Source organism: Bacillus sp. JJ1533, from assembly GCF_036965045.1.
GTDB lineage: Bacteria > Bacillota > Bacilli > Bacillales > Bacillaceae_L > Ferdinandcohnia.
The window spans coordinates 1-55,813 of record NZ_JBALOV010000030.1 but is presented as its reverse complement, the minus strand read 5'-3'; the positions used below and the strand labels follow the sequence as shown (position 1 = coordinate 55,813).

Sequence of the window (55,813 nt, the reverse complement as noted above, 5' to 3'; positions counted from 1 at the left end):
AGTAGGACGTCGCTAGGCTTTATATTATATTATCGCGGGGTGGAGCAACGAGCGTTGCATCATCGAAATAACTGCGAGTTGTCCCGACGGACACAGCTTCTAGAATTAGCTAGAAGAGGAAGGGACAGTCTTGTGCAAACTATGCGCATGAGATAAAATAATATAATTTCTATTATCGCGGGGTGGAGCAGTCTGGTAGCTCGTCGGGCTCATAACCCGAAGGTCGTAGGTTCAAATCCTGCCCCCGCAACCAAATGGTCCCGTGGTGTAGCGGTTAACATGCCTGCCTGTCACGCAGGAGATCGCCGGTTCGATCCCGGTCGGGACCGCCATATTTTACTGATACACGAAACTTTAGGTTTCGTTTTTTATTTTAATAGTAAATTTTGAGTTTTCCACAACATATAATGTTGTGGTTTTTTTCTGTTTTAAGAAGGGAAAGGAAATAAGTTCTCTCATTTAAATCCTTTTCTCAGGGAAGCCTCGACCGTAAGCTCCGGAAAGTTCTTCATCGAACATATGAAGCCCCGGCCGCAAGTGACACACCGTCGAAAAGTCCTTCATCAACCACCAACCCCAATTTTAACCCGTACCCCTTCAAACTCAAAAATTCATAAATTTTGTTTCTTTTTTTGCTGATTTTGTTGAAATACGGTAAACTGATACTATTGTATAAAGGTCCTTAGGCGTTGTCCTAGGGCTTTTTTTCACTGACTCGTTCTAACATAATAGGAGTGACTATGATGGCATTGCAGGATGAATTTCACTTTATTGATCAAATCAAACCGAAGCGTGTCTCCAGAACTGGTTTAATCGCAGGAATTGGCGATGATGCTGCGCTATTCAGACCGACGCAACATATGGAACAAATTATCTGTATGGATACTATGGTAGAGGGGGTTCATTTTAATTCTCACACAATGAATCCTTATCAAATTGGATACAAGGCGTTGGCTGTTAATATTAGTGATATAGCGGCGATGGGTGGCATACCTACCTATTATTTGGTGTCTATTGCGATTCCTAATGGATGGAATGAAGCCGATTTGTTATCGATTTATGAAGGGATGGCAATGCTAGCAGATAAGTACGCGATGGATTTAATTGGCGGCGATACTGTATCAATTGCAGAGAATTTGGTGATAACTGTTACGGTTCTTGGTGAGGTTGAAAAAGGAAAGCATTTTTTACGCAGCCATGCAAATCCAGGAGACATCGTTTTTGTGACGGGGACGATTGGTGATTCAGCTGCGGGGTTGAATCTGTTATTAAACAATGGTAGAAATCATTCGTTTACGGGGTTAGAGGAAAGGCTTATTAAGAAACATCAATATCCGTCACCCAGAGTTGAGATTGGGAGGCTTTTATCTACTTTTGAAAGGGTCTCTTTAAATGATATTAGTGATGGATTAGCAAGTGAAGCAAATGAGATTGCAAAGGCTAGTGGTGTTACATTAGTCTTAGATAGTGATAAAATTCCATTAAGTGAAGCTATTTTAAGGCAGTTTAAAGACGGTGCTCTTAAGTTTGCATTATATGGTGGAGAGGACTTTGAACTCGTTGGGACAATGGCCGCTTCTGATTGGGATATACTACAGAAAAAGGCAAAAGAACATGGTTATATCCTTTCAAAGATTGGCACTGTTTCTGAAGGTGCTTCGGCTGTATTTTTAAACCTAAATGGACAATTACAGAAGCTTGAGATGAAAGGGTATAATCATTTTACTAAATAAGGTGGATTGTATGGAAAAATATGAGTTGATTACGAATACGCCTGATGAAACGGGGAGTTTTTCTCATCGCTTGGCCGAAAAACTTGAAGCTGGCGATGTCATCACTCTTGAGGGTGATTTAGGGGCTGGAAAGACAACTTTTACAAAAGGGCTGGCAAAAGGACTAGGTATTACGAGAACGGTGAATAGCCCGACGTTTACGATTATAAAGGAGTACCATGGGCGAATTCCTTTGTATCATATGGATGTGTATCGTTTGGAGCATAGTGATGAGGATCTTGGATTTGATGAATATTTTGAAGGGGAAGGCGTGACTGTAATTGAATGGGCGCATCTGATTGAAGATTGGCTGCCATCGGACCGGCTCACCATTCGAATTGAGCATCTAGGAGATACAAAACGTAAGATTACGGTGATACCATTAGGGGAAAGGTATCAACATTTATGTGAGGAGTTATTTGGCGAATGAAGGTTTTAGCTATAGATACGTCCAATTATGTATTAGGGGTCGCGATTGTTGATGAAGAAAAGGTGGTCGGGGAGGTCATTACAAATCTACCAAAAAACCATTCGGTCCGTGTGATGCCGACAATTGAACAATTAATGAAGGAATGCGGAATTAAGCCTAAGGATCTTGAAAAAATTGTTGTGGCTATGGGGCCAGGATCATATACCGGGGTGAGAATTGGGGTCACAATTGCGAAAACATTAGCTTGGTCCTTACAGATTCCATTAGTAGGAGTGTCGAGTCTTGAAGTGGTAGCAGCGAATGGCAGGTATTTTAATGGCTATATTTCTCCACTTTTTGATGCTAGAAGAGGACAAGTGTATACAGGTCTTTATCAATATGAAGGAGAGACTCTGACTTGTATAGAAGAAGATAAAATTATTTTATTATCGGAATGGCTTGAAGAGCTTAAAAAGAAAGAGACACCGGTTCTTTTTAACGGTAATGATGTAGTGATTCACAAGAAACAGATAGAAACCGATTTGGAGCAATTTGCATATGTTGCACCATACACAGATTGGAATCCAAGGCCAAGTGAGCTGGCGGAGCTAGGTTTGAAGAAAGAACCTGTGGATGTTCATACATTTGTGCCAAATTATATTCGGTTGGCAGAGGCAGAAGCGAATTGGCTAGGGAAGAGGCAGGGGTAAGCATGGAAGAGATCATTAATCAACAGATTTTGTTTCGCTTCATGACACTGGAGGACATTGACGGTGTCATGAAGGTTGAAACATCAGCATTTACCGTCCCTTGGAAAAGAGAAGCTTTTTATAATGAGTTGGTTCATAATCAGTTTGCTAAGTATATTGTGATGACGGATAACGGTGAAGTAATTGGGTACTGTGGCATGTGGCTTATTTTAGATGAATGTCACATTACCAATATTGCTGTACTTCCGGAATATAGAGGAAGAAAACTAGGGGAAGCTTTGTTGATGCAGGCGAAGCTTTTGGCGATGCAGCATCAGGCAGCTACGATGACACTTGAGGTGAGAGTGTCCAACCATATCGCCCAAAACCTCTATAAAAAACTAGGTTTTAAGCCTGGTGGAATCCGGAAAAATTACTATACTGACAATAATGAAGATGCGCTAGTAATGTGGGTGAATTTACATGAGTGATAATCAATTAATAATGGGGATTGAAACAAGCTGTGATGAAACCGCTGTTTCAATTGTACAAAATGGACGGGAAATACTATCAAATGTAGTTGCATCACAAATAGAAAGCCATAAACGCTTTGGTGGGGTTGTTCCTGAAATTGCGTCAAGGCATCACGTTGAAGCGATTACGCTTGTAATTGAAGAAGCATTGAAGCAGGCTGATGTCACATTTGACGATATTGATGGAATTGCTGTAACAGAGGGCCCAGGCCTAGTAGGGGCTTTATTAATTGGAGTTAATGCGGCCAAGGCGGTTGCGTTTGCCCACGATATTCCCCTTTTAGGAGTTCATCATATTGCAGGTCATATTTACGCTAATCGATTAGTTGAGGAGCTGGAGTTTCCATTATTAGCGTTAGTTGTGTCCGGTGGTCATACTGAACTTGTCTATATGGAAGAGCATGCCTCCTTTAAAGTCATCGGGGAAACACGGGATGATGCTGCTGGCGAGGCATATGACAAAGTAGCTAGAACACTTAGTCTTCCATATCCGGGTGGGCCGCATATTGATCGACTTGCACATGAGGGAACGGCGACAATTGATTTACCAAGGGCATGGCTGGAAGAGGATTCATATGATTTTAGTTTTAGTGGGTTAAAATCAGCTGTCATTAACACTCTTCATAATGCAGAGCAGCGTGGGGAAACACTTGAGCCGAAGGATGTAGCTGCAAGCTTTCAGGAAAGTGTTATTGATGTTTTAGTAACAAAAACGGTGAAGGCTGCGAAAGAGTATCAAGTAAAACAAGTTCTATTGGCTGGTGGAGTTGCGGCCAATAAAGGGCTGCGAGCAGCATTAGAGCATGCCTTTTCGGAAATGCCAGAAGTGAAGCTTATTATTCCGCCACTTTCGCTTTGTACAGACAACGCTGCAATGATTGCAGCAGTTGGAAGTGTCTTATATGAAAAAGGGAAACGTTCATCCTATGCATTAAACGCCAATCCTGGTTTAGATATTGAGATCTAACTTTTAATTCTACAATATAGAAAGTCCCAAGTGTAAAAACAAACACTTGGGACTTTTTAAATTCAACCAATATGACTTTTTACCTACACTTGCTCTTAAAATACGGAATGCCTTGTTAAAAATCATGTATAATACTATTTAGTTATATAACATGGTAGGATAGCCACTTGAAAATAATGATTGAAGGTGATTGCTTGAGTCAATCCATTAAGAATGAAAAAGGAGTTACCTTAATAGAATTAGTTGCTTCAATTGCTATTTTGACTATTATCTTGCTCAGTTTCATGTCATTTTTTATCATGTCAGCTAAATATAATGGAGTCTCCTCTGACAAAATGACCGCAACTAATATTGCAAGAGAAGTACAAGAAGAATTTAAAATAAATGAAGAAAAAAATTTAGCGCTAAAAGATTTGATTCTTACTTCGAGAACTTCTACTGAGACATTTATTCCAAAATCGAGTTATCCCCAATTAAATGTAACCGAGGATATTCAACTAAACAATGATATTTTGACGTTTATTTTTACAGAACAAAACTTTACCGTTAAAGTCAATGTGGATACAAGCAGTGATGATCAGGTAGATGTATCATTATCAAAATTAAATGTTCAAGTATTAAAAGGGACAACCATCTTATCCGAAACTTTCACCTATTTTGAGAATTAAAGGAGGATTAGCAGATGAAAAAGTACCTCCGAAACAGTGATGGAATTACACTGATTGAACTACTTGCTACATTAGCGATTTTTTCAATAGTAAGCATACTAATCTATGGTGTTTTACTAAATGGGATGAACTACTCGGAAAAATCAAAGGATAATGTTTCAAGACAACAAGAGATGAATATTCTCGTCACTACTATTACTAAAGCCCATGAAACATATGCATCGTATGATATTGTCGTCGATCAGAGCCCAGATGCTCATAACATTCAGCTCATCGGAAAAGATGCAACGGGAAACATTGTTCATACTGTTGATATAGCTAATGAAAATTATGTGTACTCATTGTACAATTCTCAAGAATCTAACGAGGTCCCATTTTCGACGGAAACGACCGTTGATTCTTCTCAACCTTTACACATTAAAATCATAATAAAAGATAAAAAGCAACCAAGTAAAACATCTGAGATTAAAACGATTATTTCCAGACTGTAAGGAGGAATACAATGAGGAATATAAAAAATGAACAAGGAATGTCCCTAGTAGTTGTTTTATTAATACTCACTGTGATTTCCGTCTTAGGTTTGGCAGTAATGGGTGCTTCAATGAATAACATGAAGCAAATTAGTAAGACAGAATCGGACATAAAAACTACCGATATTGCGGAAATGGGAATAGTATATTATGAAACTCAATTAAAGTCTTTCTTAAATGAGCAATTATATAATCAAACAAAGCAAAAGGAAATCATTAATCGCTACTTTACGAATGCTGCAACAAAAGAGGTTCTAATTGAACAATTTAATAATGAGTTTCCTATTGAATTAAATAATTTATATAAAGCCGATCTTTCACTCTTTACACACTCCGGGGATGGATTTCTCCCAGAAAAGTCTGTGGATGAAAAGAGTTCATTTAAGATTAAAATTAAGCCAGACGGGATTATGCAAACGACTTGCTCACCTCAAACACCTGCCAATTCACAATGTTACAGGATTGCTTTTGAAAGTTATGGTTATTATGGGGACAATCTTGAAAAAATATTGACGGCAACATTTGATTTTTCCTATTTCATTAACATAAATAGTATCGAAATAACAAAAGGTGCTCCAACTCCTGTACCTATATATGAGGACATTATTAACTCTGTGCAAAATAAAGACCTGCGTCAATGTACAACAGATGACTTTAAAAAGAATAATACCAAGGTAGATTGTAGGTCTGATTTGGATCCGAGCGACATTCCAAGTACGAATGGAATCTCTAATTCCTCCATTGTTTTTAATAAAGGAGTCAACCTAGATCACTTGTCGCATGCAGTTTCAAATTCTAAGTTAATAATTTATAGTATCGATGAAAATAATCCTACAAGAATCGGAAAGTTTAATCCTAATGGGTTTATTCATTCTACTATTGTGATTATTGGGGATGCCAAATTGCATGATCAAATTATGAAACCATTGAACTCAAGTATTTATATTACGGGTAATGCTGATCTGACAGGTTTCTCATTGCAGAATGTTGATCCAAAAACTGACGTTAAAGTATGTGTAAAGGGAACAATTACGCCATCCTATATGAGAAATATAGAAAGAGTATATTCCTATGAGCACGATTCTACGAAATATAAGAATGAGTGTATGAGGAAATCAGAGTCAGTCGGAAATAATTTTTTGACGATAAAAGATGAAATAATAAGTCCAAGCATAGACGAAAACTCTCATGTCACGTATGAGTAGCAAAAGATAAAAAGTAGTTCATAAGTGCTATATTCTTGTTGATAAATAATCCACAGATTCACGGATTTTGTGGAAAACTAATAGAAAGTACTGAAATAACTAAACTGGGTTTGTGGACATTTTTGTGGATAACTATGTTGATGAATGTGGATAGTGTGGATAAAACGGTGCATAACTCGAAAAAATGTGGAAAATAGTACAAAAAATCCCCATCTGAAATGATATTTAGATGGGGATAACTTATTTCTGTGGATAGGTGAAAAGGTCTATCCACTTATTTCATGGAGGGATTCCCATTCCTCCATTAGTGCTTCAAGCTTAGCAGAAATTTTCTCATTTTCCTCATTAATTCGTTGAACTTCTTCATGGTTCTGGTAAACCTCTGGGTCACAAAGAAGCTGCTCATTTACTTCGTTTTTTTCCTCAAGGGAAGAGATTTCCCGTTCAATTTCTTCGATTCTTCGTTTTCGTTGGCGCTCTTGCTTCTTTAATTCCTTTTCTTGTTCATATGTTGTTTTCTCTTGGATGACTTCTTGTTTATCCACTTTTTTCTCCTGTGCTTCAAGTCTAGCCAATTCTTCCATTTCGAACTTTTTTTCAAGGTAGTAATCGTAATCACCAAGGTATTCTGTTAGTCCATCTGGGGATAACTCAAACACTTTTGTTGCGATACGGTTAATAAAGTACCGGTCATGGGATACGAAAAGGATAGTCCCAGGATAATCAATTAGTGCATTTTCGAGTACTTCCTTACTATCAAGGTCAAGGTGGTTCGTCGGCTCATCAAGAATGAGGAAGTTTGATTTTTCCATCATCAGCTTAGCAAGTGCAAGTCTCGCTTTTTCACCACCGCTTAAGGTTGAAACAGTTTTTAACACATCATCCCCTGAAAATAGGAAGTTCCCAAGAACCGTGCGGATTTCTTTTTCAGGTTTAAGCGGATATTCATCCCATAATTCATTTAGTACCCGTTTATTGGAGGTAAGGTCAGCCTGCTGTTGATCATAGTATCCAATCGTTACATGTGATCCGAAGCGAATCGTTCCCTCCACATGCTCAAGCTTATCAATAATTGCTTTCAATAAGGTTGATTTACCAATCCCATTTGGACCGACTAAGGCAATACTGTCTCCGCGGTAAATATTGAAATGAACATTTTTAATGATCGGTTTGGTTTTCTCATAGGAAACGGTAATGTCTTTTGCACTTAATACGTCATTTCCGCTTTGTCTTTCAATGTCAAAATGGAAAGAAGCTGATTTTTCATCACCTAATGGCCTGTCCATCAGCTCCATACGCTCAAGCTGTTTTCGTCTGCTTTGGGCGCGTTTCGTTGTTGAAGCTCTGACTAGGTTTTTAGCGATAAAGTCTTTTAATTTTTCAACTTCTTCCTGTTGTTTTTCGAATTTTTTAAGATCGAGCTCATAGTTTTCAGCCTTTATTTTTAAGTAGTTGCTGTAGTTTCCGACATATTTGGTGCTTGTATGTCTAGAAATCTCATAGACCTGGTTAACGACTTTGTCTAGGAAGTATCGGTCATGGGATACTATTAAGAGTGCCCCAGGATAGCCTTGGAGATATTGTTCAAGCCAGGTAAGCGTGCTAATATCGAGGTGGTTTGTCGGCTCGTCCAGAATCAATAAATCAGGCTTTGTTAGTAATAGTTTACAAAGGGCCAGACGTGTTTTTTGACCACCGCTTAAGCTGGATATTTTCGTTTCGTAGTCATCTTCTGTAAAATTAAAACCATGAAGTATAGAACGAATATCGGCTTCATATTGATATCCACCCTTTTCCTTAAAATCGACCTGGAGCTGGTCGTATTCTTCGAGCAGCTTTTGATAATCAACTGGATTTTCAAAAACGGATGGGTCTCCCATTTTTACTTCTAGGTTTCGCAGATCTTTTTCTAGTTTTTGTAAAGGTGCAAAGACGGTCAGCATTTCTTGCCAAATGGTAAGAGTTGATTCAAGTCCAGTATCCTGTGCGAGGTAATCGATGTTGACGCTTTTCGGCTTAATGATTTCACCGCCATCATGGGACATCTGGCCTGCAATGATTTTTAATAGAGTAGACTTTCCAGCACCGTTTCGACCAACAACTGCAATCCGGTCACGCGTTTGTACTTCTAATTTTATATTCGATAAAATAAGATCAGCAGCAAAATACTTTTTGAGCTGATTTACTTGTAGTAAAATCATATTATTTCACCTCTTGTTTCTATCAACAGTGTATCTTATATTATCTTAATAGAGCAACTGCAATGATAATGTTCACAGTAATTCCAAAGACAGATGTGGTAAAATAGTGTATAGTTTATGGGAGGGTTTTGAAAATGACATCATTTACCCATTTTAACGAGCAAGGCCGAGCAAGAATGGTCGACATAACGGAAAAGTCGGAAACCGTTCGGACAGCAATTGCAAAATCAAGTATAACTGTAAATAAATTGATTTATGAGCAAATCATAAATAATGAGGTTAGCAAGGGGGACGTTCTCGCGGTTTCTCAAGTTGCTGGTATTATGGCAGCTAAAAAAACATCAGAGATCATTCCGATGTGCCATCCTTTGGCATTGAAGGGCGTAGATATTCAGTTTAACTGGACGACCGAAGACGAGTATATTTTACATATTACCGTATCAGTTAAAACTAAAGGAAGTACTGGCGTTGAGATGGAAGCCCTTACGGCTGCTTCAGTTTGTGCGTTAACTGTTTATGATATGTGTAAAGCGGTTGATAAAGGAATGGTGATTGGACCAACCTATTTAGCCGAAAAAACAGGTGGAAAGAATGGAGATTTCAAAAGGCCAGTAGCGGGGGAATAAAACATGAATCTGGAACAATCAAAAATACCACAAGCAACTGCCAAAAGGCTGCCACTCTATTATCGGTTTTTGAAAAATTTGCACGCCTCAGGGAAGCAGAGGGTATCATCTGCAGAACTAAGTGATGCAGTCAAGGTTGATTCCGCCACGATTAGACGAGATTTTTCGTATTTTGGCGCATTGGGAAAAAAAGGGTATGGCTATAATGTCAATTACTTATTATCCTTTTTTAGTAAGACCCTTGATCAGGACGAATTAACGAAAGTTACCTTAATAGGTGTAGGTAATTTAGGTACCGCATTTTTGCACTATAATTTTTCGAAAAATAATAATACAAAAATTGAGCTTGCCTTTGATGTGGATTATAATAAGGTAGGTAGTAGTATTGGCGGAGTTACGGTGCATCATTTAGATGATCTTGAAAAAGTATTGCCTGATGAAGTCACGGTTGCAATATTAACTGTACCAGTCGGTGCTGCACAGCCGATTACTGACCGCCTTGTAAAAAAAGGAATCAAAGGGATTCTTAATTTCACACCAGCAAGAATCAATGTGCCTGACCATATACGAGTCCACCATATTGATCTAGCTGTTGAACTACAAGCACTTGTTTACTTTTTAAAGCATTATTCAAATGAAGAAGAATAAACATAGACTTTACAATTGTAGGGAGGTGACTCACAGTGGGAAATCTTGGCTTTGGCAGTATCCTATTGATCGTATTTGCAGCGTTACTTATCTTTGGACCAAAGAAGTTACCTCAATTAGGAAAAGCAGCGGGTAATACTTTGCGTGAATTCAAGAACGCAACAAAAGGTTTAGCAGATGATGACGATGATGATGTTAAGAAGAATGAAACTCATGATGTGAAGTAATGATAGGATGAGTCACATGAACGAAGAAAAAGAAATGTCCGTCTATGATCATATTGGTGAGCTGCGAAAACGACTGATTTATGTGGTCGTTTTCTTCTTCATTGTTGCTTTAGGAAGCTTTTTTCTTGCAGAGCATGTAATAGTTTATTTGCAAAACGCGGAAGAAGCTAAAGAGTTGACAATGAATGCTTTCCGGATAACAGATCCAATTAAAATTTATATGAATTTTGCATTTATTATTGCATTTGTTATCTCATCTCCTTTTTTACTGTTTCAGCTTTGGGCCTTCATTAGTCCAGGTTTGTATGAGAGGGAAAGAAAGGTAACATTGAGTTATATTCCAGTTTCGGTAATATTATTTTTACTAGGAATATCTTTCTCCTATTTTATTCTATTTCCATTTGTTGTTGACTTTATGACGCGGTTAGCAGGACGTCTTGAAATAAATCAGGTAATCGGGATTAATGAATATTTTCAATTCCTATTACAGCTAACCTTACCATTTGGTTTCCTGTTTCAGTTGCCTGTTGTTGTGATGTTCTTAACAAGGCTTGGAATCGTCACTCCAATGTTCTTAACGAAAATACGAAAGTATGCGTATTTTGTTCTTTTAGTAATTGGAGGGTTAATTACGCCTCCAGAGTTAATTTCTCATTTAATGGTCACCGTGCCGTTATTTGGATTGTATGAAATCAGTATTCTCGTATCAAGAAGTGCCTACAGAAAGGTGCTTAAGGCGGAAATGATGGCTGCTAATTCAATTGAATAAAGAAAAATGTATAAAAAAATAACCTCGTGAGGAGGTTATTTTTTTTCCTTTGTTACTTTCTTTATTTTGAAGTGAAGGGCAAACATTCGGATTGCCACACCAAAGTCGAATGTTGCGACCACGGCTAGAAGGATTGTGGAAAAGTTCCAGACGGTCTCCTTTGCACTATTAATCGCAATATAAGTAAATAAAATTCCCATTAATGCGTAAATGATGCCCATTGCAAAAGGTGAAGTTCTTCGCATAAATTAAAAGCCCCCAATAAATGTCTGTTGCAGCTGCTCAGCTTTCTTCATGATCCTTTCTATATCATCTGCAAAAATCGTCTGAACCACTACAACAAAAGTATTCATCGCCACATGTGCAAAAATCGGTACGATAATTCGTTTTGTTTGTACATAGAGAAATGCAAAGGTAAAGCCCATCGCGGTATAAATGAGAATATGAGTGAAATCCATATGAACAACTGCAAAAATTAACGAACTGATTAAGCCTGAGATGAAAAAATTAAATTTTTTATATAAAGATCCAAAGATAATTTGGCGGAAAATAATCTCTTCAAGAATTGGACCAATTACTGAAACAACGATGACAAGCAATGGTAACGATTTTACCAAGGCCATGATTTCTTGTGTGTTCTCAGAACCTGCCTCAATTCCAAAAAGATGAACTTCAATATTTGCCGCAACTATTTGGGCTGTCATCGCCATAAATATTCCTGCAATGGCCCATCCAATTGCCTCGCCTTTAGATGAACGGCGCAGGTTTTGATGTCTTTCCCTAATATCTTGTCTTAATAAATATAATACAATCGGAAGTGCAGCCACAAAACTAATAACAGTCCATAATGCAATAATTGTATTTGTAGCAGTCCCTGGATCAAGGTTTTTTCCAACACCTAAAGCCAATAGAATCGGGATCCCAAGTATTCCAGAGAACTGCATGACGATGTACGTTAAGATGACATACCAATAGCGTGCTTTCATGAAAATCTCCTTTTTATAGATGGATTAATTTATGATTGTCCACCTTTTGTATTGTAACATATATTCATACCTATCCATTAGTATAATGCAAATCCAAATTTTCATTGAAAGAAATTAAAATGTTGGTTTATTTTTCCTGCTAGTAACATAGGATAGTTAGGTGGACAAATTCTACCTGTAAAAAAGAATCATTTTTTTCCAAATTTCTATATCAAATTACTTGCAAAATAGTTTGAGATTATTTAATATAATAATTGTGTTAGCACTCATGACGACTGAGTGCTAATAAGAAAACGAAACTAATTATAAATTATTTGAGGAGGTCGTTTCACTTGTTAAAGCCATTAGGTGATCGCGTTGTTATTGAACTAGTTGAATCAGAGGAAAAAACTGCAAGCGGTATCGTATTACCAGATTCCGCAAAGGAAAAGCCTCAAGAAGGTAAAGTAGTTGCTGTAGGTACGGGTCGTGTACTAGACAGTGGTGAAAAAGTCGCTTTAGAGGTTGCGGTTGGTGATCGCATTATCTTCTCAAAATATGCTGGTACTGAAGTAAAATACGAAGGTACTGAATACTTAATTTTACGTGAAAGCGACATTTTAGCTGTTATCGGTTAATAGAAAACAGCATTTTATATCATATGAATACTTATTTTAATTTTTTGAGGAGGGCTTAGAATGGCAAAAGAAATTAAATTTAGTGAAGATGCTCGTCGCGCAATGCTTCGTGGTGTTGATGCATTAGCAAATGCTGTAAAAGTAACATTAGGACCAAAAGGACGTAACGTGGTTCTTGAGAAGAAATTTGGTTCACCACTTATTACAAATGACGGTGTAACGATTGCAAAAGAAATCGAATTAGAAGATGCATTTGAAAACATGGGCGCTAAGCTTGTTGCTGAAGTTGCTAGCAAAACTAATGATGTAGCTGGTGACGGTACTACTACTGCAACTGTTCTTGCTCAAGCAATGATTCGCGAAGGCTTAAAGAACGTTACAGCAGGTGCGAACCCAATGGTTGTTCGTAGAGGGATTGAAAAAGCGGTTGTAACAGCTGTTGAAGAATTAAAAGCTATTTCACAACCAATTGAAGGTAAAGATTCTATCGCACAAGTTGCTGCTATTTCTTCAGATGATAAAGAAGTAGGTCAATTGATCGCTGAAGCTATGGAGCGCGTTGGTAACGATGGTGTTATCACAATTGAAGAATCTAAAGGCTTCTCTACTGAACTAGAAGTAGTTGAAGGTATGCAATTTGACCGTGGATATGCTTCACCATACATGGTAACTGATTCTGACAAAATGGAAGCAGTTCTTGAAAATCCATATGTGTTAATTACTGATAAAAAGATTTCTAGCATTCAAGAAATCCTACCAGTATTAGAGCAAGTTGTTCAACAAGGCAAGCCATTATTACTAATCGCTGAAGATGTTGAAGGTGAAGCTCTTGCAACTCTAGTTGTGAACAAACTTCGTGGTACATTCAATGCAGTAGCTGTTAAAGCTCCTGGATTTGGTGACCGTCGTAAAGCAATGCTAGAAGATATTGCAATCCTAACTGGTGGTCAAGTCATCACTGAAGATTTAGGTTTAGACCTTAAATCTGCTGACATTACTCAATTAGGTCGCGCTTCTAAGATTGTTGTAACAAAAGAACATACAACAATTGTTGAAGGTGCTGGAGAATCTGACAAGATCGCATCTCGCGTTAACAATATCCGTGTTCAAATGGAAGAAACTACTTCTGAATTTGACAAAGAAAAATTACAAGAGCGCTTAGCTAAACTAGCAGGTGGAGTTGCAGTTATCAAAGTTGGTGCTGCTACTGAAACTGAACTAAAAGAACGTAAGCTTCGTATTGAAGATGCTCTTAACGCAACTCGTGCAGCAGTTGAAGAAGGTATCGTTTCAGGTGGTGGTACAGCACTTGTGAACGTATATAATAAAGTAGCTGCTATCGAATTAACTGGTGACGAAGCAACTGGTGTGAACATCGTTCTTCGTGCATTAGAAGAGCCAGTACGTCAAATCGCTCACAACGCTGGTCTAGAAGGATCTGTAGTTGTTGAACGCTTGAAAAACGAAGAAATTGGAATTGGCTTCAACGCAGCAACTGGTGAGTGGGTTAACATGATCGACGCTGGTATCGTTGACCCAACTAAGGTTACTCGTTCTGCACTACAAAACGCAGCTTCTGTTTCAGCTATGTTCCTTACAACTGAAGCAGTAATTGCTGACCTACCAGAAAAAGATGCTCCTGCAATGCCTGACATGGGCGGCATGGGTGGAATGGGCGGCATGATGTAATAAGCCGCTTCGACCCTTGATATATAAGGGTTTATGAGTAAGATGAGAGTGGAATGCTAACATTTTGCTAACATTGAGGTTCTTAACGGAGGCTTCTCATGAGTTGATCAAACTCGTGGGAAGCTTCTTTTTTATTTCTTGATTTATTTTGATTACAGCAGTATTTGAAATCTATCTTATAAATTCGCATAAAATATGTGGTTAATTTAATGCAATTTATCTCTTTTTCTTTTTAAAACCAAAAAAGCCTCTCGGATTGCTTGTAGCTGCAATTCGAAAGGCTGAATGTGTTGTTTTGTTATTAAGATGAAGAAAAGAAAATAAAAGTAGGGACTACTATTAACTTATGGATTGGTTGAAATGGAATGTTAATGGAGGTCTATCTCCTATTTCGTTTTCCAAGAAGATAGGCCATTAGGAACACAAGAATTAGTACTACTCCCCCTACGACCCATATCCACCAAGGAAGACTTGTGCCGGTTTGAGTATGTTCGGTATCGGCTTGTTCTAAATTTTGTTCATGTTCCTCTGTTTGTTCATCTTCTACTTCAAAAGATTCTTCGTGTTGTATTTCCTCACCCATTACATTTGCTGATAGATTAACTTGATAGGTACCAGGTTCTAACTCTCCATATTGCCATTCAACTGGAAAACGAATAACTGTATTGGGAACCATCGTGATAGCTTCAGTAGTTCCTGAAAATAGTACCTCATCTTGATATATCACTTCATAGGATATCGTTGTTCCTCTTAATACCATTTGAGCTTTGTTAAACAGTTCAAACCACAATTCAGTAGTAGGTGGATTCGTCCGTATTCCTACTTCACCAAATGAAAACTGTGGGTTGGGTTGATTCGGTAGTTCTAACACAATTCCTGTTGTGAACGTTATTTGGTTACGGATAGTTACATTTGTCTCTCCAGTTTCGACTTGTTGTTCTTGATCACTTAATCCAACTGCTCGAATAGCTCCTACGAAAGTACCTTCTGTAACATTGGGGACTTTTACGGTTATAGCAACTTGTTTTGAAGAGTTAGGTGGAACTGTAACCGTTTCTGGTATTGTTATAAAATTGGATATAGCAAGTGTAGGTTCAAGTAATTGACTATCGTCTGTTTCACTCTTTTCCTCATAAAAAATTCCGCCGGTAGGAAGGGTAAAAGCATCTACAGGGAACAGTTTAACTGTCTGTTCTTTATCGGATAAATTCTGTACATTGAAATGTAATATTTGTTGTTGATTAGGTTCAACTTGTAGATAAAAATAGGAACTGATTTCTTTTACTTGGTTTTCCGGTAGAACGGGGCTTACGGAAATGGGACTTGTATTTTCGCCAAATATGGAAGTTGGATATAATCCTATCATCAAAAACAACATAATAACGAATACATATAGCTTTTTCATGATATAAACACCTCTTCGGGTAGTATAACCAAAAAAGAATAAGATAAAATAAAAAAACAGCCATCCTGAAGATGACTGTTAGTAGAAAATTGGATTATGGTGAAGAAATATTATTGAAGTGCTGCAGTGAAATCCCAGTTAACTATTGTTGAATATGCCTCACCAACATATGTTTCATCAGGAGATAGTGTTAATTGAAGACTATCTGTACCGAATGCGAATTCAAATGTTCCCATTCCTTTATTTGATGCAGCAGTTACAAGAGCTAACGGAGTAGTACCTGTAATGTCTCCTGATTTTACTGTAAATCCATCTGTAGATAAGTTATCTAAGTTTTTAATTGTTGGAGTACCTGAAATTTCAATCGTACTTTTAGCTAATTTTTTTCCTGTAGCCGTGCTTAGTTTGTCTGCAGAAACATATACAGTCCAACCACCACCGCTACCAGTTGCATCTTTAACTGTTAAAGTACCAAGAGAAGTTGTTTCAGTTTGGACACGACCATCTAAGTTCGCTGTGAAGGTAAAGCCAGTTGGAGCTGTAATTTTTTTGTCACCAGCAGTAATTGTAGTATTAACTTCTGAAGAACCTCCAATATCCGCCGCAAACGTACCTGTTGCCATTGTAGACATCATTACTGTAAAGATAGAAGCTGTTGCTACTAATTTTGTAAATTTCTTCATTAAGAAATTCCCCCTAATATTGTTGTTTTTTATCAAGCAAAAAGAATGTAAAAGTAACTCTCTTTTTCTATCACTGTTACATTCTTTTAATTTCCTTGTTACAAATGTCATATTACAGGATATTATTCGTGTCGTGTAGGCACAAAATCTACCAACTTTGCTACCAGTTTCATTTAGATAATTCTCATAATGGTTGTAACGCAACTGTAACAAGGGCTGCATAAAAAGCAAACACTCTGTATATAACCAGGTGTAAGTAATTGGAAAAAACAATAAATAGCTTATGTAATCCAACAATGCTAAAAAACCTTAATATTAGTTTTAGAGAATTTGAATCTTGTACTTTTTAAAAAGTAACAATAAGTGATTATGTTAAAGAGGGTCTTATTTATTTACATAAAAAGAGCAGAAATTGCACTACCGATGCGGCTGTCATATATTTTTCGGATATTCAAGAAAATAATCCTTTTTGTGATGGTAAAGTGTAAATCAAAATTAGGATTTTAAAAACAATTACTCACAACATTGATAGACTTTTATGTGGCTGAAATACTGGATAGGGTTACGTAAATAAGCCTAACGGGTTAAATAAATAAGTCAAGGGCTGTTAAAAGGGCAGCTTTTGCTTGTTGTACTAACGAAGCTGATAATTGAACAAGGACTACTAAAACGATTTTGACGAGAGATATTGTCTTACTGTTTTAGAGTAAGTTTAACTTCCTGCTAACAGCTCAATGTTTCTTTGGGTCTAATTCCCAGTAAAAAAAAGGATATCTACATCGATATAAAAAAGGTAGATATTAATCCAGAAAAGGGTGTTAGACTTGCTAAAGAAAGGAATTATTTCAGTACTTATACTTATTTTATTTTTAGTTTTAGTATCTTGTGGATTGGTCGCTTCTCAGAGTTTTAAAGAAGAAAATGTAGAGGAAACGATAATTGCAGATAAAGAGAAACAAATTGAAAAAAATGTACGAAAAGAAGAAACTAAGTTAAAAAATCAAGCTGAGGATAATAAGCTAGAGGACAATACAAAAGAAACTGAAACAGAAGATGATACAAGAGTGATGGGAACAGAAAACGAAGATGGAAATAAAGCAACCATCGAGCAATCTACAGGAAACAAACCATCTGCTACGGAAAAAGGAGAGAAGAAGACTGAAGCTAAATCACCCTCAACTTCTACTCCTATTCTGAAAAAGGATAGCATAACTACTAAATCGACAACAGCAACGGAGTCTATTCCATTCCAAACTGTGTACCAAAGTGATGCTAACTTAGAAAAGGGCAAACAGGTGGTAGCACAAAACGGTTCGAACGGAACAAAAACAATCACTTATAAAGAAACGTACACAAACGGAACGCTAACTTCTAAAAATGTGGTTTCTTCAAGTGTAACGAAACAACCTGTCAATAAGATTGTAAAAGTAGGCACAAAAGTGGTTCAAGCCGCTCCAACTAAACTTTCTGCATCTCAAGCTCATAGTATCTTAGGTGGGTCAGGAATGTCTAAGTCAGGCAACTACTACTCTCTACGTGATGACTTCGGTGAAATCGTAGGAGTGGAAGTTGGCGGAAACGGCATAATCATGATTCGTTACAACGGTAGAGCCTATCTCTCATTCAGTGGTACAAAAGAGTAACTGATTGAGCTAATGGGTCCTGATGAAGATCCAAAACAATATGAGTATGGTCAACAAGAAAGAGCAAAAATAGAAAAAGCCGTAAGAGCTGCCGCAAATGCTGTGTATGGTAGTGGAACAGCTCAGGCAAACTCTTTATATAGCCAAATCATTGGTAGTAATAGCTTTGGTAAGAACTTCTAGTCTATATACACCTCAATCCTCCTCCTTTTGGAGAGGGATTCTCTTAAGTAAAGGGTGCGTTTGTTTTACATTTTTTATTTAATTATCAAATTATTAGGTGATAAAACGCACAGATAAAAGGAATTATTTATGATATTACTTATATATCAGGTTTTGTAGTTTTTTCTAGTAATTTGTCTAATATTGTTGAAATTATAGTTCTTTTGACCTATTATTTTAAATGCCGACTCACTGTTTGTAGTTAAAAAGCACTATAAAAAATAATAGAGAACTTATCTAGAGGTAAGGACGCAAAGCCACGAGCCTAAAGCAACAAAGAAATGTTAGTCGTGTTACGTAAAAATAATAGAGATAAAATGATAACTCCCGTTTGTCGGTGCAGTTATCTTTTTTCTAATCAACAATGGCTAAAGTATTGTGTAAACAACATAGTAATTACTATCCCATACTCCCAATATCCTTCCTAGAAGAGTATAGGAACCCCTTCCTAATATGAAATAAGAATACCTTCCTATATGAATAGGAATATAAGGTGATTCTTTTTGTTGACAAATTACGGCAAGATTAGCATACAAGCACCAATAGTAAGAAAGTTTTATTCACATTAGCATCATTTTACTTCAGATAACCTAGGATATGATCCTGAAAAAAATCTTATCTTTTTGTGAGCAATCATTTTTCTGAGGCTTGATTAACATAAACGCTATGGCATTTAATGCTTTCAAATACAGTTTGTTATAGAAAGATATACCATGATTAATAGGGGGATATGAATGGCGAAACTATCTTTTTTTAAGCAACTTTCTAAGTTTTCAAATGACGATGTACTTTTTTCAAAGAGAAATATGGAAAATGATTTATTTTTAATAAAAGAACTAATCGATAATAATCCATATGCGGTATTAGCATTCGATGGGAGTGGAAATCTATTACATTTTAACCAGTTAGTAATTAAGATGTTTGGATTTAGTGAAAAGGAAGTACCAAGTAAAATAAAACAGTATTTTTCTAGCAATGACAAATACAAAAGAAAGAAATATCTTCAACTTGCTTTGCAGGGAAATGTACAAAATTATCAAACTGCTATCTCACATGCAAACGGAAATATAATATATACCGATGTTAATCTAATACCTGTTCATAATAGTGATGGGATAATAACTATTATTTACGCAGTTGCGTTAGATATAACAAATTACATTAAACGTGAAAAAGAGTTAGTGAAAATCAAAAAAAGCCTTGAATTAGCGCAAAAAGTAGGTGCGATTGGAAGCTATGATTATGACATTATAGAGGATGAAGCCTACTGGTCGAATCAGATGTATGTGCTATATGGAATTAAAAATATAGAAGAATTTGTACCAACATTTAATAGTATTGCTGAACTTGCTCATCCAGATGATCAGGACAAATTTAAAAAAGTTATACTATCTGCTATTGAAGAAAGAAGAAATTTTAGTTTTGAATTTAGAGTTCTTCGTAAGGATGGGACAACTATTCATGTATATAATCAAGCGGATGTTATCTTAGACGAAAATAAGAAACCAGTACGATTCATAGGAACTATTCAAGATATCACCAAAAGAAAAATGATAGAGCTAAAACTCAAAGAAAGCGAAAATCAAGTTGAACATATTTTTGATAATTTGGATGCAGGCATTTGGTCTTTTGATATAAAAAAAGGTGACTACAATTTGGTATCTAAAGGAGTTGAGGGGATTACAGGGTATTCTCCGTCCGACTTCGGGAATCAAATTACCTGGGATTCACTAGTTCATCCCGACGATTATACCGAATATCATAATAAACAACAAAAAAAATTAAAGGGTGAAAATCTCTATCATCAATACCGGATTATTCATAGAAATGGTGATGTTGTGTGGGTTCAAGATCAAACATTGCCTGTTCTCAACGAAAATGGTGAAGTCATTCGGTTTGACGGGATTATTTCAAATATTACAGACCAGAAAGAATATGAAAAAAGAATTCAGTATTTGGCTTTTCACGATTATTTAACAAAACTACCAAATAGGATGCTTTTTGAAAATAAAATAAATGACTTAACCACGGCTTCAGATCATGCTAAAAAACATTTTTCAATTCTTTATATAGATTTAGACCGTTTTCGAAATATAAATGAATCACTTGGACATCAAATTGGGGACAAATTACTATACGAATTTAGTCAAAGAGTGAATATGTTATTAAACAAAAACTCTTTATTTGCAAGACTAGGTGGAGATGAATTTGGTATTATTTTGTGGGATTACAAAAATTCAGACTACCCGATTAATGCGGCCAAATTAATCATTGACTGTCTTGACATCCCATTTTTTATTGGAGATTTCGAATTACTTATAACTACAAGTGTAGGAATAAGTTCGTTTCCTGAGAATGGAACTACCATCGAGGAATTAATTAAAAATGCCGATGCGGCTTTGTATAGGGCTAAGGCAAATGGTAAAAATTCGTATCAGATTTATTCTTCCTCATTAAATATTAATTCTTTCAAACAGTTTTATCTTGAAAGGGATTTAAAAAAATCGATTGAGAGCGATCAACTAGTCGTATATTTTCAACCAAGGGTTGATTCAGGTACAGGGAAAATTGTAAGTGCCGAAGCTTTAGTGCGATGGGAGCACCCTGTATGGGGACTTGTATCCCCAGTTGAATTTATTCCACTCGCAGAAGAAACTGGATACATTATTGAAATTGGCGATTGGGTATTGGATCAAGTATGTCAAAATATCACAAAGTGGAAACAACAAAATCTCGAAGTGGTGCCAATTTCCGTTAATATATCAGCACAGCGATTTTTAAGAAGCGATTGGAAAGGAAAATTAGGTACTATTTTAGAGAATAATAATATAAATCCTTCTTTAATTGAAATTGAAATAACTGAAACAACCATGATTAAGCACGAGGAAGCCGTTAAACTAGCAATAAAATATATTAAAAGTCTCGGGGTTAAAATAGCCTTAGATGATTTCGGGACGGGATATTCATCTATCACTTATTTGAAGGATTATCCAATCGATACAATAAAGATTGATCAGTCTTTTATTAAACACATTGCAAAAACGAATAATGTAGAAACAATTATTAAGTCACTTATTTTTCTGGCTAAAGGTTTGAATATGAATGTTGTAGCTGAGGGCGTAGAAACAATAGAGCAATTGTCATTTCTAAGACAGCAGGAATGCAAAGAAATTCAAGGATATATTTTTAGCAAACCTGTTCCAGAGAAGACTTTTCGAAATCTACTAAAAAAAATGGTCTTGAAGCCAACCTTTAATAGCGATACAGCAACTTTTCCGAACAGAAGGCGATATTACAGGATTAATCTCTTATTTCCGCTTAGTTCACAAATGACACTTACCTCTATACTTGGGAATAGTGTTGAATTAGGGAGTACAGAGGTCTTAATTGAGGACATCGGTCCGGGTGGGATAAGATTCCTTTCAACCATTCATTTGCCTGTACGTCCAGATATCATCTATCAATTCAAAACAACGATTATGGGTGATAATGTTACTTTAAGTGGATATGTCGTTTGGAAGGAAGAAGTAAAGGGTATTTTCCAATATGGTATCAAGTTCACAATAGATGAGATTCAAAGAGATCAGCTTGTTAAATACCTTAATCAATTTTCCACGCAGTTAAGAAATAACCCATTTGTTCCGAATTGCAACTTTGTCAAAGAGGAAAAAATAAGTTATTTGAAAAAAATAGTCACAAAGAATAATTCAAATGAACTAATCTAAATATTACTTGTGAAAGGGGATCGAAATTGATAAAAACGGTTTTGATTGCTGATGATTCATTATTTATGAGAAATTATTTAAAAAGTTTAATAGTTAGAGATAACTATAAAGTCATCTCGGAAGCTAGTAATGGAGAAGAGGCTATCTTTAAATATAAAAAATGCATACCTGATATCGTTTTTCTTGATATAACTATGCCTAAAGTCAATGGTATTAGCGCACTAAAAGAAATAAAAAAATTTGATCCAAATGCAACAGTAATTATGTGTTCTTCACTGGGACAAAAGTCAATTATGATAGATGCGTTGAGAAATGGAGCTACAGAATTTATCGTAAAACCTTACTTCAACAATCTTCAAAATATATTAAGGAGTACTGAAAACCACTACACATCAACAAGATTGATAGTAAAGTAACATCCTTCATCATATAGGCGTTTGTAGTTGTTAGGGAAAAAACGGAGGAATTTTTAGTGAGGGAGGATAACTTTGGAACTTCTAAAATATAAAACTCATCTGTTAATTAATATTAACGAAAAATTGTCTGAGTGGTTTGATTCAATTGAGAGTAAACAAGTTTCGAATGAAGAGGTATATCGCTTTATTCATTCCATAAAGGGTACATCAGGAACACTTCAAATGGACCATCTTATGTCGCTTGCGGAGAATCTCTTAAATAAAATAGATCCCCAAAATGATAATGTATGGAAACGGGAAGAATTAAATAGATTTTTATTGCCATTGATTGAATTTACTTACGAATATGACAACCAGGAAGAATTAACTCACTTGAAAAGTGAAACTACCCATCATGATGCACCCTTAATTCAAATTATAGATGATGATCCTTCTATGCTAATGATGTTAAAAGAGGCAATGGAAGAAAATAATTGGATTGTGATGGCTTATTCCAATCCAAGACAGGCTGTTAAGCAGTATTTTGAAATGCAACCCGATTGTTTAATCTTAGATCTTCAGTTGCCAAATCAAAATGGTTTCGAAGTTCTAAAAGAGATTCAAGAATATAATGATAAATTTTTCGTTCCTACCATTATGATTAGCGTACAAAATGATAAACAAACAAGGATCGAAGCTTATCAAAAAGGTGCAGATGATTTTATCACGAAACCCATTGATCTTGACGAATTTATTGTTAAGGTAAAACGTCATTTAGAAAGAAGGAAAATCTTTGAACAGTATGTATTAATTGATGAATTGACTCAAGTTTATAATAGAAAATTCCTTCATGATAGTCTGCCTCGCTTTTTCCAAAATTTTAAGAGGTCAAAAGAGCCTTTTTCTATTGGTATTCTTGATATTGATCATTTCAAAAAAATTAACGACACATACGGACATCTAATGGGTGACAAAGTACTAAGAGATTTTGCTCAATATTTAAAGCAGAATATACGTAGCTTAGATATGTTATATCGATATGGTGGAGAAGAATTTATCATTGTATTTCCAAATACTACGAGCGAAGATGCATCAATTAAATTAACACAATTAAACAAAGACTTTTCCAAAACCATTTTTACATTTGAAAATCAAAGCTTTTCAATCACATTTTCCGCTGGTGTATTTATGGTTACGGATGAAACGCTAGCAGGAAAAGAAGCAATCAAAGCTGCAGATCGATTATTATATCAAGCAAAAAGAAATGGACGAGCTAGAGTTGAGTGCTCACAGCTGCTAAATACTTATAAAAAAGAAGTTCTCAATGTATCGGTTGTTGATGATAATTTCATAATTCGAACGTTGGTAGCAAATGCATTAGAGTCTTTGACTTTCGATCATATAGAACTAAATATTAAAGTCTTTGAGGACGGTCCATCTTTTTTAAATTCAACACATGCACATGAAGATGTTAATCATTTACTGATTCTAGACGGAGTAATGCCAAATATGGATGGAATCGATGTTCTTAGAAAAGTGAAGGTAGGAAAAAACTTTCTAAGATATAGAGTTATTATGCTTAGTGGTAGAAATAGTAAAGATGATGTAAAGCAAGCTTTAATGCTTGGGGCAGATGACTATGTTGTAAAACCACTTAACATGGGAGATTTCCAAGTAAGAATTAGAAAAATGTTAGATAGATTGAACTAGTTTGTTAAACCTATATCATTTTAAATACAAAAATATGGGGGTGTTTTTCTATTGAAGAAAATTTTATTAGCTGAAGATGAAGAAGTCCTACGCATGTTAATCGTTGATACGTTGGAAGACGAAGGTTTTACGATTACAGAAGCAGCAGATGGTGGTGAGGCTGCGGACTTGTTGGAAAATAACCATTATGACTTGATTATTTTGGATTATATGATGCCAGTATATACAGGTCTTGAAATTATAGAAAAGATAAGAACCGTAGAAACAAACCAACATATGAAAATTTTGATGCTTTCCGCAAAAAGCCAATCTTATGAACAAGAAAAAATTAAACAAGCAGGCGCTGATTATTTTATGGCGAAACCGTTTAGTCCAATGAATCTTTTAGAATTAGTTGAGGAAATACTAAAATGAGACTAATTAATTACCTTAACAAATCTATATCCCGTCAAGTACTCGGTTTGATGGGGATTTGTTTTCTTTTTTTTATAACGGGTACTATATTATTATTTCATTTTCAAAATAATATTCAAAATGAATATGTTAGTCAAAGGGAAGAGATTGAAAATAAACAAAAAATAATCAGCAGCATTTATGAAAAATTTAATGCCGATATTTTAATAGTAGGAAACTCTTTATCTTTTAGAGTACCTGAAAATCTTGAATTGGTAGACCTCCAAGCTAGTAGGCTAAGTACACAGAAAGATGAATTACGAAAACTACTTGTAGAAGAGGATGAAAGGTTATACTTTCGTGAAATGGAAATCTTTATAGATTATTATTATTCTGTTATAGTCCCTCAAGTTATGGAGGAATATGGAGCAACGGATCATCTAAGGGTAGACATTATCGATGACTACACTCACACAAAGGTGATAGGTTTTTTTAATCAAACGAAGGAGTTTGGCGATCTACTTGAAGAGGAACTTACTAGGAATGCTGACACATTTAATGGGAAGAACCGTCTCATAATAAACAGCTTCTATATCCTGTTTGTCTCATTTTTCATTCTTCTTCTATTGGTGACTAGAAGGTTTGTTTTAAAAATTAGTAGGCCTTTGTCTGAATTTACGTTCTCTGCAAATGAAATTGCAGCTGGCAGGGATGCTGTGATAAAAGCTGATGCCAAACGTAAAGATGAATTGGGTACATTATTAATTGCTTTTCAAAAAATGGCGAAAAGCATTCAGGATAAAGAACAAGATTTGGTAGCACACAACGAAGAACTTCTAGCCCAACAAGATGAGCTACAGGCGCAACAACAAGAATTAAGAGCGACTCTTGAAGTTTTAAAAGAAAATGAGCAAAAACTGAAGACAAGAAACGATTTAATTAATGGTATTTCTTCTTCACTTGAAAAAAATGATGTGCTACAAAGCATTGTTAACAGTATGGTGGAAATAACCAAATCGGATAAAGGGATTATCACATATTTATATGAAGACTCTTTTGCTTCCGTTGGTCTTTCTGAAAAGGGAATTAATCAATTTAGAAATCATATGTATAGCGGACTGGTACAGATGGTTGAGGCAGAAAAAAGTGCGAAAGTGATTAAGCGGGAACAGTATCCTGAGGAAAAGGGCTACCATGATGTGATCCAATATGGCTATGATTTGTATTTACCTATCGTGTCAGATTTTCATGTAATAGCTATCATGGTATATACAAGATTGGGTACTCCTTTTTCAACAAGTGAAATAAACGAATATGAGACACTTTCCAAACAGATTGCCATTTATCTCGAAAAAATAAAGATGTTTGAACAGTCAGAAGACGATAGAAAGTTAAACCAAGATATTTTAAATACGGTTGAAGAGGGAATTCAGTTAATCGATAAGGATAGGGGAATTGTCCAGGTTAATCAAATAATGAATAAAACTTTTAATGGTATACGGATTGAAAATTTAGTAGGTTTAACTTGGGGGCAATGGAGCCAACTGATGGCTGATCAGGTACAAGAAGATAACTTTATTGAATCTCTCGACGAGTTAATTAAGGCTGCAAATCATCAACCAGAAAAAGAGCATTCATTTATTTATAGAAAAAAGGATAGTAAGCAAGTCATAAGGGTGTATTGTAGGACTAAAAGGCATGGTGAAGAAGAGTTTGGTTCGTTACTCGTCCATCGGGATATCACAAAAGAATTTGAAGTTTCACAAATGAAGAATGAACTAGTAAGCACTGTTAGTCACGAATTAAGAACACCATTGGCAAGCGTTCTTGGCTTTACAGAATTACTGCTTACGAAAAATCTTAAACCAGAGAGAAAAACAAAATATCTACAAACCATTTATAATGAAGCGAAAAGATTAACTGCTCTTATCAATGACTTTCTTGATATTCAACGAATGGAATCTGGAAGACAAACATATGAAAAAAACTTCATCAATCTAAAAACAGTTTTAAAAGACGTGATCGAACTTCAACAAGTCAATACAAAAGTACACAATATAACACTTTCAGATGAATTGGATGAAGCGGTCATATTAGGTGAACAAAATAAGATGGAACAAGTATTCACTAACTTGTTGAGTAATGCCATTAAATATTCACCGAACGGGGGAAACATCAATCTCCGTCTTTATGGCAATCGGCAGACTGTTTCTGTGGATATTATGGATGAAGGGCTGGGGATTCCTGAAGATGCCCTGCCGAACTTATTCCAACCATTTTATAGGATAGATAATTCTGACCGGCGCAGGATAGGCGGTACGGGTCTTGGTCTTTCACTTGTAAAAGAAATTGTCAAAGGACATGGTGGTTCAATAACAATAGATTCTGTATATGGAAAAGGCAGCACGTTTACAACTCATTTTCCACGAGTAAAAGTTCAAACAAGGAACAGAATAAATCGTAAAGATGAAGACGATAATGATGTCGCCAATCATCGTTATAAGATCATGGTGATTGAAGATGATCTAAACCTTTCTGAACTGTTAAAACAAGAAATGCATGATTGTGGGTTCTATGTCGAACAATTTACACGAGGTGAAAGTGCACTAGAAAAAATGAAAATCGAACCACCGGATGTCGTTGTGTTGGATATTATGCTTGAGGACCAAACCGATGGATGGTGTATTATGAAAGAAATGAATGAAAACCAAGAGTTGAAAAACATTCCTGTCTTTGTTTCATCTGCTCTTGATGAAAAAGAAATAGGGTTTTCACTTGGTGCAAAAGAATATCTCGTCAAACCATACAAACCAAGCCAATTGACAAAGCTGATTATGCAGACGCTTTTAGAAAAAGAAAAAAATGAGCAAATTATGGTTCCGCATGAAATAATGAATGAAAATTAAAGAAAAAAGGTTTGTCCAAAAAAATAATAGAAAAACCATCGCCTGATTAAACAGGGAGATGGTTTTTTTATTAAGTATCTTAGTGTGTGTCTGGTGGGCACAAAGGTTCATTGATACTTCTGTCAAGATAGATCGATTTCACCTGATTCATAAGCACCTTCACCTTTCTCATCAAAATTCCCTCAATTTCGACAGTATTCCGCGATTATCCGCCATATTTTACCCAATTCACACTTGAATTCAAGGTTTCCTCCCGGACTGACCAGTTTGTACAGTTTTAATTGTACAAACCGCGTTTGCTATATTCTATAAAACTGATAGAGTTAATAGGGTAATAGAACGTTTTAGGAGTAGACAACAAGTATAAATATGCTCAACATTTCACATTTTCGTAAATGAAAAAAGTTTAGCATAAAAATTACTTAACCGGAGGTGTTAACTATTATCGATTTCTTCCAATATTTTAGTAATAACTATAGTCAAATTATGGAATATACTGTGGAGCATATTCAATTAGTGGGACTTGCTATTATTCTTTCTATACTTATTGGTGTTCCACTTGGCATTTATATAACGACAAATGAGTATTTAGCCGAAACCGTGTTACAAATTTTTTCTATTATCATGACTATTCCCAGTATCGCTCTGTTCGGTATTATGATTCCTATTTTATCCACCATCGGACAGGGAATTGGATTTCTCCCCGCATTTATTGCATTAGTTTTATACTCTCTATTGCCAATTATCCGAAACACATACACAGGTATCAATGAAGTGGATCCGAATATCCGCGACGCTGCGAAAGGGCTTGGGATGACGGCGTTCCAACGTCTAACTAGGGTGGAAATCCCGAATGCAATGCCACTTATTATGGCTGGAGTTCGTACGGCAACCGTTCTGAACATTGGAATTGGTGCAATTGCAGCATACATTGGAGCGGGTGGGCTTGGCTCGTTAATCAACCAAGGAATCTCAAGGTCGAATACAACCATGGTTCTTGTTGGTGCAATTGTTGTATCAATTTTGGCCATTCTCATTGACCTGCTATTAAAATACATTGAAAAAAGGTTTACTCCTGAAGCAATAAAAACTAAAGGTTAGGTGATAAGGTGATTGAATTTAAAAATGTTTCAAAGATATATAGCGGCAATAAGAAAGCCGTAGATCATGTGAATTTACATGTAGAGGATGGGGAACTTGTTGTCTTACTTGGTCCTTCAGGCTGTGGAAAAACTACCCTATTGCGTATGGTAAATCAGCTAGAATCCATTACAGAAGGTGACATTAGTCTGAATAATAAAAGTGTAAAAGAATCCAATAAGATTGAGATGCGACGAAAGATTGGTTACGTCATTCAGAGTAATGGACTGTTTCCCAATATGACGATTATGAAAAATGTCATGATTGTTCCGGACTTACTAGGCTGGGATAGGAAAAAGCAGCATGACCGATTTAATTATTTAATGGAGCTTATCGGTTTGCATCCAGACGAGTATCGCAAGCGTTACCCTCACGAATTATCAGGTGGACAACAACAGCGTGTCGGGGTTGCACGTGCGCTTGCAGCAGATCCACCAGTCATGTTGATGGACGAGCCTTTTGGAGCATTGGATCCAATTATCCGCAAAAGGATTCAAGATGAGTTTTTACAGATTCAAAAGGAAATTAAGAAAACTATTTTATTTGTTAGTCATGATATTGATGAAGCCGTAAAGATGGGAGACAAAATTGCGCTGCTTCGTAATGGACAAGTTCAGCAATACAATCAACCTTTTGAAATTCTGCACCATCCTGCTAATGAGTTTGTTTCCGAATTCGTTGGACAGGATCGGGTATTAAAAAGTACAAGTCTTTATTCCGTGAAAGATCTAACTAACAGTCTTTCATTGGTAGACTATGAAAAAGCAGATAGCACACAAACGGTTCAAGAAGATACTTCTCTACGTATCGTCATTTCAAAACTCTTGAATCAGGAGATAGATAAATTAGCCGTAGAGGATAACAAGGGGAAAATAAAAGGGATTCTAACCCTCGATTTAGTAAAAAAATTCTTTAATAAACAATTAAAAGAGACTCCAAAGAAGATTCGAGTGACATCATGAATACAAAGAAACGAATCGCATGGATAGTAAAAATTCTTTTCTGGCTAATGATCATCGCCTTTTTCACATGGACCATCATAAATGATATGTTCCGCCCTATTTTCGAGGACTTCGGGGAATTCTCCCATTTGCTTGGTCAGCATATAACCATTGTGCTAATATCTGGATTCCTAGCAATCTTGGTATCGATTCCACTCGGTGTTTTTGTAACGAGGGAAAGGTTCCGAAAATCAGAGTCTTGGATAGTAAATATTGCTAACCTTGGCCAAACGATTCCGAGTTTAGCCGTATTAGCACTTGCGATGGGATTTCTAGGCATTGGGATGAAAGCTGCGATTGTTGCTCTATTTATTTATTCTCTGCTGCCAATTCTGCAAAACACGATCGCAGGTATTCGGTCTGTTGATCATAATACCATCGATGCCGCACGTGGGATCGGATTAACCCCATTCCAAGTATTAATGAAAATTGAACTTCCAAACGCAGCATCATCGATTATCGCCGGAATCCGTACAGCCCTCGTCATCAACATTGGAACAGCAGCACTTGCCTATCTCATTGGTGGTGGCGGACTTGGTGCATGGATATTTACTGGTGTCCGATTATTTGATAATGGTTTCTTGATTTCTGGAGCAGTTCCAGTGACTTTGCTTGCTCTTTTAGTAGATTACTTTTTCAGAATCATGCAGCAAGTCCTTGAACCCAAAGGATTACGACTAGCAAAAAATAATAATTTGGAGGAGAAATAATGAAGAAGGTAAAATTACTTATTATGCTGCTCATTGCAGGACTTGTATTAGCAGCCTGTGGTAGTGGAAGTGACAAACAAATAACGGTAGGAGCGAAGAACTTTACAGAGCAATACCTACTTGCAAAAATGACGACATATTTATTGGAAGATAAAGGATATGACGTAAAGGAGACAACCGACCTTGGTAGTACTGCATTACGACAAGCTTTAGAAAACAAACAAGTCGACCTTACCTGGGATTATGTTGGTACCGGTCTTGTTACTTATTTAGGTGAGGAACCAATGACAGATCCTCAAAAGGCATATGAAAAGGTTAATGAAATTGACAAAGCAGAAAACGATATTGTCTGGACAAATCTAAATGATGTAGATAACACGTATACCTTAATGATGCGTGCAGCTGATGCAGAGGAGTTAGGTATTAAATCCATTAGTGACCTCGCTGCTTACATCAACGAAAACCCAGGAGAACTTTCCATGGCTTCGGATGCTGAATTTAGTAACCGGGATGACGGTCTATCTGGTGTAGAGGAATTGTACGGATTTGAATTTGCGGATGGGAATGTCATTGATATGGAAACGGGACTGAACTATAACGCATTACGCGACGGCGAAGTAGAAGTATCTGTTGGCTTTGCAACAGATGGCCGAATTGAAGCATTTGATTTTATCAATCTAGAAGATGACAAAGGCTTCTTTCCTTCCTATAACGCAGCTGTAGCCATGACAACTGAAACGCAGGAAAATTATCCAGAGATAGAAGAGATTCTTGCACCTCTTTCGAAATCACTAGATAGCGAAACTATGAGAAAATTAAACTATGAAGTCGATATCGAAGAAAGAAGCGTCGACGAGGTAGCCAAAGAATATTTAATGGAAAACGGATTAATTGAGAGCTAAGCGAGCCTGTCAATTTCTCGTGTGAAATAACTACTAATAAGGCCTCCATCTAAACTGATGGGAGGCCTTTTCATCCATAACTCAATTACTTTTTTGTCCTCATCACACAACTAAAATAGTTTTTTCTTTGTCAATAAACCCTCTAAAGTTGTATGGTAAAATAAATCTACCAATGGTTCAAAGTACCTTGAAAGGTGCTTCGTTTTTAATGGAACTTTAAATTTAAAAATAAAAAAAACAGTTGAAAACAAAGATAGGAATAGCGTAAGTACAGGTCGTGTTGTAAATAAATGACTGTACAAAAACATCTTAAGGTATAATATTCCTGACCAAAAAATATTCCAACCGTGGGCATAAAGAATTAGGTGTTTTTTGTGAATTAAATATTCAACAGCAAAACTTATTGTAATCCATCGTAAATAGTAAATAAATCGCTCCATCAGTGTATTTGGCATCTTGCTTAAGAATACAAGCACTAATAACGGAGTAACTATAATTGTATGAAGCACTCTTATGAATAACCAGTTTATGCCGTTCGGAATAAACTCCCAAACAAGATGTCTTTTACATAGCAAATAATACAATGCATTAAATAAACTAACATAAACCATATTCTTATAGTACTTTGGAACATCACGCCAAGAATGACTAAAGATCGTTAAAAATATTATGCTTAGCACCAAACTGATGTGCCTATTTCTAATTTTTTGTTTTTGCCGCATTTATAAACCTCTTTCTATCATCGAACTTAGTAAGAGTTTTTCCTAAAAATTTACATTTTATTTGCAGTTTATTTAAATAGGTAGCTTCGTTAAAGAAAATCAAACCTTTATATATTATGATAAAAGGCTCTTTTCTAAAAGATTGTTGTTATGAACTTAAAGTTTATGGTGGAACTAGGGTGATTTCCGCTTCTGACACTCGCTTTCCGCGGGCGATCCGCAAGCCTCTTCGCTCGTGCCTCACTGTGGGGTCTCGCTTGGCTCGCTATTCCCGCAGGACATTGAATTGGCTTCTTTGAAACTACACCGCACGAAGAAAATGCGTGCATTTTCAAGGATCTCGTGCCATACGCTTCAATCACTAGAAGGAACACCAAAGTGTCTAATAATACATTGTAATAGTCACATCAAAAACAACAAAGTTTGCAAAAACAGCCAAATAAAAAATGGCCACGAGTTGTACTCGTGACCATCTTTTAACCTTATTTATCAATTTCAGCAAGCTTTTTGTTGGATACTAGATACGCATCAATGCACCATTGGGCTCTGGTAACTCTTCTTCCATGATCCGGTTCATTCGACAAAAATGTTCGAAAAACTTCTGTGCTAGTTCATGTTCCTGTGAATCGCTTTTCAGAGAAACAATGTCATGTAAAATTTGAGCCATCCATACATTTTCAAAATAACGGTATTTACCCGTATTCCAAGTCATTTTGTCTGGAGATTTCTCATTTACGTAATATTTCCAGAAAGGCATCTGATCCGATTCCTGTTCCGTAAGCTGCAGTCTAAATTCTGAATGAGCAGGAATATTTCCATCCTCACTAAATTTACCGATAAAATCTTCTTTCACCATATAAGCACCTAAAATACGTCTGTCTTTTTCAGGCATACTGAGATCTCTAGCTGTTATAAGGCAAACGCTATTTGGGTAGATGCGGTTAGGCTTGTTAGGCTTTCCTTTGTTAATCCCGCTTTTTATTTCGCCAGTAAAAACTTCCCACTCTGTAAAAACCTTATTTACTTCATCAGCGTCACACCAAAAAACCGTTTGTGATTCGGGATGGAGTTTATAATTTTTCATAAGTTTTTCATGTTCCAAGCGAAGTTGCTGTTCTTTACGGAGTCTGTCTTTTTCTTCTTCCTTTTCCTGTTCTATCTTTTCCCGTTCCATTTCCTTTTTCCGTATAATCTTTTCAAGTGAACTGGCAGCACTTTTATCCTGGAGCTTCAGGTGTTTTCCAAAGGCATCGGGAAATACAAACTTTTTACTTTCCGTTGCGAAGTGTATTTCTATAATGGAATCATTATGCTTAACAACACTACCTTTGCCAAAGCGCTTGTGCGATACTTCTTTGTTAATTAGATTCAATTCCTTGACCTCCTTATAATATGTAAAACTTTGTTCACTTTATTAAAGTCTGTTTGCAGCGGAAATTTCCGCAGTGCCAATTCTCCTATTTGTGAATGCCCTTAACGGGTAATTTCAATATTTAAACGACAAGTGCTATTACCACTTTCTATTTTGGTCCTTCGATTGAAGAAGGGATATAAAAAAACGTACCCATATTCTATCTGCAAAAGTTACAAAAGAATTTGAAATACGCTGAAAAAAATTACTATAATCTCATTGTAGCTTTTTTCCAGAAAAATTGCAAATCTTATATTGACAAGCTAATTTATAGTGTTGTAAAATTAAGGATTATTTTATTTCATATACGTATATTGCCTTCTATATTTGAGTAACAAGTTGATAAACATATACATTCGAAGAGGTAGATAAAAGGTTACAAGAACTGATGGAAGCAGCGTTAGATTTTTTAAAAAAGAGGTGGCAGCATGAAAGGTCGAACTCATTTAACAATAGGGCTAGGAATAGGAGTAGTGGCGTCAGTTAGCCAATCACTTGAAACAATGCCAATCATGTTAGTTGCAGCAGGTGTGGCTTCCCTTGCACCAGATTTGGATGGAAATAATCTGTTAAATAAACGTGTAACGAAAACAGCTAAACTAATTAAAAAGGGTGGAGTGTTTGTCGGTGTTGCATTAATGGCCCTATCATTGATTACATTCTTATTAGATATTAATTTCCTATCATTTTTTGATGAAAAATGGTTTAATCAACAAAATAGACTTTTACTTTTTGGGTGGGGAGCCATTATTTTAGGCCTTTCCTTAAAAAGTCAGGAAACATTAAAAAATATACTAATGAGTATCGTTAGTTTATTCCTTTTGTACTATGCAGTTACAAATGAGACGTGGTGGTTGGTTATGTTTGCATTATACCTAGGAGGATCTGGATGGTTTGCGCATAGAGGGCCAACACATACGATATGGGCATTAATTTATTGGTGGTACATGTCCTATCTATTACAAGTCAGTACTGGGGTGGAAACTATCGCTCTTATTTCCACAATCGCGTACCTATCGCATATAGCAGGAGATATGCTAACGAAAAAAGGGGTTAAATTTCTATATCCGCTTACCGATAAAGTATTTCGCATTCGTATTTAAGACTATTGATAAAGACTATGGACTTTTTGAATTAAAGAGAATGAAATGTTAATATTTTACTAGTATAAGGATTTTAAACAGAGGCTTCTCTAAGTTGAACAAACTTGTGAGGAGCCTTTTTTAGTGCTGTATAAGGACTTCCTAATTATTCCAAAGGATATCATTGATATTAAATAGAAATCTAACTAATTTCCGAACGTTAATCAATCTACATAATAATAATATACGTAATTTATTGACAGGCAGAATATCTGATGTTACTATGGGTTAGTAAAAATTAAATATTATTCTCGTATAATATTGGGGATATGGCCCGAAAGTTTCTACCAAGCTACCATAAATAGCTTGACTACGAGGTTGTGTATATAAAATATGGATTTAAACGCATACGTTAATTCCGTTATCTACCTTCCTAAAAGTCAAGCACCGGTATAACTCGGTGCTTTTTAATTTTTACAAAACAATACAACATGGCTTACAGGGGAGGATCATTTTGATGGAAAAAAATACGAAGAAAATCGTTATGATATTATTTATTGCTTTAATGACTGCGGTTATGGCAGCATGCGGAAGTGACTCAGCTAATGAAAATGAAGCTAAGTCTGAAAAAGGTGAAGAAGGATTAAAAATTGCGATTGTAACAAGCCCTTCAGGCGTTGATGATGGCAGCTTTAATGAAGATAACTATAACGGAATTTTAAGCTTTATTGAAAAACATCCAACAGCAACAGTAAAAGCTATTAAAGAAGAAACCGGTGACCCAGCAGCAGCTGTACAAGCAGTTGCTGATATTGTGGCAGATTATGATGTGATTGTTACACCTGGGTTTCAATTTGCTGGTATTTCAAGTATTGCTGTAGAAAATCCGGACAAATTTTTTATTTTAAATGACTCTGAGCCAGCACCTGTGGGTGACCAAACAGATTTCGATAATATATATGCGATGAATTTCGCTGAACAAGAAAGTGGTTTCTTTGCAGGAATGGCTGCAGCCCTTGAAACAAAATCAAATAAAGTAGCAGTTGTAAATGGTATAGCTTATCCGTCAAATGTAAATTATCAATTTGGTTTTGAATCAGGTGTAAATTATGCAAATAAGGTTTTTGGAAAAAATGTTGGAATAGTCGAATTATCAGGTTATGCAGGAACTGATGTAACCGGTGCTGATGTTGGCGGTAACTATGCAGGTTCTTTTGCAGATGAAGCAACTGGTAAAGTGATTGGAAATGCGTTAATTAAACAAGGTGTAGATATCATCTTTGTTGCTGCAGGTGGTACGGGTAATGGTGTATTCACAGCAGTTAAAGAAGCAGAGGGCGATGTAAAAGTAATTGGTGTGGACGTTGACCAATTTGATGACGGTGTAAATGGTTCTGAAAACATCGTATTAACATCTGGTGTAAAATTCATGGCTATGAATATCGAAAAGGCATTAAATTCTGTTGTTGATGGAACCTTTGAAGGTGGAAATGTAGTTCTTTATGCAGATACCGATTCAACTGGTTTTATAAAAGAAGAAGGTCGTCATCAATTATCAGAGGATACACTAAGCAAATTAAATGAAGCTTACGAGTTAGTTAAAGAAGGTAAAATCGTACCTGCATCTAATTTTAATGAACATACTCCAGAAGAGTTTCCAGGGCTATAACATTAAATAGAGACACAATAACGAATCGAATCATTAGAAGTTTATCATTTCCTCATTAAAGAGGGATGATGAACTTCTTTTATTTCCTATTATTGTGATAAAGGAGAAGTAGGATGTCTGATTATATTGTAGAAATGAAACATATAACCAAACGCTTTCCTGGAATAGTAGCAAATGATGATGTATCTATTGGTATTAAAAAGGGAGAAATCTTTGCTTTACTTGGTGAAAATGGTGCAGGTAAATCCACATTGATGAGTATCCTAGGTGGTATGTACGAACCCGATGAGGGAGAAATTTTTATTCGTGGAGAAAAAGTGCAAATTAGCTCACCGAACCATGCGGCAAAGCTTAACATAGGAATGGTCCATCAGCATTTTAAGCTAGTCACTGATTATACGATTACAGAGAACATTATTTTAGGGATCGAGCCAATCAAAAAAGTAGCGGGTCTCTTTCCATACGTGGATATCAGAAATGCCAATCGTAAAATTGAAGAACTGTCTAAAAACTTTGGCTTAGAAGTGGATCCGACGAAAAAAGTAGCGGATCTTACAGTTTCCATGCAGCAACGGGTGGAAATTTTAAAAGTGCTTTATCGTGAGGCAGAGATCCTTATTTTTGATGAACCAACTGCAGTCTTAACACCACAAGAAATTGAGTTTCTGCTAGGTATTATCGAGGGCTTGCGCGACGCTGGAAAAACCATCATTTTAATTACGCATAAGCTAGAAGAAATTAAGAAAGTGGCCGATCGATGTGCGGTACTGAACAAAGGCAGATTAATTGATGTATTGGATGTAAAGACAACATCGGTTAATCTTATGGCTCAATTAATGGTAGGTAGAGAGGTAAGTTTTGAATCTGAAAAAGCACCTGCTCAGTTTAAAGACGAAGTATTAAAGGTCGAACATTTAACCATCAAAAACGAAGATGGATTTGAAGTAGTTAAAGATGTGTCCTTTACCATACATGCTGGCGAAATCTTTGCTATTGCTGGAGTCGCAGATAATGGACAAGTCGAAATCGCGGATGCCATTGCTGGATTAACAAAGGTTAGTGGCGGGAAAATTCTCCTTGAGGGTAAGGACATTACAAATGAAAGTATAAGAAACAGAACAGAAGCTGGAATCTCTTATATACCTGAAGATAGACAAAGCTTTGGACTTGTTTTGGATTTTGATTTATCAACTAATCTAGCATTAAAGCAGTACTATAAGGAGCCATTTGCTAGTAAGGGAATCTTAAAAATGGAGGAATTTGAGCAATTCGGCAGTCAGTTGATTGATAAATTTGATATTCGAAGCGGACAAGGCATTAAGACACAAGTTCGTTCTATGAGTGGCGGTAATCAGCAAAAAGCAATTATTGCTCGCGAAATCGAATTACAGTCTCCGCTCATGATTTTCGTTCAGCCAACACGAGGAGTAGATATTGGTGCGATTGAAAACATTCATAAAATGATCATTCAACAACGAGATCAAGGAAAAGCGATTTTACTTGTTTCATTGGAGTTAGATGAAATTATGAATGTAGCGGATACCATTGGGGTTATATATAATGGACAACTTCAAAAGATTGCTAGTAGTGAATCATTAACGACGAATGAAGTCGGTGAATATATGATGGGGGCAAAGCATGAGTAAAGATAAAAAGAAAAACATCTTACGTTATCGTCTTATTCAACCAATAAGTAATGAGAAATGGCAACCTATCTCTATTCCATTAGTCTCCATAATCATAAGTTTCATTGCTGCGGCTATTGTTATCCTTTTAATTGGCAAAAATCCTTTACAGGCATTTTACAACTTATTCCAAGGGGCAGGGATCTTGCCTAAGCCTGCTTATGCAGGCTATAAGAGCATGCTGACTGACTTTTTAAGTTTGCTAAATGCCATGACACCACTTGTGTTTGCAAGTTTGGCAGTTGCAGTTGCATTCAGAGCGGGTCTCTTTAATATTGGGGTTTCCGGTCAAATGCTCGTCTCTGGTTTTTTAGCGACGATTATAGTTGGTTACAGTGGTTTAGATGCTATCATTGCAAAACCACTTGTGTTAGTAATCGGAATTGTCGCTGGAGGGTTAATGGGAGGATTAGTCGGGTGGCTAAAATATAAATTTAATATAAATGAAGTTGTAACTACGATTATGTTAAATTATATTGCTCAATATGTCATAAGCTTTTTTATTCAAATGTATTATGTCGATCCAATATCCAGACAATCCAAATATATTTCAGAAGAAGCAAGATTGACTTTAGTAAATGTCGATGTAGCTAACTTGAAAATGGATATACCATTGGGCTTTATTTTGGCCATCATTATCGCTATTTTTATAAAGTTTTTCTTGGACAAGACAGTGGTCGGTTTTGAAATTAAAGCAGTAGGTTCTAACCGAAATGCAGCAAAATATGCAGGTATTAATGTTGGAAGAAATACAGTCTTAGCCATGACGATTTCAGGAGGATTGGCTGGGCTTGCAGGTGTCACCTATTATTTAGGCTATTTTGCTTCCATTCAACCAAAAGTATTATCAAGTATCGGTTTTGATTCCATAGCTGTATCGCTTCTAGGAAACTCTCATCCAATTGGTATTATTTTTTCTTCATTTTTAGTATCGATTATTGATCAGGGGAGCACGTATATGAGTTCACAGGCTGGAATCAGACAAGAAATTTCTTCTGTGATCATCGGGTTAATCCTATTGTTTAGTGCGTGTGGTGCATACATCAAGCATAAAGTTAGCCGCATCAAGGAAAAAGAAGTGGAACGAAAGGAGATTGAATCATAATGGATACAGTAATTATTGATGGATTATCCTTTGCTCTGCCTCTTTTTGTTATCGCAATAGGCGGTATTTATAGTGAAAAAAGTGGGATTACCAATTTAGCACTTGAAGGATTTCAAGGTTTCGGCGCGTTCATCGGAGCACTGTCAGCTGTTTTAATCGCAGATGCGACTGGTACAGAAATTCAAAATTTATTTTACGTGGCATTATTATTTGCGATGATTGGCGGGATGGCTTTTTCAGTTATTCATGCAGTACTGAGCATTAAGTTTAAGGCAGATCAAGTAATCAGTGGTGTTGTGATAAATATTTTGGCGTTAGCACTTACGACATTCTTAACTACCCAAATTAATGCACTTGTATTTGGGTCAGCTTCTGACAAGTTTCGATTAGGTGTATCAGAGCGGTTTACGATTGAAGGTTTAGCTGATATACCAGTGATTGGTGCGGTCTTTACGAATGTGTATCCGTTCGAAGTAATTATCATCGTGATTGCCGTTTTTGCCTGGTATCTTTTATATAAAACAAAATTTGGTATGCGATTAAGAGCAAGTGGGGAAAATCCTCATTCTGTTGATGCAGCAGGTGTAAATGTAGCGAAAATTAGGTTTTCCGCGGTTCTCATTTCGGGTCTATTATCAGGTCTAGGTGGCATGTGTTTTGCCTATTCCATTTCAGCAAACTTTTCTTCAAATATTTATATGGGGTATGGTTTCTTAGCGATTGCTGCTCTCATTTTTGGTAACTGGCGGATTCTTCCTACTTTAGCTGCTTGCCTGTTATTTGGTTTTGCAAAATCTGGGGGCTCGTTTATTGCTCAGTCAATGGCATTACCAAGTAGTTTCACAGATTTATTCATGATTTTACCGTATGTATTAACGTTATTGTTACTGATCTTTTTCTCTAAATCAAATCGTGCTCCTAGAGCATTAGGCGAAATTTATGACAAAGGAAAAAGATAGGTGATTTTACAAATCATATTAACTAAGACTTCTCATGGGGTATGAAAACTTGTGAGAGGTCTTTTTTTGTTGAGTTAAGTAGAAGTACCCCCTCGTCCATGGAATAGATAAGGAAAGTCGTTTCATGACCCAATAAGCCAATTACATGAAATAAACTCAAGGATTCGATATACTAGAAGTATAACTAATTCTAATATTTCTTAGAATATAGTTTCTACAAAAACTAATGACTAAGAAGTAAATTCAGAAAGGTGGAAATAATATGAGTACGCTAGTAGCGGAAGAAAGAAAAACGTTCAAAAAATCTACTTTAAAAAAATGGAGAAAAGATGGGAAAATCCCTGCTGTTGTTTATGGAAGTAATGTTCAAACAGAATCTATTTTGATCAACAATGCTGATTTAAGAAAAGTACTTAAGGAAGTTGGTAGAAATGGTATTTTCCCATTAGATCTTGATGGAAAATCAACAAATGTTATTTTAAGAGATTACCAACATAACCCTGTAACGAAAGAGGTTCTTCATGTAGATCTTCTTCAAGTCAATAAGGATACCGAAATCGATACTAAAGTGAATGTAATTCTAAAGGGAACATCTATTGGTGAGAAGGCTGGAGGAGTTGCGAAACAATTTATTTATGAATTGGATCTAACAGCAAAAGCGAGTGATATTCCTGATTTTATTGAAATTGACATCACTGAGTTTGAAATCGGTCATACTGTTAGAGTTGAAGAAATTAAAAAGGAATACAGTAACTGTACGATTAAACATGAGGATGATGAAACAATCGTAATGATTGACTATGTAAAAGCTCAAACTGAAGAAGATGAAGAAGTCAGTGAAGCTGAAGTTTCAGGAGTCTAATCCTAGAAATCTAACCTGGTAAGTTGAAAATAGGACATTTAAGACAGACCTAAAACTTCGGCACATGGCATTCAGACTTTTAAAATGCATAAGTTTTTTTGCCGTTTATTAGTGTAAACAAAACGAATAATGATAGCAATACTTTTATAAAAAATATTTTTAAATAGTCTATAGGGGAAGCATCTATTTGTTCTTCTATAGACTTTTTTGCGATGAATCCCATTCTAGAAAATGGTAAACCTAAACCAAAAAGGAGTATATCATGCTACGTCCCTTTCGAAAGATACATCAGTTTTTAGTTGATAAACCGATTAAAGAAGCAGAAATGCTAAATCAGCGGTACCGGGTTTTAGATATGATTGGGACTGGAAGTTATGGCATTGTCTATGTTTGTCGTGATTTACAAACGAAGGAAGCTATCGTCATAAAACAACTGCGACCAAGTAAGCGTAGAAATCAGAATGAAATTAAGCTGTTTCATGATGAAGTGTCAATCATGAGGAATCTGAAACATCATCAAATGCCGATGTTCTATGAAGCCTTTTCGGAAAGAGGTCATTATTTTTATGCAATGAGCTATATTGATGGGGTAAACCTAGAGGACGAAATTTTTCTAAATAAGAAGACATTTAATGAGAAAGAGTCATTATTATTTCTTGCTAAGTTAATTCAATTAGTTGATTACCTTCATAAAAGAGACATTTACCATCTTGATTTACGGATACCAAACATTTTATTAAAACAAAATAAGCCATATTTAATCGATTTTGGTTTGGCAAAACAAGTGCAGCTTATAAAGAATTCTGAGGAATTAAAACTTCAGGATTATTATGACTTAGGAGATATTCTTTTATATTTGCTTTATACAACATATCCTTCGAAAGCGAAAAAAGCCCTTCCGTGGACAGAAGAACTTTCGTTAAAACCGAAGACAGTTTCTCTATTAAAAAAGCTGCTAAGGATAGATAAACCATATTCGACGATCAATCAAATTTTGAACGACCTTTATGCAGCAGTTAAAGCTTTCGGAATTAGTGATTAACTCGTTTTAGCTGCTACTTCCCCAGCTCCTGCGTTTATAGCGTTTACTGCCACTCATTGGGTTATATTTATGTCCTCGGCTGCTGCTTCCTCCAAAGTAACGATGCCTTCTTTTACTACTACTTCCCCCGTAATAACGATGTCTTTTGTGGCTGCTGCTTCCTCCGAAGGAACGGTGCCTCCTACTGCTGCTCCCTCGCGCAATGTTTCTTAGTTGTCTTTTGATTTTATCAAACACAGTTTCGCCTCTTTTCTAATGATGTAATTTTACTTTAGGCAATTTTAACATACATCCATATTTATAGGTGACATCTTGTTCGAGACCGCTTTTTCATAGGATGTGTTACAATTAGGATATATAATCAATTCTCTTGTGCTAAAGAATGATAATGAAAATGAGGCGAGGGGATAGGCGAAAATGGCCACTGTTTTTACATACTTTGTTACCCTTATTGCAATCGGGATTTCAGTGTTTATTACACTTTTCTTTAAGATTGAACTAGAGCGAATGTTTCGTGAAAAAACGAGTGTGATCGCTTTTCATATATGTAATGTACTTATTGTGTTATTGGTTTCGTTTGCATTTCATGCGGTATTTACCATTTATATATTTGAAAAAGAATTAAACCTATTGCTCCAAATGCTGATTAACTTAGTCATCATCCTACCAATCTATATGGTTGGGAATAACTTAATTGAAAAAAACAAATTCAAGTTTCGTAAATATAGACCGGCAGATGACGGAAAAGTGCTGGTGATTAATGAAAAGTATTTACAGAAGAAAAAAAGGCAAATTAAATAGGAGGAAAACAAAACCAGATGCTAATATTAACGGGTTCTGTTTCCTGTCACAAAAACTAAAAATGCATATGAAAAAGACCATCGATTTGTAATAGAATTTGATGGTCTTTCCTTTGTTGATATAATGCGGAAAAATTATAAAAATAGGCGTTAAACTGTAGTCCAATTTGCATATCACAATGTAAGGTTACAGAGATTTCTGTTGCTGTGCAAATTGGACTGCAAAATGCGGTGTTTTTTATTTAGAATCCACGTTATTCTTCGGCCTTGGCTATTGCTGATTTTCGCGTAGCTATGAGAAAACATAAGCGGAGAATTTCCGGCTAATGTACAAAAGGAGGCTCAAAAAGCAGAAATAAGCGGAAATTTTCCGGTTAACTCCTCTAAATAAGACATAATCAAGAGATTTGTATCATATAAGCGGAAAAAATCCCCTTTTTTTTAAGGAAATATGGATATTTCTCAATTTAAGCGGAATTTTTACTTTTATTTTTTATACACGGTGAAATCAACATTCAGTTATAATCGGGCCTGGCCTTGGCCCTAAAATACTTTTAACGACAATTTGTAATGTCCTTATATACAACAAAAAGCCCTGTATTTTGCAGAACAAAAGGTATAGCGAACATAGGGATATTTTTAAATGCATTTTCATAAAATGTGACAGGTATCCGAACCCGTTATGCTAATATCTGGTTTTGTTCTTTTATCAGCAATGCTCAGGTGTTGATTAGACACTATTTGTAGGTAATAAGGATTAAGTAATACTACATATAGTGTATCTTGTTAAAAAAACTGAAAATTACACCAAATTCGGAGGATATGAGAGGATATGGGAGTATCTTGGAAGGATAAAACACTTTTCACCTCTGAGGTTTTGAAATCATGAAATATGCTAGTTTATCCCGGGATATGCTGGATTATCAAGTTTGTCCTCATTTTATTATTCCTCTATACTTTTATTGTAACCCTGAAGTTCACCACTGTTAAACGAACAATTTTTATATTTCCTCCAAGATCAATAGTTCCAAAGAAGTATCCTCAAATATTTGAAAAATGTAGCCTATACCGTCATCTGCATTTTTCGTCTGACTGATTAATTGTCACCTTTCTATTAAACTAATCAATATTGTGCAATTGTTGGAGAAGTTAGGCAGAAATATCTTGGTACCAAAAAATGAATGACTATTCATTTTTAAGGGTTATTTGTTATTGATTGAAGTAAATTAAACGGTTTACTACTAAATAAAAAGGGGAGAAATCATTTATGAAACAAAAGTTATTTACATTATTAGCTGTTTTGCTACTGGCCTTAGTTGGATGTAGTAGTGAAGGGTCTTCAGGTGATGGAGAACCAAAAAAACTAGATAAAATTGTACTTGCAGATGCTGGGTGGGATAGTATTCGTGTTCATAACACCATCGCTCAAAAAATTATTGAAGAAGGATACGGCTATAAAACAGATGTAACAGCGGGATCAACTGCGGCGACGCTTGAAGGCTTGCGACAAGGTGACATCAATGTGTATATGGAAGTTTGGACTGACAATGTAAAAGAGCTTTATAAAGAAATGACAGATGCTGGAGATATTGAAACTGTATCTACAAACTTTGATGATAATAGCCAAGGGTTTTATGTTCCAACTTATGTGATTGAAGGGGACGAAGAAAGAGGAATTGAGCCGTTAGCGCCAGACTTAAAAACGGTTGAGGACTTGAAAAAATACCCTGAAGTATTCCCTGACCCAGAGGATTCAAGTAAAGGTCTAATCGTAGGTGCTCCTACAGGATGGGCTGTTGGGGAAACAATGGCAGCTAAAGTTGACACATATGGGTTAGGAGATACGTTTAATTATATTAGCCCAGGATCAGATTCAAGTGCAGTTGCCACTCTCGTTGATGCATATGAAAAAGGTGAAGGTTGGGTCGGATATTACTGGTCACCAACATGGGTCACTGCAAAATATGATCTTACTCTTTTAGAAGAACCAGAATATAACGAAGAACAATGGAACAAAGACTTTGGTACGGCATTTCCACCCAATGATGTTGTTGTAGCTGTTCACAAGGACATGCCTGAACAAGCACCAGAGGTTGTGGAATTTCTAAAAAAATATCAAACGAGTAACGACTTAACAGAAGAAGCTCTTAAATATATGAATGAAAATGATGCTTCGGCCGAAGAGGCTGCCGAGTGGTGGATGAAGCAGCATGAAGATGTCTGGACTTCTTGGGTCTCAGAAGACATTGCTGAAAAAGTTAAGAGTTCATTAGAGTAGAAGACTTGTAGTAGTTGGCGACCTGCCAACTACTGCATTTTTAAACAAAGTTTGTCGTAAATAAAAGTGAGGTGAATGGTTACATCATGTAACCTGCTTATGGGTAGTTTTCCGGATATTCGTTGGGAATTTATCGGTGAATATGTAGAAAAATTTATTAAATGGATTGATACAACTTTCGAAGGGTTTTTTGATTTCATACATCTAATCTCCTCTCAAACAATCAATGGAATAAGCGGTTTTCTTAATTTCATTCCATGGTGGCTCTTCTTAATTATTATTTTCCTTTTAGGATGGCGTTTTAAATCTGTTCTTTCGGGTGTGTTATATGCATTCTTTATTTTCTTAATTGGAACGTTTGGCTTATGGGATGTATTGATGATTACAATTGCCATAGTCTTGACATCCGTGCTTATCTCTCTCATTATCGGGATTCCACTCGGTGTGTGGATGGCATTCAGTAAAGGATTTTCTGTAATGATGAGGCCGGTTCTAGATGCGATGCAGACCATGCCAAGTTTTGTTTATTTAATCCCTGCGATTTTCTTCTTCAGTCTAGGGAATGTTTCAGCAGTATTTGCAACGTTAATATATGCGTTGCCACCTGTTATCAGATTGACTGAACTAGCAATTCGGAATGTGGATAAAGATGTGATTGAATCTGCTCAATCATTCGGTTCATCAAGATGGCAGATGCTAACAAAGGTTCAATTGCCGCAGGCGCTTCCAACGATTATGGCGGGGGTAAACCAAACCACAATGATGGCACTTGCGATGGTTGTTATTGCGTCAATGGTTGGGGCAAAGGGACTTGGAGAACAGGTTCTGATTGCGATTAACCGAATCGATATGGCACTCGGATTTGAAGCGGGTATTAGTATTGTCTTTCTAGCTATCATTATTGACCGTGTGACAACAGGAGTAGCAAGCTCTTTCCAGAAGCACAGGGGGTCTGAATAATGGAAACGAAAATTAAAATAGAGAACGTCTCAAAAATATTTGGTCCAAAACCGAAATCGATCATTCCAATGGTCCAAAAGGGAATGAGCAAAAAAGAAATTTTAGAAAAGACGAACCACACCGTTGGGGTGTACAAAGCATCAATGGAAATTAAAAAAGGGGAAATCTTTGTCATTATGGGACTTTCCGGCAGTGGTAAGTCAACCCTAATACGGTGCTTCAACCTTTTAAATAAACCAACGTCTGGAGCTATCTATGTGGATGGAGAAGATGTTGTTCGCTATAACTCTTCCCAACTGAAGAAATTCAGACAGGATAAAATTGCAATGGTGTTTCAGCATTTTGGTCTGTTCAGTCACAGAACGGTTTTAGCGAATGTAGAATATGGACTTGAGATTAAAAATGTTTCAAAGGAAGAACGTAGAGAAATTGCGATAAAAAATATTGAAAGTGTTGGGTTAAAAGGATACGAGGATAAATATCCGGGAGAGCTCTCTGGAGGAATGCAGCAACGTGTAGGACTTGCTCGAGCACTTGCAAATGACCCAGATATTCTCCTTATGGATGAACCATTTAGTGCACTTGACCCTCTCATTCGTAGAGAAATGCAACTTGAGCTCTTGGAGCTACAAGACAAGCTTCAAAAGACGATTATTTTTATCACACATGATATTAATGAAGCTTTTAAACTAGGAGATCGTGTTGCTGTGATGAAGGATGGAGTTGTCGAACAAATTGGGACACCAGAGGAAATCATTGAGACGCCTGCGAATGATTATATTTCCGAGTTCATCAAGGATATTGACCGTTCAAAAATTCTGCAGGCAGAGCACGTGATGATTCAATCGAATGCTTTAGTATCTCTAAAGGATAATTTACAAATAGCAGTAAAAGAAATGCAGAAGAATGGGATTTCAAGTGTATTCGTCGTTAACAAGCACAGACGCTTAGAGGGAATCGTAACTATTGACGACTGTATAGCTGGAATTAAAGAGAAGAAAAGATTGTCTGATGTAATAAGGGACGATATCTTTACAGTTTCAAAGGATGAATACATTCAGGATATTATTCCAAAGGCCTTGGAAACAAAGTTCCCATTAGCTGTGGTGGACGAAGACCAACGTCTAGCAGGAATCATCCTCCGTGTTCATGTCCTTTCTAGTCTCGTTTAATAGAATACCAACCTATGGCTCAGATTTTAAGGATCTGAGTCTTTTTTTATTAGGCTCTTTTCTAAAAGATTGTTGTTATTAATTTAAAGTTTATTGGTGGAAATAGGGTGATTTCCGCTTCTGGCACTCGCTTTCCGCGGGCGATCCGCAAGCCTCCTCAGGCCTACACGATGTAGGTCACGAAGCCGTTGCCACAGGACGTGGCGCTCTTAGGCTTCGAACATTAATTCTCACTGCGGGGTCTCGCTTGGCTCGCTATTCCCGCAGGACATTGAATTGGCTTCTTTGAAACTACACCGCACGAAGAAAATGCGTGCATTTTCAAGGATCTCGTGCCATACGCTCCAATCACTAGAGGGAACACCCAAAGTGTCTAATAATACTTATTAATAGCTATATCAAAAACAACAAAATTCACAAAAACAGCTTTTTCTAATGACAATATTAAGAACGGGCCAAATGGCTGTTGTTTGCGGATTATGGAATCGTTTTTAATCGCTTTTATAATTAGAGGGTGGATAGTATAATAGTTACATATATTGTAAGACGATACGAGGTTTTAGGGGGACAGAAAATGGCGCAGCTTGATATGTTACATCCAGTTTTAGGAAGAGTGATAGAAAACATTGAAAAAGTCATGATCGGAAAAAGAGATGTGGCCACACTAAGTTTGGTTGCGTTATTAGCGGAAGGGCATGTTTTACTTGAGGATGTACCAGGAGTAGGTAAGACAATGATGGTGCGTTCCCTTGCGAAATCAGTGAGTGCGGATTTTAAACGCATTCAGTTTACGCCAGACCTTTTGCCGTCTGATGTAACGGGTACGTCTATTTATAATCCAAAAGAACTTCAATTCGAGTTCAGACCCGGGCCAATTATTGGTCATATTGTACTTGCAGATGAAATTAACCGGACATCTCCGAAGACGCAATCAGCCTTGCTTGAAGGAATGGAGGAAAGTAGCCTCACGGTTGATGGAGTAACTCGTCCATTACCGAAGCCATTCTTTGTTATGGCAACTCAAAACCCAATTGAATATGAAGGAACATACCCACTCCCAGAAGCACAGCTCGATCGATTCCTGCTAAAAATGAAAATGGGATATCCCACTGTAAAAGAAGAAATTGAGGTTTTAGATAGGGCAGAGCAGTCTAAGCCAATTGAACAACTAGAAGCAGTCATTACCCTCGAAGAGCTGGTGACCCTTCAAAACGAGGCGAAAGCGGTCTATGTGGATCAAACCATTAAAGAATATATCGTAGACTTAGTAAGTCGAACTAGGGAGCATAGTTCTATTTATTTAGGCGCGAGTCCGCGTGGCTCAATCGCCTTAATGAAGGCGGCTCAAGCCTATGCCTTGATTCACGGCAGAGATTTTGTGATTCCAGACGATATTCAATACCTTGCACCATTTGTCCTTCCGCATCGACTCATTTTAAAATCGGAAGCGAGATTTGAAGGAATGACAACCGAGAAGGTAGTGGCAAAAATCATTGAAAGAACACCTATTCCCGTGCAAAGGTCGTTGAATCGTTGATGAGGAGGCTATTTCGAAAGTTAAAGGAAACGGGAAAGCTCGTCAATATCTTTCTTCTCATTGTAGCAACATTTGTTTATGCGATGTTTCAAGGTGGATTTGTAAGCTGGTTTTTATTTTATAGTTTCATTCCGTTTGGTTTATATTCTTTCGCTCTATCCATCTACCCTCTTAAAGATTTTATCTTGGTACGTCACATCAACCAAACAGAGTATATGGCAGGAGAAAAATTTGAAGCGACCATTGTTATTAGAAGAAAGTTCCCTTTTCCATTAATGTACCTAATTGTTGAGGAACTTCTACCATCCCAATTTAAAAAATATGAGCAAGCAAAACAATCTAAGGTCATTCTATTCCCATGGTTCAAACGGGAACTAACCTATAAATACGAATTCGATTCAATCCCAAGGGGAGAGCATGTGTTAGAGGGGATTCGCATTAAGACGGGAGATTTGTTCGGACTCATTGAAAAAGAAACCATTGCACCGGTTCGTAATCAGTTTCTAGTATATCCACAGTACGTAGATATGGTGTATCGACAGCTCGAAAGCCGGTTTGAACAAGGGATGACCTCTTCAAATGTGAGATTGCAGCGGGATACAGCGATTGCAATTGGTGTAAGAGATTATGCACCAGGTGATCGATTTTCATGGATTGATTGGAAGGCATCTGCTAGACGAAATAATATAATGACGAAGGAATTTGAACAACAGCAAAGTCATGATGTCGTTATTTTCATGGACCGAACGAAGTCCTCTCATTTTGAACAAGCTGTTACCTTTACTGCCTCCCTTACAAAAGCAATTTTGAGAAAAGGTGCCCAGGTTTCATTTGTTTCAATTGGGGAGGATCAAGTGATTTTTCCTTTAAAAGAGGGTGAATCCCAGCAACAAGTAATCTATCATCACCTGGCAAAAGTAAAAGACAATAGTTCCATTCCCTTTTCACAAATTGTCGAGTCAGAGCTTAAAAAAATCTATCAGCCCGTCACATTTATGTTAGTTACAAGTGAGTTAAGCGAGGATACGGTTCAATTAGTCGGCAGATTTTCAATGCGGAATGCAGACCTACAAATTTTTGTGATAAAGGAAAAAGGAACTCAGCTTACCAATGGGGAAATCGGGGTCCTTGGAGCCGTTCGAAAGCACAATGTATTTGCAAAAGTCGTCTATGAAGGGCATTTTGCAGATACTTTTTCTGGGGTGAACAAATCATGAAGCGTAAAACTTCAGCACAACGTGATATTCGCAACCTATTATTGAATATCTTTGGCTTTCTGTTGCTTTGGGAATGGCTACGACCACTTAAAGCTGTAACAGATACGCAGGAGACATCTGAGTTTGTTATTTTTGTTGGTGTATGCTTTCTATTGCTATTCCTGAGAGTGCCGTTTTGGCTCGGTGCACTAATGAAGGTCTTCCTGATGTTCTATATGATCCATTCGCTCTATTTTAAGGAGGATTTTTTAGATGGCGCGTGGTTAAGTAAATTTGCTGCTGATTTCATGAAAAATATCGGAATCATGTTCCAAGCGAATTGGATGGGAATGACACCGATATTCCGGACACTTCTCTTTTACATTTTGCTATGGTTAATGAGCTATTTACTTCATTATTGGTTCACTCATCAAAAAAGAATCCTATTATTTTTCGTGTTGACCATCATTTATATCACGGTGATTGATACATTCAGCCCGTATAATGCCCAGGCAGCGATTATTCGAACGGTGTTAATCGGATTTACCATGCTTGGAATCTTGCAATTTGAGCGATTAAAGGATAAGGAGCTTTCAAAGCATGTAAATATCGGTAAAAGATGGGCCATTCCTTTAGCTGTATTTATTCTTTTTTCTACACTTATTGGCTATGTGTCACCAAAGGCGGCGCCTCAATGGCCAGATCCAGTTCCATTTTTAAAGGGGTATGGGCAGGAAAACGTAAATGGCTCTATAAATGGAATTAAGAAAATTGGCTATGGTACGAATGACCAAAACCTAGGTGGCCCCTTTATCGCCGATGATACCGTGGTCTTTACAGCAAAGACCGAAAAGCGCCATTATTGGCGGGTTGAATCCAAGGATACGTATACCGGGAAGGGATGGAAATTATCAGACACAGCGGAAAAACAGATTTTTTACAGTGAAAACACAGTGTTGGATTGGTATGAAGAAAAAACAGAGGTAGAGGAATTCGAAACCGAAATTCAAATGGATCTTAAATATTCGCATATCGTATATCCACTAGGATTGACCTATGCAGAGGTAGATCCTGATATCCATTTTAGCGTTAATCCGTTGTCTGAAAAAATCTCTTCCTACAGAGGCGATGATGATGTTAAATTGGATGGCTATTCTCTTCATTATGAGTACCCGAAATACTATATTAATCACTTAACTGAGATTACAGAGCCAGGGAGTATGGAGCTGAATGAGGAATTCAGAAAAAAGTACACTCAGTTACCTATTGATCTGCCTGATCGTGTAAAAGAACTTGCATTCGACATCACTGGTTCACAAACAAATCGGTACGAAAAAGTAAAGGCGGTCGAAAATTACTTCCAGGCAAACGGATTTGCTTATGATACGCAAAATGTAGCTGTACCAGAAGGCAACCAGGACTATGTCGATCAATTCTTGTTTGATACAAAAGTAGGTTATTGTGATAATTTTTCAACTTCAATGGTTGTTTTATTACGTGCAGCTGATATTCCCGCCAGATGGGTAAAAGGCTATACAGAAGGAGAGCGAATTGAAACAAATACCTATGAAATCACGAACAATAACGCGCATTCCTGGGTTGAGGTTTACTTTCCGGAGTTTGGCTGGGTACCCTTTGAGCCAACCAAGGGATTTAGTAACTCTAATTTATTTTCCTATGATTTAACAACGAATGGAGATCAAAATAGTCAAACACCACAAACAACACCAGAGGAAATGCCTAAAGAAGAAGAAGTGGAGGAAACAATAGCAACACCCATTTCGGAAGACAAAGACAGCAGCCTTTTTGAAAAACTGGCGGATGCTTTTTCATGGAAATATGCACTTATTTTCATTTTGAGTATCGTCTTAATCACCTATGTTCTATTTAAGACGAGAAAGAAATGGATGCCATATCTTTATATTTTGTTATACAAAAACGCTAAAGATGAAGAGGCATATTTTAAAGCCTATCATGCATTGTTAAAACAATTGGAACGTGTAGGCTTCCCAAGAAAAGACGGGCAAACCTTGAGGGAATATTCGATCCAAGTAGATAAATATTACAAAGGGAATGAAATGGAGCAATTGACACGTAGTTATGAACGGGCTCTATACCGAAAAGACAATGCCCATTTAGAATGGGTTAAGTCCGTGGAATTATGGGAAAATTTAATTAAAAAGATATCATCTTGACCAATAGGTACCTGATTGATAGAATAAAAACACAATTTTAATAGAAGTATCCTTCGTATATCCTCGATAATATGGTTCGAAAGTTTCTACCAAACCACCGTAAATGGTTTGACTATGAAGGCAGCTATTCTATTTGTGTACGTGAAATAGAATCCTGCCTTTTTAGGCAGGATTCTATTTTTTTATGTATATTAACCAAAGGGTATATTACAAAATAAGACGAGGTGATTTTATGAATAACGTTCAAGAAATGATCGTTGTTTTAGATTTCGGTAGCCAATATAATCAATTAATTACGAGAAGAATCCGTGAGTTTGGTGTCTATAGTGAACTCCACCCACATACTTTGACAGTGGAAGAAATTAAGGCAATGCAACCAAAGGGAATCATCTTATCTGGTGGGCCTAATAGTGTCTATGATGAAAACTCTTTTAGATGTGATGAGAAAATTTTTGACCTAGGCATACCTGTATTAGGAATTTGCTATGGAATGCAGCTTATGACGCAGCACTTTGGTGGTCGTGTAGAAAAGGCGCATAACCGTGAGTACGGAAAAGCAACCATTAATGTTCAAAACGAATCAGCTCTTTTTTCAAACATCCCAAATGAACAAGTAGTTTGGATGAGCCATGGAGACCTTGTTGTTGAGACACCAGAAGGTTTTACTGTTGATGCAGTAAGCCCGTCTTGCCCGATTTCAGCAATGAGTAATAAGGCTCGTAGTTTGTATGGTGTTCAATTCCATCCTGAGGTACGTCACTCAGTTTATGGAAATGATCTTCTAAAAAACTTTGTATTCGGTATTTGCGGATGCTCTGAAAGCTGGTCCATGGAAAACTTTATTGAAATCGAAATGGAAAAAATCCGTCAAATGGTTGGGGATAAAAAAGTTCTCTGTGCGCTCAGCGGCGGTGTAGATTCTTCAGTTGTTGCTGTGTTAATCCATAAAGCCATTGGTGATCAACTAACATGTATGTTTGTTGACCACGGACTTCTTCGTAAGGGAGAAGCAGAGAGTGTGATGAAGACTTTTAGCGAAGGCTTCCATATGAATGTGATTAAAATCGATGCTAAGGAACGCTTCTTGTCCAAGTTAAAAGGCGTAAGTGATCCAGAACAAAAACGTAAGATTATCGGAAATGAGTTTATCTATGTGTTTGATGATGAGGCTGCAAAGCTAGAAGGCATTGATTATCTTGCACAAGGAACTCTTTATACAGATATTATTGAAAGTGGTACAGCAACTGCACAAACGATCAAATCACATCACAACGTAGGTGGATTGCCAGAAGATATGCAGTTTCAATTAATCGAGCCACTTAATACTTTATTTAAGGATGAGGTTCGTGCATTAGGGACAGAACTCGGTATTCCTGATGAGATTGTATGGCGTCAACCATTCCCAGGTCCTGGGCTTGGTATTCGTGTGTTAGGTGAAGTAACTGATGAAAAACTGGAGATTGTTCGTGAATCTGACTACATCCTCAGAGAAGAAATCAGAAAAGCGGGTCTTGAACGCGAAATTTGGCAGTACTTTACCGTCCTTCCAGATATCCGCAGTGTCGGAGTAATGGGAGATGCAAGAACATATGATTACACAATTGGAATCCGTGCCGTTACATCAATTGATGGGATGACATCTGACTGGGCTCGTATCCCTTGGGATGTTCTTGAACTCATTTCAACAAGAATTGTGAATGAAGTTAGTCATGTAAACAGAGTGGTGTATGACATTACAAGTAAACCACCAGCAACAATTGAATGGGAATAATATACGAACGATAAAAAATATAATTAAATTAATGTTCGTTTTTAGATTGACTCTCTAGGTACATTGTCATATAATAAAGTCGAAATAAAGATTTTGTTGAAATACGTCGTATAATCTTGGGGATATGGCCCAAAAGTTTCTACCAGGCTACCGTAAATTAGCTTGACTACGAGGTATAACAGATAATGAAGAGAGTCTTCTACTATGATTCTCCTTTTCTATCGTTAACCTTAACGTCAAGCGCTTCAGATCATTCTCTGGAGCGCTTTTGTGTGCTTGTTTTATATAAGACTCAGTTTTAATTACGACGATATAGATCAAAGGGAGAGGGAATCATATGAAAAAGTATTTTCAATTTGACGAGCTTGGAACTACTTATAGACGTGAAATTATAGGTGGAATTACGACATTCCTATCTATGGCTTATATTTTATTTGTAAATCCATCTATTTTATCATTAAGCGATGTACCAGATTTACCAGATGCATTAAGAATGGATGCAGACGCAGTGTTTGTAGCAACAGCTCTTGCAGCAGCACTTGGCACATTTATCATGGGTGTCGTTGCGAAATACCCTGTAGCCTTAGCTCCTGGTATGGGATTAAACGCCTTCTTTGCTTACTCAGTTGTACTAGGAATGGGAATTGCGTGGCAAACTGCTTTATCAGGTGTTTTAGTTTCAGGTATCGTATTAGTCATTCTAACTTTAACTCGTATTCGTGAAAAAATAATCGATGCCATCCCACAAAACTTAAAATTAGCCGTTGGTGCAGGGATTGGCTTATTTATTACATTTATCGGACTTAAAAATGCAGGCATTGTTATTGCAGATCCAGCTACTATGGTAGCGTTAGGTGATTTATCTAACGGAAACACATTATTAGCCGTTTTTGGTGTTGTTATTACAGTCATATTAATGGTTCGTAATATAAATGGTGCAGTTTTTATTGGTATGGTAGTCACAGCTATTATTGGGATGTTATTTAACTTAATTGATACACCTGATAAGATTGTAAGTTCTGTACCGAGTTTAGCACCAACATTCGGAGCAGCATTAACTCACTTCGGAGAAATTTTCACTCTAGATATGTTAGTTGTTATTCTTACATTTATGTTTGTAGACTTCTTTGATACAGCGGGAACTCTTGTAGGGGTTGCGAATCAAGCAGGAATCATGAAAAATAATAAGCTTCCACGAGCAGGAAGAGCATTAGTTTCTGATTCAAGCGGTACAGTAATTGGAGCAATCTTAGGAACTTCTTCTACTACTTCTTATGTTGAATCAACAGCAGGAGTTGCAGCAGGTGCAAGGTCAGGATTTGCTTCAGTAATTACAGCCGTGTTTTTCTTATTAGCCTTATTCTTCTCTCCTCTTTTAGGAGTAGTAACGCCAGCCGTTACTTCACCGGCATTAATCATTGTTGGTGTACTAATGGTTGCAACCTTAGGTGATATCGAGTGGAAAAAATTCGAAATTGCAGTTCCGGCATTCTTAACAATCTTGACGATGCCTTTAACAGCTAGTATTGCGACAGGTATTGCGATCGGCTTCATCTTTTACCCAATCACCATGATGGTAAAAGGAAGAGCAAAAGAAATACACCCAATCATGTATGCTTTATTTATCATCTTTGTGTTGTACTTTATCTTCTTAGTATAAAAACGAGGATTCCAGATTCGCAATCTGGGATCCTTTTTTATTTAGGTCGAACTTTGTAATTGTCGTGGAATAGGATAGGGTGACGAAAATGGTCGAAAATTCCAGAATAATTTATGTTGACGGTGGATTACAAACTTGGTATATTAATTAGGTCGCTGTTACGGCTCCTTTTAAAAAATGAATCACAGATTAAAGGGTGTTGACATAGACTTTTAAAGATGATATATTATAAAAGTCACTGATGAACAGCGGATAAAAAAGTTCTTTGAAAACTGAACACAATACAAGCGTCAACGTTTTAATTCTAAGTAATAAACTTATTGAGCAATCAATACT

Annotated in this window: 49 protein-coding genes, 2 tRNA genes and 4 riboswitches; of the genes, 43 read left to right on the top strand and 8 right to left on the bottom strand. The window is 36.6% G+C overall.

Features of this window, described 5'->3' with window-relative positions:
- Positions 1-176: 176 nt before the first annotated feature.
- The 10 genes from V7138_RS16110 to V7138_RS16065 all read left to right on the top strand — a co-directional run bounded on the left by V7138_RS16110 (position 177) and on the right by V7138_RS16065 (position 6,773).
- Positions 177-253, top strand: a tRNA-Met gene (locus V7138_RS16110).
- Positions 254-256: 3 nt separating this feature from the next.
- Positions 257-332: transfer RNA gene (locus V7138_RS16105), tRNA-Asp, on the top strand.
- A gap of 411 nt (positions 333-743) precedes the next feature.
- A complete protein-coding gene (gene thiL / locus V7138_RS16100; RefSeq protein ID WP_335399147.1) occupies positions 744-1,733 on the top strand; it encodes a thiamine-phosphate kinase in 990 nt (329 codons plus the stop codon).
- A 10-nt stretch (positions 1,734-1,743) separates the two neighbouring features.
- Positions 1,744-2,202 (top strand): tRNA (adenosine(37)-N6)-threonylcarbamoyltransferase complex ATPase subunit type 1 TsaE, encoded by a 459-nt coding sequence (gene tsaE / locus V7138_RS16095; protein WP_335399145.1) that lies wholly within the window; start codon positions 1,744-1,746, stop codon positions 2,200-2,202.
- Positions 2,199-2,891, top strand: a complete 693-nt coding sequence (tsaB, locus tag V7138_RS16090; protein WP_335399143.1) for a tRNA (adenosine(37)-N6)-threonylcarbamoyltransferase complex dimerization subunit type 1 TsaB — start codon at positions 2,199-2,201, stop codon at positions 2,889-2,891. The genes tsaE and tsaB overlap by 4 nt, the downstream gene beginning before the upstream one ends.
- Before the next feature lie 2 nt (positions 2,892-2,893).
- Positions 2,894-3,361: a ribosomal protein S18-alanine N-acetyltransferase gene (rimI, locus tag V7138_RS16085; protein WP_438824366.1), complete on the top strand. Its 468-nt coding sequence runs from the start codon at positions 2,894-2,896 to the stop codon at positions 3,359-3,361.
- Complete coding sequence (tsaD, locus tag V7138_RS16080) at positions 3,354-4,370, top strand: tRNA (adenosine(37)-N6)-threonylcarbamoyltransferase complex transferase subunit TsaD (protein WP_335399140.1); 1,017 nt, start codon at positions 3,354-3,356, stop codon at positions 4,368-4,370. The genes rimI and tsaD overlap by 8 nt, the downstream gene beginning before the upstream one ends.
- Before the next feature lie 194 nt (positions 4,371-4,564).
- On the top strand, positions 4,565-5,038 hold the full coding sequence (locus tag V7138_RS16075) for a type IV pilus modification PilV family protein (protein ID WP_335399138.1): 474 nt from the start codon (positions 4,565-4,567) through the stop codon (positions 5,036-5,038).
- 14 nt (positions 5,039-5,052) lie between these two features.
- Positions 5,053-5,529, top strand: a complete 477-nt coding sequence (locus V7138_RS16070; RefSeq protein ID WP_335399136.1) for a PulJ/GspJ family protein — start codon at positions 5,053-5,055, stop codon at positions 5,527-5,529.
- An 11-nt stretch (positions 5,530-5,540) separates the two neighbouring features.
- On the top strand, positions 5,541-6,773 hold the full coding sequence (locus V7138_RS16065) for a hypothetical protein (RefSeq protein ID WP_335399135.1): 1,233 nt from the start codon (positions 5,541-5,543) through the stop codon (positions 6,771-6,773).
- Positions 6,774-7,039: 266 nt separating this feature from the next.
- On the opposite strand, the gene V7138_RS16060 is transcribed toward V7138_RS16065, so the two are convergent.
- Positions 7,040-8,974, bottom strand: coding sequence for an ABC transporter ATP-binding protein (locus V7138_RS16060; protein WP_335399133.1), 1,935 nt, complete (start codon positions 8,972-8,974; stop codon positions 7,040-7,042).
- A 134-nt stretch (positions 8,975-9,108) separates the two neighbouring features.
- Between V7138_RS16060 and moaC the strand changes: the two genes are divergently transcribed.
- The 4 genes from moaC to tatC are packed head-to-tail and all read left to right on the top strand — an operon-like array spanning position 9,109 to position 11,244.
- Positions 9,109-9,600, top strand: a complete 492-nt coding sequence (gene moaC / locus V7138_RS16055) for a cyclic pyranopterin monophosphate synthase MoaC (protein WP_335399131.1) — start codon at positions 9,109-9,111, stop codon at positions 9,598-9,600.
- A gap of 3 nt (positions 9,601-9,603) precedes the next feature.
- Positions 9,604-10,248 (top strand): redox-sensing transcriptional repressor Rex, encoded by a 645-nt coding sequence (locus V7138_RS16050; RefSeq protein ID WP_335399129.1) that lies wholly within the window; start codon positions 9,604-9,606, stop codon positions 10,246-10,248.
- 35 nt (positions 10,249-10,283) lie between these two features.
- The gene (locus V7138_RS16045) at positions 10,284-10,475 is read left to right on the top strand and encodes a twin-arginine translocase TatA/TatE family subunit (protein ID WP_335399127.1); all 192 of its coding nucleotides are present in this window, start codon (positions 10,284-10,286) and stop codon (positions 10,473-10,475) included.
- Positions 10,476-10,491: 16 nt separating this feature from the next.
- Positions 10,492-11,244, top strand: coding sequence for a twin-arginine translocase subunit TatC (gene tatC / locus V7138_RS16040; RefSeq protein ID WP_438824365.1), 753 nt, complete (start codon positions 10,492-10,494; stop codon positions 11,242-11,244).
- Positions 11,245-11,279: 35 nt separating this feature from the next.
- Here tatC and V7138_RS16035 read toward each other — a convergent pair whose 3' ends face one another.
- Together V7138_RS16035 and V7138_RS16030 are read right to left on the bottom strand one after the other, a co-directional pair.
- Entirely contained in the window at positions 11,280-11,489 is a 210-nt protein-coding gene (locus V7138_RS16035) for a YdiK family protein (protein WP_335399123.1), read from the bottom strand.
- 3 nt (positions 11,490-11,492) lie between these two features.
- A complete protein-coding gene (locus V7138_RS16030) occupies positions 11,493-12,230 on the bottom strand; it encodes a CPBP family intramembrane glutamic endopeptidase (RefSeq protein ID WP_335399121.1) in 738 nt (245 codons plus the stop codon).
- Positions 12,231-12,562: 332 nt separating this feature from the next.
- Here V7138_RS16030 and groES point away from each other — a divergent pair, with 332 nt between their 5' ends.
- A complete protein-coding gene (gene groES, locus V7138_RS16025; protein ID WP_010285540.1) occupies positions 12,563-12,847 on the top strand; it encodes a co-chaperone GroES in 285 nt (94 codons plus the stop codon).
- A gap of 60 nt (positions 12,848-12,907) precedes the next feature.
- A complete protein-coding gene (gene groL, locus V7138_RS16020) occupies positions 12,908-14,536 on the top strand; it encodes a chaperonin GroEL (RefSeq protein ID WP_335399119.1) in 1,629 nt (542 codons plus the stop codon).
- 379 nt (positions 14,537-14,915) lie between these two features.
- Here the strand turns inward: groL and V7138_RS16015 are convergent, their stop codons facing one another.
- Positions 14,916-15,941, bottom strand: coding sequence for a DUF916 domain-containing protein (locus V7138_RS16015; protein ID WP_335399117.1), 1,026 nt, complete (start codon positions 15,939-15,941; stop codon positions 14,916-14,918).
- A gap of 110 nt (positions 15,942-16,051) precedes the next feature.
- The gene (locus V7138_RS16010; RefSeq protein WP_335399115.1) at positions 16,052-16,624 is read right to left on the bottom strand and encodes a WxL domain-containing protein; all 573 of its coding nucleotides are present in this window, start codon (positions 16,622-16,624) and stop codon (positions 16,052-16,054) included.
- An 824-nt stretch (positions 16,625-17,448) separates the two neighbouring features.
- Here V7138_RS16010 and V7138_RS16005 point away from each other — a divergent pair.
- From V7138_RS16005 to V7138_RS15955, 11 genes are all read left to right on the top strand, one after another.
- On the top strand, positions 17,449-18,267 hold the full coding sequence (locus V7138_RS16005; RefSeq protein ID WP_335399113.1) for a G5 domain-containing protein: 819 nt from the start codon (positions 17,449-17,451) through the stop codon (positions 18,265-18,267).
- Positions 18,268-18,279: 12 nt separating this feature from the next.
- On the top strand, positions 18,280-18,450 hold the full coding sequence (locus V7138_RS16000) for a hypothetical protein (protein WP_335399111.1): 171 nt from the start codon (positions 18,280-18,282) through the stop codon (positions 18,448-18,450).
- A gap of 255 nt (positions 18,451-18,705) precedes the next feature.
- A riboswitch (cyclic di-GMP riboswitch) is annotated at positions 18,706-18,790 on the top strand.
- Between the two features lie 505 nt (positions 18,791-19,295).
- On the top strand, positions 19,296-22,214 hold the full coding sequence (locus V7138_RS15995) for an EAL domain-containing protein (protein WP_335399109.1): 2,919 nt from the start codon (positions 19,296-19,298) through the stop codon (positions 22,212-22,214).
- Positions 22,215-22,240: 26 nt separating this feature from the next.
- Entirely contained in the window at positions 22,241-22,630 is a 390-nt protein-coding gene (locus V7138_RS15990) for a response regulator (protein ID WP_335399107.1), read from the top strand.
- Positions 22,631-22,702: 72 nt separating this feature from the next.
- On the top strand, positions 22,703-24,319 hold the full coding sequence (locus tag V7138_RS15985; RefSeq protein WP_335399105.1) for a diguanylate cyclase: 1,617 nt from the start codon (positions 22,703-22,705) through the stop codon (positions 24,317-24,319).
- A 51-nt stretch (positions 24,320-24,370) separates the two neighbouring features.
- On the top strand, positions 24,371-24,733 hold the full coding sequence (locus V7138_RS15980) for a response regulator transcription factor (protein WP_335399103.1): 363 nt from the start codon (positions 24,371-24,373) through the stop codon (positions 24,731-24,733).
- Positions 24,730-27,618 (top strand): ATP-binding protein, encoded by a 2,889-nt coding sequence (locus V7138_RS15975; RefSeq protein WP_335399101.1) that lies wholly within the window; start codon positions 24,730-24,732, stop codon positions 27,616-27,618. The genes V7138_RS15980 and V7138_RS15975 overlap by 4 nt, the downstream gene beginning before the upstream one ends.
- A gap of 498 nt (positions 27,619-28,116) precedes the next feature.
- A complete protein-coding gene (locus V7138_RS15970; RefSeq protein ID WP_335399099.1) occupies positions 28,117-28,719 on the top strand; it encodes an ABC transporter permease in 603 nt (200 codons plus the stop codon).
- Between the two features lie 8 nt (positions 28,720-28,727).
- Positions 28,728-29,720: an ABC transporter ATP-binding protein gene (locus tag V7138_RS15965; protein ID WP_335399097.1), complete on the top strand. Its 993-nt coding sequence runs from the start codon at positions 28,728-28,730 to the stop codon at positions 29,718-29,720.
- Entirely contained in the window at positions 29,717-30,469 is a 753-nt protein-coding gene (locus tag V7138_RS15960; RefSeq protein WP_335399095.1) for an ABC transporter permease, read from the top strand. The genes V7138_RS15965 and V7138_RS15960 overlap by 4 nt, the downstream gene beginning before the upstream one ends.
- The gene (locus V7138_RS15955) at positions 30,469-31,371 is read left to right on the top strand and encodes a glycine betaine ABC transporter substrate-binding protein (RefSeq protein ID WP_335399093.1); all 903 of its coding nucleotides are present in this window, start codon (positions 30,469-30,471) and stop codon (positions 31,369-31,371) included. Before V7138_RS15960 ends, V7138_RS15955 begins: the two co-directional genes overlap by 1 nt.
- Before the next feature lie 110 nt (positions 31,372-31,481).
- Here the strand turns inward: V7138_RS15955 and V7138_RS25310 are convergent, their stop codons facing one another.
- Together V7138_RS25310 and V7138_RS15950 are read right to left on the bottom strand one after the other, a co-directional pair.
- On the bottom strand, positions 31,482-32,093 hold the full coding sequence (locus V7138_RS25310; RefSeq protein WP_438824364.1) for a CBO0543 family protein: 612 nt from the start codon (positions 32,091-32,093) through the stop codon (positions 31,482-31,484).
- A 517-nt stretch (positions 32,094-32,610) separates the two neighbouring features.
- On the bottom strand, positions 32,611-33,465 hold the full coding sequence (locus V7138_RS15950; RefSeq protein WP_335399091.1) for a malate synthase: 855 nt from the start codon (positions 33,463-33,465) through the stop codon (positions 32,611-32,613).
- Between the two features lie 467 nt (positions 33,466-33,932).
- Here V7138_RS15950 and V7138_RS15945 point away from each other — a divergent pair, with 467 nt between their 5' ends.
- From V7138_RS15945 to V7138_RS15915, 7 genes are all read left to right on the top strand, one after another.
- Complete coding sequence (locus V7138_RS15945; RefSeq protein ID WP_335399089.1) at positions 33,933-34,607, top strand: metal-dependent hydrolase; 675 nt, start codon at positions 33,933-33,935, stop codon at positions 34,605-34,607.
- A gap of 270 nt (positions 34,608-34,877) precedes the next feature.
- Positions 34,878-34,979, top strand: a riboswitch (purine riboswitch).
- A gap of 124 nt (positions 34,980-35,103) precedes the next feature.
- Complete coding sequence (locus tag V7138_RS15940) at positions 35,104-36,255, top strand: BMP family lipoprotein (RefSeq protein WP_335399087.1); 1,152 nt, start codon at positions 35,104-35,106, stop codon at positions 36,253-36,255.
- Between the two features lie 113 nt (positions 36,256-36,368).
- Positions 36,369-37,901 (top strand): ABC transporter ATP-binding protein, encoded by a 1,533-nt coding sequence (locus V7138_RS15935; protein WP_335399085.1) that lies wholly within the window; start codon positions 36,369-36,371, stop codon positions 37,899-37,901.
- On the top strand, positions 37,894-39,045 hold the full coding sequence (locus tag V7138_RS15930; protein WP_335399083.1) for an ABC transporter permease: 1,152 nt from the start codon (positions 37,894-37,896) through the stop codon (positions 39,043-39,045). Before V7138_RS15935 ends, V7138_RS15930 begins: the two co-directional genes overlap by 8 nt.
- The gene (locus V7138_RS15925; protein WP_335399081.1) at positions 39,045-40,004 is read left to right on the top strand and encodes an ABC transporter permease; all 960 of its coding nucleotides are present in this window, start codon (positions 39,045-39,047) and stop codon (positions 40,002-40,004) included. The genes V7138_RS15930 and V7138_RS15925 overlap by 1 nt, the downstream gene beginning before the upstream one ends.
- Positions 40,005-40,266: 262 nt before the next feature.
- Complete coding sequence (locus V7138_RS15920; protein ID WP_335399079.1) at positions 40,267-40,866, top strand: 50S ribosomal protein L25; 600 nt, start codon at positions 40,267-40,269, stop codon at positions 40,864-40,866.
- A 262-nt stretch (positions 40,867-41,128) separates the two neighbouring features.
- Positions 41,129-41,908 carry a serine/threonine-protein kinase gene (locus V7138_RS15915; protein WP_335399078.1) on the top strand — a complete coding sequence of 260 codons (780 nt, stop codon included), beginning with the start codon at positions 41,129-41,131 and terminating at the stop codon, positions 41,906-41,908.
- A gap of 53 nt (positions 41,909-41,961) precedes the next feature.
- On the opposite strand, the gene V7138_RS15910 is transcribed toward V7138_RS15915, so the two are convergent.
- The gene (locus V7138_RS15910; protein ID WP_335399076.1) at positions 41,962-42,111 is read right to left on the bottom strand and encodes a hypothetical protein; all 150 of its coding nucleotides are present in this window, start codon (positions 42,109-42,111) and stop codon (positions 41,962-41,964) included.
- A gap of 214 nt (positions 42,112-42,325) precedes the next feature.
- Between V7138_RS15910 and V7138_RS15905 the strand changes: the two genes are divergently transcribed.
- The 9 genes from V7138_RS15905 (at position 42,326) to V7138_RS15865 (ending at position 55,477) form a co-directional block, all read left to right on the top strand.
- The gene (locus V7138_RS15905) at positions 42,326-42,709 is read left to right on the top strand and encodes a hypothetical protein (RefSeq protein WP_335399074.1); all 384 of its coding nucleotides are present in this window, start codon (positions 42,326-42,328) and stop codon (positions 42,707-42,709) included.
- Positions 42,710-43,975: 1,266 nt separating this feature from the next.
- Positions 43,976-44,986, top strand: a complete 1,011-nt coding sequence (locus V7138_RS15900) for an ABC transporter substrate-binding protein (protein ID WP_335399072.1) — start codon at positions 43,976-43,978, stop codon at positions 44,984-44,986.
- A 99-nt stretch (positions 44,987-45,085) separates the two neighbouring features.
- On the top strand, positions 45,086-45,946 hold the full coding sequence (locus tag V7138_RS15895) for an ABC transporter permease (RefSeq protein WP_335399151.1): 861 nt from the start codon (positions 45,086-45,088) through the stop codon (positions 45,944-45,946).
- Positions 45,946-47,118, top strand: a complete 1,173-nt coding sequence (locus V7138_RS15890; protein WP_335399070.1) for a quaternary amine ABC transporter ATP-binding protein — start codon at positions 45,946-45,948, stop codon at positions 47,116-47,118. The genes V7138_RS15895 and V7138_RS15890 overlap by 1 nt, the downstream gene beginning before the upstream one ends.
- A gap of 574 nt (positions 47,119-47,692) precedes the next feature.
- Positions 47,693-48,655 carry an AAA family ATPase gene (locus tag V7138_RS15885; protein WP_335399068.1) on the top strand — a complete coding sequence of 321 codons (963 nt, stop codon included), beginning with the start codon at positions 47,693-47,695 and terminating at the stop codon, positions 48,653-48,655.
- Positions 48,655-49,872: a DUF58 domain-containing protein gene (locus V7138_RS15880; protein ID WP_335399149.1), complete on the top strand. Its 1,218-nt coding sequence runs from the start codon at positions 48,655-48,657 to the stop codon at positions 49,870-49,872. Before V7138_RS15885 ends, V7138_RS15880 begins: the two co-directional genes overlap by 1 nt.
- Complete coding sequence (locus tag V7138_RS15875; protein ID WP_335399066.1) at positions 49,869-52,046, top strand: transglutaminaseTgpA domain-containing protein; 2,178 nt, start codon at positions 49,869-49,871, stop codon at positions 52,044-52,046. The genes V7138_RS15880 and V7138_RS15875 overlap by 4 nt, the downstream gene beginning before the upstream one ends.
- A 33-nt stretch (positions 52,047-52,079) precedes the next feature.
- Positions 52,080-52,181: riboswitch (purine riboswitch) on the top strand.
- 97 nt (positions 52,182-52,278) lie between these two features.
- Positions 52,279-53,817: a glutamine-hydrolyzing GMP synthase gene (gene guaA, locus V7138_RS15870; RefSeq protein ID WP_335399064.1), complete on the top strand. Its 1,539-nt coding sequence runs from the start codon at positions 52,279-52,281 to the stop codon at positions 53,815-53,817.
- Between the two features lie 86 nt (positions 53,818-53,903).
- A riboswitch (purine riboswitch) is annotated at positions 53,904-54,006 on the top strand.
- Between the two features lie 148 nt (positions 54,007-54,154).
- Positions 54,155-55,477 (top strand): NCS2 family permease, encoded by a 1,323-nt coding sequence (locus V7138_RS15865; protein WP_335399062.1) that lies wholly within the window; start codon positions 54,155-54,157, stop codon positions 55,475-55,477.
- Positions 55,478-55,813 lie beyond the last annotated feature (336 nt).

Bases quoted from the DNA above. Each gene is read 5' to 3' on its own strand.
- V7138_RS15880 (WP_335399149.1), top strand. From the start codon at position 48,655: ATGAGGAGGCTATTTCGAAAGTTAAAGGAAACGGGAAAGCTCGTCAAT.
- V7138_RS15890 (WP_335399070.1), top strand. From the start codon at position 45,946: ATGGAAACGAAAATTAAAATAGAGAACGTCTCAAAAATATTTGGTCCA.
- tsaE (WP_335399145.1), top strand. From the start codon at position 1,744: ATGGAAAAATATGAGTTGATTACGAATACGCCTGATGAAACGGGGAGT.
- V7138_RS16065 (WP_335399135.1), top strand. From the start codon at position 5,541: ATGAGGAATATAAAAAATGAACAAGGAATGTCCCTAGTAGTTGTTTTA.
- V7138_RS15925 (WP_335399081.1), top strand. From the start codon at position 39,045: ATGGATACAGTAATTATTGATGGATTATCCTTTGCTCTGCCTCTTTTT.
- V7138_RS15895 (WP_335399151.1), top strand. From the start codon at position 45,086: ATGGGTAGTTTTCCGGATATTCGTTGGGAATTTATCGGTGAATATGTA.
- V7138_RS16050 (WP_335399129.1), top strand. From the start codon at position 9,604: ATGAATCTGGAACAATCAAAAATACCACAAGCAACTGCCAAAAGGCTG.
- V7138_RS16035 (WP_335399123.1), bottom strand. From the start codon at position 11,489: ATGCGAAGAACTTCACCTTTTGCAATGGGCATCATTTACGCATTAATG.
- V7138_RS15915 (WP_335399078.1), top strand. From the start codon at position 41,129: ATGCTACGTCCCTTTCGAAAGATACATCAGTTTTTAGTTGATAAACCG.
- V7138_RS15920 (WP_335399079.1), top strand. From the start codon at position 40,267: ATGAGTACGCTAGTAGCGGAAGAAAGAAAAACGTTCAAAAAATCTACT.
- V7138_RS16030 (WP_335399121.1), bottom strand. From the start codon at position 12,230: ATGAAAGCACGCTATTGGTATGTCATCTTAACGTACATCGTCATGCAG.
- V7138_RS15960 (WP_335399095.1), top strand. From the start codon at position 29,717: ATGAATACAAAGAAACGAATCGCATGGATAGTAAAAATTCTTTTCTGG.
- V7138_RS16060 (WP_335399133.1), bottom strand. From the start codon at position 8,974: ATGATTTTACTACAAGTAAATCAGCTCAAAAAGTATTTTGCTGCTGAT.
- moaC (WP_335399131.1), top strand. From the start codon at position 9,109: ATGACATCATTTACCCATTTTAACGAGCAAGGCCGAGCAAGAATGGTC.
- groL (WP_335399119.1), top strand. From the start codon at position 12,908: ATGGCAAAAGAAATTAAATTTAGTGAAGATGCTCGTCGCGCAATGCTT.
- guaA (WP_335399064.1), top strand. From the start codon at position 52,279: ATGAATAACGTTCAAGAAATGATCGTTGTTTTAGATTTCGGTAGCCAA.
- V7138_RS15885 (WP_335399068.1), top strand. From the start codon at position 47,693: ATGGCGCAGCTTGATATGTTACATCCAGTTTTAGGAAGAGTGATAGAA.
- V7138_RS15955 (WP_335399093.1), top strand. From the start codon at position 30,469: ATGAAGAAGGTAAAATTACTTATTATGCTGCTCATTGCAGGACTTGTA.
- V7138_RS15975 (WP_335399101.1), top strand. From the start codon at position 24,730: ATGAGACTAATTAATTACCTTAACAAATCTATATCCCGTCAAGTACTC.
- V7138_RS15940 (WP_335399087.1), top strand. From the start codon at position 35,104: ATGGAAAAAAATACGAAGAAAATCGTTATGATATTATTTATTGCTTTA.
- V7138_RS15865 (WP_335399062.1), top strand. From the start codon at position 54,155: ATGAAAAAGTATTTTCAATTTGACGAGCTTGGAACTACTTATAGACGT.
- V7138_RS15875 (WP_335399066.1), top strand. From the start codon at position 49,869: ATGAAGCGTAAAACTTCAGCACAACGTGATATTCGCAACCTATTATTG.
- V7138_RS15905 (WP_335399074.1), top strand. From the start codon at position 42,326: ATGGCCACTGTTTTTACATACTTTGTTACCCTTATTGCAATCGGGATT.
- V7138_RS15945 (WP_335399089.1), top strand. From the start codon at position 33,933: ATGAAAGGTCGAACTCATTTAACAATAGGGCTAGGAATAGGAGTAGTG.
- V7138_RS16010 (WP_335399115.1), bottom strand. From the start codon at position 16,624: ATGAAGAAATTTACAAAATTAGTAGCAACAGCTTCTATCTTTACAGTA.
- V7138_RS16070 (WP_335399136.1), top strand. From the start codon at position 5,053: ATGAAAAAGTACCTCCGAAACAGTGATGGAATTACACTGATTGAACTA.
- tsaB (WP_335399143.1), top strand. From the start codon at position 2,199: ATGAAGGTTTTAGCTATAGATACGTCCAATTATGTATTAGGGGTCGCG.
- thiL (WP_335399147.1), top strand. From the start codon at position 744: ATGGCATTGCAGGATGAATTTCACTTTATTGATCAAATCAAACCGAAG.
- V7138_RS16015 (WP_335399117.1), bottom strand. From the start codon at position 15,941: ATGAAAAAGCTATATGTATTCGTTATTATGTTGTTTTTGATGATAGGA.
- V7138_RS15935 (WP_335399085.1), top strand. From the start codon at position 36,369: ATGTCTGATTATATTGTAGAAATGAAACATATAACCAAACGCTTTCCT.
- V7138_RS25310 (WP_438824364.1), bottom strand. From the start codon at position 32,093: ATGCGGCAAAAACAAAAAATTAGAAATAGGCACATCAGTTTGGTGCTA.
- V7138_RS15995 (WP_335399109.1), top strand. From the start codon at position 19,296: ATGGAAAATGATTTATTTTTAATAAAAGAACTAATCGATAATAATCCA.
- rimI (WP_438824366.1), top strand. From the start codon at position 2,894: ATGGAAGAGATCATTAATCAACAGATTTTGTTTCGCTTCATGACACTG.
- tsaD (WP_335399140.1), top strand. From the start codon at position 3,354: ATGAGTGATAATCAATTAATAATGGGGATTGAAACAAGCTGTGATGAA.
- V7138_RS15900 (WP_335399072.1), top strand. From the start codon at position 43,976: ATGAAACAAAAGTTATTTACATTATTAGCTGTTTTGCTACTGGCCTTA.
- V7138_RS15930 (WP_335399083.1), top strand. From the start codon at position 37,894: ATGAGTAAAGATAAAAAGAAAAACATCTTACGTTATCGTCTTATTCAA.
- V7138_RS16000 (WP_335399111.1), top strand. From the start codon at position 18,280: ATGGGTCCTGATGAAGATCCAAAACAATATGAGTATGGTCAACAAGAA.
- tatC (WP_438824365.1), top strand. From the start codon at position 10,492: ATGAACGAAGAAAAAGAAATGTCCGTCTATGATCATATTGGTGAGCTG.